This is a genomic window from Sulfurimonas sp. HSL3-7, from assembly GCF_039645985.1.
Lineage (GTDB): Bacteria > Campylobacterota > Campylobacteria > Campylobacterales > Sulfurimonadaceae > Sulfonitrofixus > Sulfonitrofixus jiaomeiensis.
The window spans coordinates 1,086,056-1,143,726 of sequence record NZ_CP147919.1 but is presented as its reverse complement, the minus strand read 5'-3'; the positions used below and the strand labels follow the sequence as shown (position 1 = coordinate 1,143,726).

At 51.1% G+C, this 57,671-nt stretch carries 56 protein-coding genes (2 of these 56 running past the window's edge); 41 read left to right on the top strand and 15 right to left on the bottom strand.

Annotation, left to right across the window (positions count from 1 at the left end):
* The 9 genes from WCY20_RS05790 to WCY20_RS05750 all read left to right on the top strand — a co-directional run.
* Window positions 1–372: the 3' end of an Ig-like domain-containing protein gene (locus WCY20_RS05790; protein ID WP_345977730.1), read on the top strand. It extends 402 nt beyond the left edge of the window; only the last 372 of its 774 coding nucleotides appear in the window; its start codon lies beyond the left edge, outside the window; it ends in the stop codon at window positions 370–372.
* Window positions 373–490: 118 nt separating this feature from the next.
* The gene (locus WCY20_RS05785) at window positions 491–727 is read left to right on the top strand and encodes a DUF2798 domain-containing protein (protein ID WP_345977728.1); all 237 of its coding nucleotides are present in this window, start codon (window positions 491–493) and stop codon (window positions 725–727) included.
* Between the two features lie 405 nt (window positions 728–1,132).
* Window positions 1,133–1,468 (top strand): cytochrome C, encoded by a 336-nt coding sequence (locus WCY20_RS05780; protein WP_345977726.1) that lies wholly within the window; start codon window positions 1,133–1,135, stop codon window positions 1,466–1,468.
* A 117-nt stretch (window positions 1,469–1,585) separates the two neighbouring features.
* Entirely contained in the window at window positions 1,586–2,992 is a 1,407-nt protein-coding gene (locus WCY20_RS05775; protein WP_345977725.1) for a DUF3373 family protein, read from the top strand.
* Between the two features lie 13 nt (window positions 2,993–3,005).
* Window positions 3,006–4,445, top strand: coding sequence for an FAD/NAD(P)-binding oxidoreductase (locus WCY20_RS05770; protein ID WP_345977724.1), 1,440 nt, complete (start codon window positions 3,006–3,008; stop codon window positions 4,443–4,445).
* Between the two features lie 345 nt (window positions 4,446–4,790).
* A complete protein-coding gene (locus WCY20_RS05765) occupies window positions 4,791–5,999 on the top strand; it encodes an NAD(P)/FAD-dependent oxidoreductase (protein WP_345977723.1) in 1,209 nt (402 codons plus the stop codon).
* A 124-nt stretch (window positions 6,000–6,123) separates the two neighbouring features.
* Window positions 6,124–7,464, top strand: coding sequence for an MATE family efflux transporter (locus tag WCY20_RS05760; protein ID WP_345977722.1), 1,341 nt, complete (start codon window positions 6,124–6,126; stop codon window positions 7,462–7,464).
* A 143-nt stretch (window positions 7,465–7,607) separates the two neighbouring features.
* Window positions 7,608–8,561: a cache domain-containing protein gene (locus WCY20_RS05755; protein WP_345977721.1), complete on the top strand. Its 954-nt coding sequence runs from the start codon at window positions 7,608–7,610 to the stop codon at window positions 8,559–8,561.
* A gap of 131 nt (window positions 8,562–8,692) precedes the next feature.
* Window positions 8,693–9,880 carry an MFS transporter gene (locus tag WCY20_RS05750; protein ID WP_345977720.1) on the top strand — a complete coding sequence of 396 codons (1,188 nt, stop codon included), beginning with the start codon at window positions 8,693–8,695 and terminating at the stop codon, window positions 9,878–9,880.
* A gap of 108 nt (window positions 9,881–9,988) precedes the next feature.
* Here the strand turns inward: WCY20_RS05750 and WCY20_RS05745 are convergent, their stop codons facing one another.
* Entirely contained in the window at window positions 9,989–10,708 is a 720-nt protein-coding gene (locus WCY20_RS05745; protein WP_345977718.1) for an ATP-binding protein, read from the bottom strand.
* A 264-nt stretch (window positions 10,709–10,972) separates the two neighbouring features.
* Here WCY20_RS05745 and WCY20_RS05740 point away from each other — a divergent pair, with 264 nt between their 5' ends.
* Window positions 10,973–13,069 (top strand): Tex family protein, encoded by a 2,097-nt coding sequence (locus tag WCY20_RS05740; protein ID WP_345977717.1) that lies wholly within the window; start codon window positions 10,973–10,975, stop codon window positions 13,067–13,069.
* Between the two features lie 149 nt (window positions 13,070–13,218).
* Entirely contained in the window at window positions 13,219–14,841 is a 1,623-nt protein-coding gene (locus tag WCY20_RS05735; RefSeq protein ID WP_345977715.1) for a YcaO-like family protein, read from the top strand.
* 8 nt (window positions 14,842–14,849) lie between these two features.
* Here WCY20_RS05735 and WCY20_RS05730 read toward each other — a convergent pair whose 3' ends face one another.
* Complete coding sequence (locus tag WCY20_RS05730; RefSeq protein ID WP_345977713.1) at window positions 14,850–15,983, bottom strand: GGDEF domain-containing protein; 1,134 nt, start codon at window positions 15,981–15,983, stop codon at window positions 14,850–14,852.
* A 241-nt stretch (window positions 15,984–16,224) separates the two neighbouring features.
* Between WCY20_RS05730 and proB the strand changes: the two genes are divergently transcribed.
* Complete coding sequence (proB, locus tag WCY20_RS05725) at window positions 16,225–16,989, top strand: glutamate 5-kinase (protein WP_345977712.1); 765 nt, start codon at window positions 16,225–16,227, stop codon at window positions 16,987–16,989.
* Window positions 16,990–17,107: 118 nt separating this feature from the next.
* Here proB and WCY20_RS05720 read toward each other — a convergent pair whose 3' ends face one another.
* The 4 genes from WCY20_RS05720 to WCY20_RS05705 form a co-directional block, all read right to left on the bottom strand.
* Complete coding sequence (locus tag WCY20_RS05720; RefSeq protein WP_345977710.1) at window positions 17,108–17,533, bottom strand: Hsp20/alpha crystallin family protein; 426 nt, start codon at window positions 17,531–17,533, stop codon at window positions 17,108–17,110.
* Window positions 17,534–17,613: 80 nt separating this feature from the next.
* Complete coding sequence (locus WCY20_RS05715; RefSeq protein WP_345977709.1) at window positions 17,614–18,258, bottom strand: Crp/Fnr family transcriptional regulator; 645 nt, start codon at window positions 18,256–18,258, stop codon at window positions 17,614–17,616.
* Between the two features lie 147 nt (window positions 18,259–18,405).
* A complete protein-coding gene (locus WCY20_RS05710) occupies window positions 18,406–18,567 on the bottom strand; it encodes a hypothetical protein (RefSeq protein ID WP_345977707.1) in 162 nt (53 codons plus the stop codon).
* Entirely contained in the window at window positions 18,567–19,898 is a 1,332-nt protein-coding gene (locus tag WCY20_RS05705) for a DEAD/DEAH box helicase (RefSeq protein WP_345977705.1), read from the bottom strand. The genes WCY20_RS05710 and WCY20_RS05705 overlap by 1 nt, the downstream gene beginning before the upstream one ends.
* 1,113 nt (window positions 19,899–21,011) lie before the next feature.
* Here WCY20_RS05705 and katG point away from each other — a divergent pair.
* The 4 genes from katG to WCY20_RS05685 all read left to right on the top strand — a co-directional run bounded on the left by katG (window position 21,012) and on the right by WCY20_RS05685 (window position 28,422).
* Window positions 21,012–23,192 (top strand): catalase/peroxidase HPI, encoded by a 2,181-nt coding sequence (gene katG / locus WCY20_RS05700; protein ID WP_345978220.1) that lies wholly within the window; start codon window positions 21,012–21,014, stop codon window positions 23,190–23,192.
* 156 nt (window positions 23,193–23,348) lie between these two features.
* On the top strand, window positions 23,349–26,045 hold the full coding sequence (locus WCY20_RS05695) for a cation-transporting P-type ATPase (RefSeq protein WP_345977703.1): 2,697 nt from the start codon (window positions 23,349–23,351) through the stop codon (window positions 26,043–26,045).
* Window positions 26,046–26,111: 66 nt separating this feature from the next.
* On the top strand, window positions 26,112–26,735 hold the full coding sequence (locus WCY20_RS05690; protein ID WP_345977702.1) for an FMN-binding negative transcriptional regulator: 624 nt from the start codon (window positions 26,112–26,114) through the stop codon (window positions 26,733–26,735).
* Window positions 26,736–27,219: 484 nt separating this feature from the next.
* The gene (locus WCY20_RS05685; protein ID WP_345977700.1) at window positions 27,220–28,422 is read left to right on the top strand and encodes a VCBS repeat-containing protein; all 1,203 of its coding nucleotides are present in this window, start codon (window positions 27,220–27,222) and stop codon (window positions 28,420–28,422) included.
* A 525-nt stretch (window positions 28,423–28,947) separates the two neighbouring features.
* Here the strand turns inward: WCY20_RS05685 and WCY20_RS05680 are convergent.
* Window positions 28,948–29,739 carry a hypothetical protein gene (locus tag WCY20_RS05680; protein ID WP_345977699.1) on the bottom strand — a complete coding sequence of 264 codons (792 nt, stop codon included), beginning with the start codon at window positions 29,737–29,739 and terminating at the stop codon, window positions 28,948–28,950.
* 231 nt (window positions 29,740–29,970) lie between these two features.
* The gene (locus WCY20_RS05675; RefSeq protein ID WP_345977697.1) at window positions 29,971–30,345 is read right to left on the bottom strand and encodes a hypothetical protein; all 375 of its coding nucleotides are present in this window, start codon (window positions 30,343–30,345) and stop codon (window positions 29,971–29,973) included.
* A gap of 234 nt (window positions 30,346–30,579) precedes the next feature.
* Here WCY20_RS05675 and WCY20_RS05670 point away from each other — a divergent pair, with 234 nt between their 5' ends.
* Complete coding sequence (locus tag WCY20_RS05670) at window positions 30,580–31,542, top strand: hypothetical protein (RefSeq protein ID WP_345977695.1); 963 nt, start codon at window positions 30,580–30,582, stop codon at window positions 31,540–31,542.
* 125 nt (window positions 31,543–31,667) lie between these two features.
* On the opposite strand, the gene WCY20_RS05665 is transcribed toward WCY20_RS05670, so the two are convergent.
* Window positions 31,668–32,360 carry an ankyrin repeat domain-containing protein gene (locus WCY20_RS05665; RefSeq protein WP_345977694.1) on the bottom strand — a complete coding sequence of 231 codons (693 nt, stop codon included), beginning with the start codon at window positions 32,358–32,360 and terminating at the stop codon, window positions 31,668–31,670.
* A 284-nt stretch (window positions 32,361–32,644) separates the two neighbouring features.
* On the opposite strand from WCY20_RS05665, the gene WCY20_RS05660 reads away from it, so the two are divergent.
* The 3 genes from WCY20_RS05660 (at window position 32,645) to WCY20_RS05650 (ending at window position 35,715) form a co-directional block, all read left to right on the top strand.
* Window positions 32,645–34,999, top strand: a complete 2,355-nt coding sequence (locus WCY20_RS05660; protein WP_345977693.1) for a heavy metal translocating P-type ATPase — start codon at window positions 32,645–32,647, stop codon at window positions 34,997–34,999.
* A gap of 214 nt (window positions 35,000–35,213) precedes the next feature.
* Window positions 35,214–35,432, top strand: a complete 219-nt coding sequence (locus WCY20_RS05655) for a cold-shock protein (protein ID WP_345977691.1) — start codon at window positions 35,214–35,216, stop codon at window positions 35,430–35,432.
* 97 nt (window positions 35,433–35,529) lie between these two features.
* Window positions 35,530–35,715: a hypothetical protein gene (locus tag WCY20_RS05650; protein ID WP_345977690.1), complete on the top strand. Its 186-nt coding sequence runs from the start codon at window positions 35,530–35,532 to the stop codon at window positions 35,713–35,715.
* Between the two features lie 218 nt (window positions 35,716–35,933).
* Here the strand turns inward: WCY20_RS05650 and WCY20_RS05645 are convergent, their stop codons facing one another.
* Together WCY20_RS05645 and WCY20_RS05640 are read right to left on the bottom strand one after the other, a co-directional pair.
* The gene (locus WCY20_RS05645) at window positions 35,934–36,524 is read right to left on the bottom strand and encodes an ACP phosphodiesterase (RefSeq protein WP_345977689.1); all 591 of its coding nucleotides are present in this window, start codon (window positions 36,522–36,524) and stop codon (window positions 35,934–35,936) included.
* A 110-nt stretch (window positions 36,525–36,634) separates the two neighbouring features.
* Window positions 36,635–37,411, bottom strand: a complete 777-nt coding sequence (locus WCY20_RS05640) for an inositol monophosphatase family protein (protein ID WP_345977688.1) — start codon at window positions 37,409–37,411, stop codon at window positions 36,635–36,637.
* A 168-nt stretch (window positions 37,412–37,579) separates the two neighbouring features.
* Between WCY20_RS05640 and WCY20_RS05635 the strand changes: the two genes are divergently transcribed.
* Entirely contained in the window at window positions 37,580–37,996 is a 417-nt protein-coding gene (locus WCY20_RS05635; RefSeq protein ID WP_345977687.1) for a DUF1232 domain-containing protein, read from the top strand.
* A gap of 11 nt (window positions 37,997–38,007) precedes the next feature.
* Here WCY20_RS05635 and WCY20_RS05630 read toward each other — a convergent pair whose 3' ends face one another.
* Window positions 38,008–38,382 (bottom strand): (2Fe-2S) ferredoxin domain-containing protein, encoded by a 375-nt coding sequence (locus WCY20_RS05630; RefSeq protein WP_345977686.1) that lies wholly within the window; start codon window positions 38,380–38,382, stop codon window positions 38,008–38,010.
* A gap of 787 nt (window positions 38,383–39,169) precedes the next feature.
* On the opposite strand from WCY20_RS05630, the gene WCY20_RS05625 reads away from it, so the two are divergent.
* On the top strand, window positions 39,170–39,535 hold the full coding sequence (locus tag WCY20_RS05625) for a rhodanese-like domain-containing protein (RefSeq protein WP_345977684.1): 366 nt from the start codon (window positions 39,170–39,172) through the stop codon (window positions 39,533–39,535).
* Between the two features lie 75 nt (window positions 39,536–39,610).
* On the opposite strand, the gene WCY20_RS05620 is transcribed toward WCY20_RS05625, so the two are convergent.
* The gene (locus tag WCY20_RS05620; RefSeq protein ID WP_345977683.1) at window positions 39,611–39,841 is read right to left on the bottom strand and encodes a hypothetical protein; all 231 of its coding nucleotides are present in this window, start codon (window positions 39,839–39,841) and stop codon (window positions 39,611–39,613) included.
* 141 nt (window positions 39,842–39,982) lie between these two features.
* Here WCY20_RS05620 and WCY20_RS05615 point away from each other — a divergent pair, with 141 nt between their 5' ends.
* The 16 genes from WCY20_RS05615 (at window position 39,983) to WCY20_RS05540 (ending at window position 52,810) form a co-directional block, all read left to right on the top strand.
* Window positions 39,983–40,384 (top strand): hypothetical protein, encoded by a 402-nt coding sequence (locus WCY20_RS05615; protein ID WP_345977681.1) that lies wholly within the window; start codon window positions 39,983–39,985, stop codon window positions 40,382–40,384.
* A gap of 106 nt (window positions 40,385–40,490) precedes the next feature.
* Window positions 40,491–41,525, top strand: a complete 1,035-nt coding sequence (gene amrA, locus WCY20_RS05610; RefSeq protein ID WP_345977679.1) for an AmmeMemoRadiSam system protein A — start codon at window positions 40,491–40,493, stop codon at window positions 41,523–41,525.
* Window positions 41,516–41,917 (top strand): hypothetical protein, encoded by a 402-nt coding sequence (locus tag WCY20_RS05605; RefSeq protein ID WP_345977677.1) that lies wholly within the window; start codon window positions 41,516–41,518, stop codon window positions 41,915–41,917. The genes amrA and WCY20_RS05605 overlap by 10 nt, the downstream gene beginning before the upstream one ends.
* A gap of 235 nt (window positions 41,918–42,152) precedes the next feature.
* Window positions 42,153–42,344: a hypothetical protein gene (locus WCY20_RS05600; RefSeq protein WP_345977676.1), complete on the top strand. Its 192-nt coding sequence runs from the start codon at window positions 42,153–42,155 to the stop codon at window positions 42,342–42,344.
* Between the two features lie 48 nt (window positions 42,345–42,392).
* Window positions 42,393–43,499 carry a radical SAM protein gene (locus WCY20_RS05595; protein WP_345977674.1) on the top strand — a complete coding sequence of 369 codons (1,107 nt, stop codon included), beginning with the start codon at window positions 42,393–42,395 and terminating at the stop codon, window positions 43,497–43,499.
* Between the two features lie 218 nt (window positions 43,500–43,717).
* A complete protein-coding gene (locus WCY20_RS05590; protein WP_345977672.1) occupies window positions 43,718–44,197 on the top strand; it encodes a hypothetical protein in 480 nt (159 codons plus the stop codon).
* The gene (locus tag WCY20_RS05585) at window positions 44,179–45,195 is read left to right on the top strand and encodes a 2OG-Fe dioxygenase family protein (protein WP_345977670.1); all 1,017 of its coding nucleotides are present in this window, start codon (window positions 44,179–44,181) and stop codon (window positions 45,193–45,195) included. Before WCY20_RS05590 ends, WCY20_RS05585 begins: the two co-directional genes overlap by 19 nt.
* A 306-nt stretch (window positions 45,196–45,501) precedes the next feature.
* Window positions 45,502–46,935 carry a Fe-S cluster assembly protein SufB gene (gene sufB / locus WCY20_RS05580; RefSeq protein WP_345977669.1) on the top strand — a complete coding sequence of 478 codons (1,434 nt, stop codon included), beginning with the start codon at window positions 45,502–45,504 and terminating at the stop codon, window positions 46,933–46,935.
* On the top strand, window positions 46,932–47,678 hold the full coding sequence (gene sufC / locus WCY20_RS05575) for a Fe-S cluster assembly ATPase SufC (protein WP_345977667.1): 747 nt from the start codon (window positions 46,932–46,934) through the stop codon (window positions 47,676–47,678). The genes sufB and sufC overlap by 4 nt, the downstream gene beginning before the upstream one ends.
* Window positions 47,675–48,865, top strand: coding sequence for a SufD family Fe-S cluster assembly protein (locus WCY20_RS05570; RefSeq protein ID WP_345977666.1), 1,191 nt, complete (start codon window positions 47,675–47,677; stop codon window positions 48,863–48,865). Before sufC ends, WCY20_RS05570 begins: the two co-directional genes overlap by 4 nt.
* Entirely contained in the window at window positions 48,862–49,281 is a 420-nt protein-coding gene (locus WCY20_RS05565; RefSeq protein ID WP_345977665.1) for a SufE family protein, read from the top strand. Before WCY20_RS05570 ends, WCY20_RS05565 begins: the two co-directional genes overlap by 4 nt.
* Entirely contained in the window at window positions 49,278–49,604 is a 327-nt protein-coding gene (locus tag WCY20_RS05560) for an iron-sulfur cluster assembly protein (RefSeq protein ID WP_345977663.1), read from the top strand. The genes WCY20_RS05565 and WCY20_RS05560 overlap by 4 nt, the downstream gene beginning before the upstream one ends.
* A 24-nt stretch (window positions 49,605–49,628) precedes the next feature.
* A complete protein-coding gene (gene upp, locus WCY20_RS05555) occupies window positions 49,629–50,255 on the top strand; it encodes a uracil phosphoribosyltransferase (protein WP_345977661.1) in 627 nt (208 codons plus the stop codon).
* A 19-nt stretch (window positions 50,256–50,274) separates the two neighbouring features.
* The gene (locus WCY20_RS05550) at window positions 50,275–50,442 is read left to right on the top strand and encodes a hypothetical protein (RefSeq protein ID WP_345977659.1); all 168 of its coding nucleotides are present in this window, start codon (window positions 50,275–50,277) and stop codon (window positions 50,440–50,442) included.
* Window positions 50,443–50,615: 173 nt separating this feature from the next.
* Window positions 50,616–51,053, top strand: a complete 438-nt coding sequence (locus WCY20_RS05545; protein ID WP_345977658.1) for a DoxX family protein — start codon at window positions 50,616–50,618, stop codon at window positions 51,051–51,053.
* Between the two features lie 2 nt (window positions 51,054–51,055).
* Complete coding sequence (locus WCY20_RS05540) at window positions 51,056–52,810, top strand: FMN-binding glutamate synthase family protein (RefSeq protein ID WP_345977656.1); 1,755 nt, start codon at window positions 51,056–51,058, stop codon at window positions 52,808–52,810.
* 49 nt (window positions 52,811–52,859) lie between these two features.
* Here WCY20_RS05540 and WCY20_RS05535 read toward each other — a convergent pair whose 3' ends face one another.
* Together WCY20_RS05535 and thpR are read right to left on the bottom strand one after the other, a co-directional pair.
* On the bottom strand, window positions 52,860–53,135 hold the full coding sequence (locus WCY20_RS05535) for a DUF503 family protein (protein WP_345977654.1): 276 nt from the start codon (window positions 53,133–53,135) through the stop codon (window positions 52,860–52,862).
* Between the two features lies 1 nt (window position 53,136).
* Entirely contained in the window at window positions 53,137–53,637 is a 501-nt protein-coding gene (gene thpR, locus WCY20_RS05530; RefSeq protein ID WP_345977653.1) for an RNA 2',3'-cyclic phosphodiesterase, read from the bottom strand.
* Between the two features lie 89 nt (window positions 53,638–53,726).
* Between thpR and WCY20_RS05525 the strand changes: the two genes are divergently transcribed.
* The 3 genes from WCY20_RS05525 to WCY20_RS05515 all read left to right on the top strand — a co-directional run.
* On the top strand, window positions 53,727–55,355 hold the full coding sequence (locus WCY20_RS05525; protein ID WP_345977651.1) for a beta-N-acetylhexosaminidase: 1,629 nt from the start codon (window positions 53,727–53,729) through the stop codon (window positions 55,353–55,355).
* Window positions 55,356–55,426: 71 nt separating this feature from the next.
* Window positions 55,427–57,520 carry a hypothetical protein gene (locus WCY20_RS05520; protein WP_345977650.1) on the top strand — a complete coding sequence of 698 codons (2,094 nt, stop codon included), beginning with the start codon at window positions 55,427–55,429 and terminating at the stop codon, window positions 57,518–57,520.
* An 8-nt stretch (window positions 57,521–57,528) separates the two neighbouring features.
* Window positions 57,529–57,671, top strand: partial view of a hypothetical protein gene (locus WCY20_RS05515; RefSeq protein ID WP_345977649.1) — the 5' portion only. The gene runs 106 nt beyond the window's last position; only the first 143 of its 249 coding nucleotides appear in the window; it begins with the start codon at window positions 57,529–57,531; its stop codon lies beyond the right edge, outside the window.

Genomic DNA, 57,671 nt, shown 5'->3' with positions numbered 1-57,671 from the left:
CCAGAGTACAGTGATACAGCCAATATAACGGTGATACGTGAAGCAGATACCACCCCGCCATATGTCATCTATATACGACCGAATGATCAAAGTACCGGCATATCCGTAAGTCCATATATCAGTGCAAGTTTTAACGAAAACCTTAATTGCGACTCGGTCCAAGCCGATACCCTGACAGTGCAAGACGAGTTCGGTGTGTTCGCTACCGGAACATTGTCCTGTTCTAACCAAGTACTCAGTTTTGATCTTTTGCAAGAGTTGGCATTTGATACCCTGTATACAGTGACAATAAAAGCAGGTATCAAGGACCTTGTCGACCTGAACATGAGTGATGATTATCAATGGAGTTTTACAACCAGTACACCTTACTGATCTGTAATTAGATGGAGTAAGTCATGAACCGATAGCGCAAAGTCTGCTTTCTTTGCCCTTTTGATTGATATAAGCCGTTGACAGTATAATGCGCAAAATATTGCATCAAAGGTAGACCGTGATCCCTAAACGCCTCGAACCCCTGCTCTTCGCTTTTCTGATGTCGCTTTTCATGTCCTTTTTTATGTCTTTCGTCATCACCTTCATCAATCTCGGACTCATCGACGGCTTCGTCACTAAATGGCTCGGTGCCTTCTGGAAAGCCTTTATGATCGCCTTTCCGACGATCTTTGTCGTCGTACCGATGGTGCGAAAACTGGTGCAGGGCCTGATTGCCCAGGATATCCGTTCATAAATAGCCGTTTTCTGCATCTTCGCATTAATTTCCAAACACCAGTGTGTTACTATAAGTAACGCATAAGCGTCTCATTCTCTATTCCTGTTAAAAACCATCTGAATTCTATCGAAGAGAATTTACTTATTGACTGCCCTCCATATAGTGTGTAAATTTCAACCGGAACACTTTAAGCAGAAGTGAAAAAATGCCGAAACCATCCCATAGTTACGCAGTTCCATGCATTTTATTTCTCAACTTATCAATATATTTTTTATTTATACCATCTGAAGATAGAGAAATAATATTTAATTATTTTGACGAAAAAAATAATAATATAACAATTAATTATCTAATTATTAATTTAAAGTTATTATTAATTTTTACTCAGTTAGACTTTGCAAATTTCATAAAAAAGGATAATACATGAAATCATTTACAAAAGTTGCGATGACCGCTCTTATCGGGTTAGGTGTTTTAAGTACAAATGTTTATGCAGATGCAGCCAAAGGTCAAAAAATTTATCAGAAAAAACTTAAAGAAGTATGCGGTAAAACAGGTGCTGTTTTTGCTGCTTCCCATACACAGATGGAGTGGGAAACTGCAAAAGATGAGGGAAAACTGGTAGAGATGATGGAAGCGGAGTGTCCGGCGGGTAAAGACTTTTTCGAAAGTAAAAAATTTGAAACCAAATATAAAAGTCATCTATATGACTTCGTTCACGACTTCGCAAGCGACAGCGGTAATATCCCTTCTTGCTAATTTAAAGGGGTGAGCTCTCACCCCGTAACCCATACTTTAATCATACATTTTTAATACAGCTGTATATGCAGGATTAATCTGCAGCTGTATTAGAAATCGACATCTAAGGAATTATAAATGACCAAAAAAATAACACTGCTTTCCAGTCTGGCAAGTCTGGCGGTATTATCAACTTCGCTTACAGCGGCAGAGAGTGACCTTCAGGCACAGATCGATGCACTCAATGCAAAAATTGAGAAGATGGAGAAGGTGAACAGCTACCAGAACAAGCAGATCTCAAAAGTCAATCAACAGAGTGCCAACGACAACATCAAGTGGACGATCGATTACCGCGCCGCATATGACAATCTCAACTACAAATATTTGGATGATGCCAAAAAAGGCGATGGCACTGATGACACGGCCAACGCCGGTGAAACATATACCAATCCCGCATTGTTGACCAGCCGTCTCTGGCTCGGTATGGCGGCTTCGCCGTTTGAAGGCCTGACCTTCCGCGGCCAGCTGGCCGTCTACGGCTACTGGGGAGCAGAAAACACGAATGAAACTTCGGACAAATCGTGGCGCGGAAGCTCCCGTCCGCATGACTGGACGGTGCGTCTCAGAGAAGGTAACTTCGTCTACAAATTCGGAAACGACTGGGCCGTACCGATGGCGGCAAGCGTCGGCCGCCGCCCTGCTTCAATGGGCTTTCTGGCCAACCACCGCGACGGCGATGCCAGACCGAACTCGCCGCTGGCGCACATCACCAACATGGAGGTCGATGCGGCGATGGTGATGTTCGACTTTGCGGAGGCCCTCCTTCCGGGCTCCTACCTCAAGGTCGTCTACGGCCGTGCGCATGATCCGGTGGCAGTCGGTTCGACAACACCGTACATCGATCCTGAATTAGCTGACAGTTATGACGGTCCGGTCGACTTCCTTGTTTTACCGATGTCGATCTACAACGACGGACAAAGCAATTTGATGGCACAGTACGCGATGATCTTCAACTCGAAAGGGACACGTATCTCTGACGGAAAAATCAAATCTGCAGCCGGAACGACCCATATGGGAGCCCTCTCCTACCAGCTTGACGGTCTCAACGAAGATATCGACTTTCTTGATTCATCGACCCTCTTTGCCAGTGCCGCGGCGACGATGACGGACCCTGACAGCGGCTACGAGATGCTCGGTTCGACGGAGAGCGAAACCGGTTACAGCTTCTGGGCCGGCTTCCTTTTCCCTGACATGATGACCGACGGCGGCCGTTTCGGTGTAGAGTACAACTGGGGAAGCAAGTACTGGACACCGATGACCTGGGCTGAAGATACGGTGATCGGTTCCAAAATCGCGACACGCGGAAGCGCCTATGAGGGGTACTGGAATATCCCTATCGAAGGCAAGAACCTGAGTGCGCAGCTGCGATACACCTACATCGATTACGACTACCGCGCCAACACGACCTGCTACTGGGATGACCCTGCAGACAAAAACCTCGATTCTGCACAGGATATCCGCCTGTACGTTCGTTACCAGTATTAAGAAGGAGAAACATTTGAAAGAAAAGAAAACATTGTTGAACATCCTGGAGCAGGAGACGCCCAAGATGTCACGCCGTGACGCATTAAAATTCATGGGGATCTCCCCGATCGCAGCCGGCGTTATCGCACAGGGAACTTCAGGCTCCATCACCGAAGCGAAAGCTTCCAGTGCCAAAGGTAAGATCGTCATCGTCGGCGGCGGTGCCGGTGCCATCATGGCTGCAGCTCGCCTTAACCGCGCCCTTTCAGACCCGGACATCACGATCATTGCACCTAATGAGGTCCACCTCTACCAGCCGGGGCAGGTCTTTATGGCAGCCGGTGAATACACTTTTGACGACATCGCCAAAAACAATGCGGACCTGATTCCTGACGGCGTAACATGGATCAAAGATGCCGTAGAGACTTTTGATCCGGACAATAACAGGGTGGTCATACGCAGCGGAGAGGCAATCGCCTACGACTACCTCGTCGTCGCGACCGGGCTGCAGTATCACTATGAGTGGATCGAAGGACTGAGCATCGACGATATCGGCAAGAACGGCATTTCCAGTGTCTACCTGAATGACCCGGAAAAAGGGACCGCAGACGGCGGAAGCATCACCCACCAGTGGTTCAAGGACGTACATGCGGCTGCCAAAGAGGGCAACCCGCGTGTCATCTGTACCCAGCCGGCTACTGCCATCAAATGTGGCGGTGCACCGCAGAAGATCCTCTACCTGAGCGATGACTACCTCAAACGCGACGGTCTGAGTGCCGATTTTGTCTTTGCCACCAACAGCGGAAGCCTTTTTGGTGTACCTGAGGTCAACGAGACGCTTGTCAACGAGGTGCAGCCGCGCTACGGCAACATCACCAACAAGTTCAAGCATAACCTGGTCGCTATCGACACCGAGAAAAAAGTCGCGACTTTCGAGCACAAATACCAGATTCAGGGCGAATATGACGAGGATCTCGAAGAGTACGATATGATCGATAAAGAGGAGAAAGTCCAACTCGAATATGACTTTATCCACATCGTACCGCCGATGAGCGCACCTGATGCCGTCGTCAATTCACCGCTGGGCTGGCAGAAAGGCTCAGGAAAAGGGTGGCTTGAAGTCGACAGAGAGACCCTTCAGCACCGTCGCTACAAAAACGTCTTCGGTATCGGCGATGTTCTCGGTGTTCCAAAAGGCAAGACCGGCGGTTCGGCACGCCATCACGCCCCTGTAATGGTTGGCAACCTGATTGCCGAAATGGAGCATAAAGAGCTGAAAGAGAAGTTCGACGGCTATACGGTCTGCCCGCTTAAAACACAGTACGGCAAGATCATCCTTGCCGAGTTCGACTATAACGGAGCCGCACCTTCATTCCCTCTCGCTGTCGGCGAACAGCGCTGGATCTGGTGGGCATTCGACCTCTACATGCTCAAACCGATGTACTGGTACCTGATGATGCGGGGGCTAATGTAAGCGTTGCATCAACGCCTGTGATTCATAGCATTTCGAATCTCTGCTCTTCGTTTTTAATTCTCTATGTTTTACAAAGGTTGTCTCATCGTCGATTAAGACGATCAGACAGCTAAAAAACCCTTTTTCTTGCTCAGTTGCTTGACCAGCAGCAGTATTTCATCGACTTCATCAGCCGTTTCAGAAATATACCGAACTTAAAACGATCCTCGCTCATAATCACGATGAACAGAAAGAGTATGCCGTGACAGGGCCTGAGTAGATCTGCCGCACATTTTCTTGGCGCTAAAAGAAGTTCTAATACTGCTTTCGTCATAATCGGGCAAATTCTTTTCAAAGTCAGTACATATGAAAAAAATCATCGTCATCGGAGGCGGCTACGGCGGTCTTCGCGCAGTTGAGCGTCTTGCCGGTATCGACGGCCTGCATATCACACTGGTCGACAGACACCCCTACCATTACCTGCAGACCGAAGCCTACGGCTATATCGCCGGACGGTTTGATCTGCACGACGTCGCCATCGATCTCAAAAACTGGTGTTTCGGCTTCAAAAATGGCGTAGAGTTTATCCATGACGAAGTGACTTTGGTCGACTTTGAAAATAGAACCGTCCACCTTTCGGACAAAAAACTGTCTTACGACTACGTCATCATGGCCATCGGTGCGGAGACGAACTTCTTCTCCTTTATCAAAGGGCTGAGAGAGTACAGCCACGGGGTCAAGAAACTGCAACGTGCCTTTGATTTTCGCAGCTCGTTTGAAAAGCTTCTCTACACCAAGGTCGAACATCCGCTGGATGAAGCCAAAGGCGAACTCAACATCGCCGTCGGCGGAGCGGGACTCAGCGGTGTCGAGATCGCTGCCGAAATGGCCGACGTCATCAAAAAACACACCAAAAGCATCGGCGAATCGACCCGGGACATTAGGATACACCTCATCGACGCCGCCGCCACTATTTTGCCGGGGATGAGCGACTACATCGTCACCCGGACACAGGAACGTCTCGAAGAGCTCGGCATTATCATCAGGACCAACGCCTTCATCGAAAGCGTTGACAAAACAACCATCCGTTTCAAAGACGGTCAGAGCCTTGAGTACTTCTTTATGATCTTCACCGGGGGTATCAAAGTCCCCTCCTTCGCCCTCTCGAAAGAGGTTGAAAAAAACGGCCTCAACCAGTTCCTCGTCGATGCCTTCATGCGCATTCCCGGCGAAACAAATGTCTTCGCCGTCGGTGACTGCGTCGAAATCCGCGACGCAAAAGGCAACATCCTGCCGCCGACGGCCCAGACGGCGGAACGCAGCGCCGAATATGTTGCTAACGCCATCAAAGAAGAGCTGCAGCACCGGGAACTCAAACCGTTCCATGCCTCCATTGACGGTGTATTCGTCGCATTGGGCGGCGAGTACGCCGTAGGAGAGATGTTCAACATCATCAAGGTCAAAGGCTACAGCGCTTACCTGCTTAAAAAGCTGATCACCTACACCTATTATCTTGGGCTCAAACTGCGACTCAATACCGGCTTTAAAAAACGGACAAAACCTTTCGAAGATTGATATCAAAATCAGCAACGGCCGCCTAAAATAAAGCGAGGAACCTTCTTTTTGGCAGTGTGTTTTCGCAAAGGTTCAATCTGTTATGCTCTAAGATAAAAAGTGTCGACAGGCAAGAGGAAGATCAATGCAACTCGATCTGACACGGGGCAATATCAAAGATCATATGAAGACTTTGGCCATTCCGGCAACTATCGGTTTTCTCTTTCACACCCTTTACAATGTCACCGACACCTACTTTGCCGGGCAGGTCTCGACGCAGGCGCTCGCGGCCCTTTCGCTCTCTTTCCCGGTTTTTTTCATGGTCATCGCAGTAGCCGGCGGGATGAGCGAAGCATTGACGGCGCTTGTCGGCAATGCCCTCGGCGAGAACGAGAAGGAGAAAGCGGCCCATTATGCCAAGAACGGCCTGCTTTTCGGACTGCTGCTCTCCCTTCTGCTGACCGCCGTCGGTGTGTTTAGCGTCCCCTTTCTGATGCAGCAGCTGGGCGCGGAGGGCAGCTACCTGGAGCAGGCTGTCGGGTATACGTCCACGATCGTGATGGGGACGCTGCTCTTTGTCGGGACCTTTTTCGCCAATGCCCTGCTCAACTCGGTTGGCGATATGGTCTCGTTTAGAAACATTCTGATCGTCTCTTTCTTTTTGAATATCGGCCTGGATTATTACTTTGTCGCATCGGGATTTGGCGTTGTCGGCATTGCCTATGCCACACTTGTCACAGAAACACTGAGCATGCTCTACCTGCTATACCGCTTGCAACGTACGACCCTGTTGCACTGCCTTCGCCGTTTCAGGCTCGACCTTCCTCTTTTCTGGCACATCACGACGCAGGGTATTCCGCCGAGTGCCAACATGGTCTTCATGGCGATAGGTGTCTATATCATCACCTACTACGCCTCCCCTTACGGCGAAAGCGTCGTGGCCGCACTGGGTATCGGCATGCGTATCGAGCAGATGGCCCTGATGCCTGCCGTCGGCATCAACATGGCGGTACTCGCCATTGTCTCGCAGAACAGCGGCGCCAGACGTTATGAACGTGCCGAAGAGGCCGTAAAGGTGGGACTGATCAACGGAGCCTATATTGCCATCATCAGTGCCTTCGCACTTATTTTCGGCGGTTCATACTTCATCGGACTCTTCTCTTCCGATGCCGAAGTCATCGCGCAGGGGGTGATCTATCTCTATGTCGAGGCGGCACTGGTCTTCCCCTTTGTCGTGATCTTTATCTATGTGGCCCTGCTGCAGGCGATAAAACGGCCGAAATTCATCTTCTACCTTGCCCTCGCCCGCCAGATCATCCTGCCCCTGCTGCTGCTTGAAATCGTTTCTTACTATATCCGGATGCCGCTTGCCGTCTGGATCGTAGTCGGCCTTATCGTTTCCTTCTCTGCACTTGTCATATGGTGGTATGGACGAAGGGAGCTCGCCTTGCTGAAAAAGCAGAATGAAACAGGCACACATGGATGACATTCAACGCAGCGAACGTCCTCTGAAGTATAGACGTAAAGCTTAGGCTCTCCTCTTTTTATCTTGCACGTTTTTACACAAAATTTACACTAATTAAATAGACTACCGGCACACATCTGAAACGCCAAAGGAAAATGTAGATTATGAAAAAAACATCTATACTCTTCACCGTATCTCTCTCGCTGTTATTGATCTTTGCTGTATCTATGGGTTTTTACTTAAGTAACGCCCTGACACATGCAGAAGAGAAGACCTACGGTGAACTTGCAGAGAAGTTGATCCAGGATCTAAACAGTGAAGAACATCTGATAGAAAACATCGGCATCACCAATGCTATTTATATTGCCGACAACGCCAGGATCGCAAAAGCACTCATTGAAAACAACCGGGCTATTGCTATCAAAGAGCTGCAGGTGATCTTTAACAACTTTAAAAAGAGCACTAAAATAAAGAACCTGAAAGTCCACATCCATACGGCTGATCTGAAATCGTTTGTAAGAAGCTGGAAACTCGATAAATTCGGCGATGATCTCAGCGGGTTCAGAAAGACGATCGTAAAAGTCAAAGAGACCCGTCAACCTGTTTTCGATTTCGAAGTAGGCCGGATGGGGCTGACGCTGCGCTCTATTGTTCCTGTGATACAGGGTGACGACTATCTCGGGTCACTGGAGTTTATACAGAATTTTGACAATGTCGCGAAACAGTTTGCAAAAAAGAGCAACGATCACCTTCTGCTGATGAACGATTCGCTTATTTTTATCGCAACCGACCTGAAAGATGCACCAAGCGTCGATCACTATAAACTCGGCTCAAAACAATATGATGACGATTTTCTCAAAGCGGCACAATCCCTGGACCTGGACAAGCTGCAGCAGAAACGCTTCATCTTCACCGATCAATACCTCTATACCTACAAAACGATCAAAGACGTGAACGACAACAATGTCGGGATGCACCTAATGGGAATGTCAGGGCAACAGGTACAAGCTGCTGTCGACGAAGCAAAAAGTTCAACGCTGACGATGATCATCGTCACCGTCTCATCCCTGCTTCTGCTTCTGCTGCTAATGTTCTTCTTTTTCAAGAGCCGATGCTGAAGAACTGTTTGGTAGCACTGCCTATATTTTTTAGCATCTTTTTTCTGCCAATGAGCTAAGATACTACACATAGTAGTTATCTGCAAGAGCTGTGATTCAGAAACAGACTCTTCATTTTAAGCAGGAAGAAGATGAAAACCATCGACAAGAACATCATCTGGCTCGGATGGGTCAGTTTTTTTACCGATATGGCATCTTCTATGATCACCACGCTGCTGCCGATCTTTGTCGTCTATGTCCTGCACGAGGGGGTGGACAAGCTGGGAATCGTCATCGCAGTCGCTACCTTCATCTCCTACGCATTCCGTATCCTGTTCGGGTATTTAAGCGACCGTTTAGGCATCATCAAACCTTTCCTCGTTGCCGGCTATCTTATCTCGGCTGTCGCCAAACCCCTGCTTGCCTTTTCGTCAACCTACGCAAGCGTCGCCCTGCTCCGGGGACTTGAACGGATGGGCAAAGCGGTGCGCAGCGCCCCGAAAGACGTACTGATCAGCGCCTACAGCCGAAAGAACGCCTCGGGAAAGACCTTCGGTTTTCACAAGATGATGGATATCTCGGGCGAACTCGTCGGCGCACTGCTTATTTTGATGTTCTTCATGCTGATGCAAAAAGATGAAGCCTTTATCCGAACTCTCTTTGCCTGGACCCTGATACCGGGCCTCATTGCGGCAGTGATCATACTTTTCTTCGTCAAAGATATGCCGCTCAAGGTGAAAAAAAAAGAGGTGTACGACCCTTCCGACCGTAAACTCTTCACTCTGCTGGGCATCTACTTTTTATTTCTCTTGTTTCTTTTCAGTGACCAGTATCTCATCCTGAAAGCCAAAGATGAAGGCTTTACGCTGGCACAGATCCCCCTCTTTGTCATCGTGTTTGCACTGACCCAGTCCCTGACGAGCTACTACAGCGGTGTGCTGATCGACAGAAGGGGAAGCGGCCTGATGCTGCTGCTCTCCTTTCTCTTCGGGATCGCATCTATGGTCGCTTTGGCACTGGACTTTTTATGGCTCTCTTTCATCATGCTGGGGCTCTTCACCGTCATATCGCTCAACGCGATGCGGGCCTATATCTCGCAGGAAGCCCAAAGCAAAGGGGCGGTATTCGGTATCTTTTACGGAGGTGTCGCCATCTTTGCTTCACTGGGGGCCCTGCTTATCGGTTACATCTGGGAGCATTTCGGGTTTGAAAGCGCCGTGCGTCTCTCTATCGGCGGCCTGACACTTTTGACCCTGCTGCTTTTTTTGCATTTACAGCGGCAAAGAAAACTCGTTGTGCCTGAACATTCTGCAAGTCAGCAGGGGAAAGAAGATTTTTGAGAGCTGTCAAACAGCATATTTATGCGATCTGCAGAAAGAAGTGACCGCCTTGAAGATGTATCAGGAGGGAAGACGCCGAAATCAAAGCAGACGTATCGGTACCGACTCCTAGTGGTCGATCATGACGGTATCGCCCTTGATATCGTTGAAGAGAAGGGTTCGTCTGTCCTGGCGGTACTGGTAATAGAAAGTGTGCGGCGGAAGCGTTTTGAGCTCCGTGTTGTAATAGTTCGCATTGGAACATTTTCCGAGGTAGAGAAAAGAGAAAAGCAGTTTGATCTTGTAGTCTTCAAAGATCTCATGCGGCTGCGTCAGAAAGGTCAATCCGAATTTCTTGAGGTTGACCAGAGAGAGGATATAAAACATGAAGTCCTCGAATTTCGTATAAAAGGCATTCAGCATTGAGATCTCGTGGAAAAAATAGTAGTAGTTCTCAAGAAGCTCAGGTGTCTGGATCGTACGCGAAAGACGGCTTTTGATGTCGCGTCTGTTGGAAAAATAGCTCGAGTTGACGGCCATATAGATGTTTTCGCGTCTTGCAATCGCCTCTTGCAGTTCGGCATCAAACGCGTCGCTCTCTTCAAAGCGCATGTAGTAAAAACGGTTGCTCTCTTTAAAACGGGATTCTACCGCATCGACATCGGGATCTGAAAAGTCAAGATAAAGCGTCGGTATACCGTTATCCATAACGTATTCGCGGATCTTGTTGGAAAGATGCGTTTTGCCTGAACCCTCTTCGGCCAGAATCAGCGTATTTTGTGTCAACATCCGTTCTACAAGTTCAAGGTTCGCGATACTGTTTTTTAATTTTCCGATTTTTTGTCTCATGAATCATCCATTCAGCATAAAATATTTACCGGTATTATAGCCTATCTCCCGCCCATGTTTGAATAGTATATCACCATTGGCAATTGAGGCAGTTCGACAAGATACATACCGGTCCGGCGTATTTTTTCAGCGATCTTTCTCGTTCCTATCGTATCAAGACGTGTAAGAAACTTTCTCACTTTCTTCGTCCCCGGAGAAACGAGGGAAATGGGGTACAATTCGTAAACAAAACTGCAAAAACAGACTATTTTAAAAAGACACAGCATGAATCCTTTAGAAACGATACTCGTTAAAAAGACAGGGCTCAAGAAAGAGCATATCCGCAACATTCTTAAACTCCTTGACGAGGGGGCCACGATCCCTTTCATCGCCCGATACCGCAAAGAGATGACCGGCAGCGCGAGCGACGAGGTACTGCGCGAGTTTGAGGGCATTTACCTCGGTGCCAAAAAGCTGCTTGAGCGCAAGGCCGAGGTGGCACGGCTCATTGAAGAGCGGGGTGTCTTGAGTGTCGCGATCAAACAGAGCATCGACGATGCGCAAAAACTGAGGGTGCTCGAGGATATCTACCGCCCGTACAAAGAGAAAAAGAGCTCGCGCGCCGCCACCGCCATAGAGAACGGTTTGACGCCGCTTGCCGACACCCTTGCCTCCGCCAGGCTGACGCTCGGTGAATTCCGCTCAAAAGCAAGCGCTTTTGTCAAAGGGAAGATCGGCTCCGTCGACGAGGCCGTAAAAGGGGCGCAGGATATTCTGGCCGAACGCTATGCCGAACAGCCGCGCGAGCGCGAAACGATCCGCTCCTCGATGATGCGGTTTGGCATTCTCGAGGTGAAAAAGACAAAGAACCTTAACGAAAAAGGGGTCTACGCGAACTTCGCCGATCACGCCGAAAAGGTCGCCTATGTGCCGTCTCACCGCTACCTCGCACTCATGAGGGGCGTCAAGGAGAAAGAGCTCTCCGTCAAGATAACCCTCGATCTCGAGCGCATCGAAGCGAACATCCGAAAATTCAAGATCCCCCGAAACGCCGCCAGTTCCAAAGAGCTGCTTTTCGAGGCCTACCGTGACGGCCTGAAACGTCTTCTGCTCCCCTCCCTCGAGAGAGAGGTCCACGCCGAACTCAAAGAGCGCTCGGACGCTGCCGCCATCGGCGTCTTCGGCAAAAACCTCAACCAGCTCCTCATGACGCCGCCCGTGACCAAACGGATCATCCTCGGCGTCGATCCCGCCTTCAGGTCGGGGTGCAAACTTGCCGTCATCGACGAGAACGGCAGCTATCTCGAGTCGGCGGTGATCTACCCGACAGCACCGCAAAACGACTACAAGAGTGCCGCGGCAAAGGTTTTGGCCCTCTCTAAAAAGTACCGTATCACAGCCGTGGCCATCGGCAACGGTACCGCCTCCAGAGAGACGCAGGAGTTTTTTTCCCGCCTCAACAAAGAGGAAAATGCCGGGCTGAACTACACCGTTGTCTCCGAAGCGGGGGCATCGGTCTACTCCGCCTCCAAGATCGCCGCGGAGGAGTACCCCGACCTCGATGTTACCATCAGGGGAGCGATCTCTATCGCGCAGCGGCTGCGCGACCCGATGGCCGCCCTGGTCAAGATCGACCCCCGATCGCTTGGCATCGGTCAGTACCAGCATGACGTCGACCAGAAGCTGCTGGAGAAGAAGCTCACCGATGTTACCCAGGACCTTGTCAACCGTGTCGGCGTCGACATCAACTCCGCCTCCGTTTCCCTGCTCTCCTACGTGGCCGGCATCGGCGCTAAAGTGGCACAGAATATTCTTGACTATAAAGCCGAGAACGGCAACTTTACGACGAAAGCGGAGCTGCTGAAGGTCAAAGGGCTGGGAAAGAAGGGCTATGAGCAGGCCGCAGGTTTTGTCCGCATCAAAGAGGGGAAAAGCCCCTTTGACAACAGCGGCATCCATCCCGAGAGCTATGCGATCGCCAAAGAGCTTAAAGGGGTTGATCTCGCCAAAATAGATCTCGATGCGGCAGCGCAAGAGCTTAATGTCGGCAAGGAGACGCTCAGAGACATCGTCAAAGAGCTTCAGAAACCCGGATTTGACCCCAGGGAGGAGCTGCCGCCTATCCCGTTCAAAGAGGGCATCACCGACATCAAAATGCTGAATGAGGGCAGCATTGTCTCCGGAGTCGTGCGCAACATCGCCGATTTCGGCGCCTTTGTCGACATCGGGCTTAAAAACGACGGCATGATCCACATCTCCAAGATGAGCGAAAAACGCATTTCCCACCCGCTCGAAGTCCTCGCCGTCAACCAGTTCCTGCCGCACATCACCGTGGTCTCCGTCGACCAGGAAAAAGGCAAGGTGGGGTTGAGTCTGGTATAACCGGCGGGCCTTAGCAGAAGAGAGGCACACGTCCTCTGCATATTTTTGGCTATAATTCCTCTATTAATTAGCATCGGCGTATGCGTTTTCGTCTCTTCCGGACTCTCCTGCACTAATTCTAAAATCACCATCAAAAAACGGTTTACACTATGAATATACTATCTAAGAACGCGCCCCTCGAGGAGTCCATCAAGACAATGCGCTCCGTACTCGAACAGGCGGGATGCGAAGTGCGTTTTTCCGAACTGAAACACCCGCTTGAACACTGCTACTCGGTCAACCTCGCCTCAGTCGAGGCCCCCAACCATATCTATTCCAACGGCAAAGGGAGTGTTTCGGATGCATCGGTGGCGAGCGCACTGGGCGAGTACATCGAGCGGCTCCAGACGAACAACTTTTTTGTCGATTTCTATCTTCCGAAGAGACGCTATTACCCCGATGTCGTGGCCTTTGAAACAGCCCGGGAGTGTTTGAATGACGAGCTTCGCGCCGTGTACGATCCGGACGCGGAGCTCAGTGACGAGGATCTCATCGATTTTAACAGCGATCACGACGACAAGATCGTCGCGCTGCCGTTTCAGAAACGCTCCAGCGGCGAAAAGGTCTATATACCGCTCAATATTTTGAGCAATCTCTATGTAAGTAACGGTCTGGCGACGGGGAACACTCCGCTGGAAGCGCAGGTCCAGGCGCTGAGCGAGATCTTCGAGCGCTACGTCAAGATCGAGATCATCAAGAACGGCTACGCCCTCCCCTCTTATCCCGACGAGACCCTGCGCTCATTTGCCAACCTTTATCGTGATCTCACCGCCCTGCGTGCGGCAGGCTACATCGTCGAAGTGCTCGACGCTTCTCTCGGCGGAAAATACCCCGTTACGGCGATCTCGCTGATCAATCCCGACAACGGGACCCTCTTCGTCTCTTTCGGTGCCCATCCTATACTGGAGGTGTCGCTGGAGCGGACAATGACGGAGCTGATGCAGGGACGCACACTCGAAAACCTTGACGCCTTTGAAGTGCCGACCTTCGACATGAGTGTCGTAGCCGACAGCTTCAACCTTGAATCGCATTTTATCGACTCCAACGGCAGACTCGGCTTTGGGTTTTTAAGCAGTGCCAAAAGTTTCGAATTCGCTTCGTGGCAGTATGACGGCAACGGAAGCGAAGCTGAGTATGCCTATCTCGGCGATATCATCCGCGCCATGGACAAACAGATCTATCTGCGCGAGTACACCTATCTTGGCTTTTATTCATGTCAGATGATCGTCCCCGGTGTTTCGGAGGTCTACCCCATCGAAGACATGATCTACAACAACAAAAACAGCGCCAAGTGGATCCGGGAAATGGTTCTGAATTTCGGGGAGTTTGATCCCGAAGAGATCCTCAATGCCGTCGAATCGCTCGAAGAGTCACTCGATATCGAAAAACATATCGGTGTCATCTTCGAACATAACTTTACGATACGTGAGTTCAAAGCCCAGATGCATCTGCTGCTGGGGGATGATGAGGAGGCTCTTGAACTGCTTGAATACGGGACAGACAAAATAGGACACATCGTCGCCGAACTGATCCGTATGCGCGAAGGCGGTCTCGTACTGGAAGAGTATGCAGAGGGACTTTGCAATATCTTTACAACAGAGAGAGTAGAAAAGGCGCTGGCAATATTAGAAGGCTCGGCCTACCTGATCGACGTGACCCTTCACCGGGACTATCATAACATGCTCGCCATGTTCGACCGCCTAGAAAACAAAAAAGCGGCGATCCCGGTTTAGACAGAAAGTTATTCTTGCGATTCTGAAAGTGTTACATTAAAACGATGGACAGGCATCTGTGTGCCATCGCCTGCCAACGGATCACAACAGGTCCGATTACGTCCCCGCCCTTTTGCCAGGTAAAGCGCCTTGTCGGCACGTGCGTAGATCGCATTAAAGGCTTTGTCGCCTTCTCTGTGTTGTGCAATACCGATACTGGTTGTCACAAAAACCTTCTCACCCTCATGATCGATCGTGATGCTTTCAACCAAGGTACGGATCTTTTCGGCCAATATGAAAGCACCTTCCATATCTGTTTCAAACAGAAGTACTGCAAATTCCTCCCCGCCGACACGGGCCACGATGTCACTTTTTCGCAAATATGACTTTATAGCTTCCGCAAAACGGATCAACAGCAGATCGCCCGTCTGATGACCGTAGGTATCATTCACCTTTTTGAAGTGGTCCAGGTCAAAGAGCAACAGGCTCAAAGGCAGGTTGTCTCGTTGTGCTGTTTCAAAGTAGCGTTTGGAGACCTCACCGAAAAGACGTCGGTTCATGATCCCTGTCAGATCATCCGTTGATGCCAGAACGTGCAAAGCAGCATTTTTTTGCTGAAGACTGTTTTCATAATCACTGATCTTGTTGGTATAGAAACGTGACAGAAAGCTTCCGATGATCAGCCCTAATACACTTGTATTGATCGCCAGCTGGGACAGCTGCAGATCCGAGAGCAGATGCACGCTGAGGATGACACCGAGCGATGCTATTGTAAAGAGCAGACCGCTGGCACTGCCGTTAAGAATATAGGCGACAAAGATCAGCAGATAGAACCATATTATTCTGAACTCATCCTGGGGAACAAGGATAAGTGCCGACGTAAAGGTGATCAGCGAAGCGATAAGCAGTGCGTTCGCTACCTTTTTATAATATGTCTTGGATGATCGCAGCAAGAAGATAAGCATAACTGAAAAGATGCCGTAAACGTAATTGACCTTGGAGTGGATGGGTCCGATATCACTGATCCCAAGATCACTCAATATGCCGACAAGCGTACTGAAAAGAGCGACTATGACCAAAATCGAATTGATCATCTTGAATTTAAAACCCAGAAGATCTTCATCCTCTTTAAATTCAAAACCGCTATATAAAAAATTATTCAATGTCATTGTATTTTTACTTATATGCTCATAATAAAAAGAGTATAGCACAATGCACTTGAGAGGCATGCAGCGTATGGTCAAACCTTTTTTTCTCTGCCGATATACGCCGGATGAGGAGAGCTTTTATTTTTTGTTAACTCTACTATGTTATCTTAGAGAGAATTTGAAGTGAAAGGTATTTCTAACAATCTGCTGAAATCCTTGAAAAAAATCAATCATAAAATAATTTAGGAATATATACATGAAACGAGTCGTAATCAAAGTCGGTAGTGCTGTCTTAACAGAACATAATTGTATCGCGAAAGAGCGCATGCTCAACCTGGTTTCGCTCATTGCCAACTTAAAAAACAGTTACGATGTCATACTGGTTACATCGGGCGCCGTAGCGGCAGGCTATTCGGCGTTAAAGCTTGACAAAAGCAAACAGATCGGCAAAAAAGCGCTTGCGGCGGCGGGACAACCGATCCTGATGTCAGGCTATAAGAAGAAATTCGATATCTACGACATCGACACGGCCCAGATCCTGCTGACGGAAGATGACTTCGATTCGAGGAAACGCACCAAAATGTTTCAGGAGATCATCGATGCCCACCTTGCCAACGATATTTTGCCGATCATCAATGAGAACGACATCACCTCTACCCCCGAACAGCTTTTTGGCGACAACGACCAGCTTTCAGCCAATGTCGCCTACGCTACCAACGCGGAGCTCTTGGTTATTTTGAGTGATATCGACGGCTATTACGACAAAAACCCTAGCGAACACAAAGATGCCAAACTCTATAAGACGATTACGGAACTGCCGGAAGATGTTCTAAAGGATGATTCGACGCCGAACAATCCCTTTGCGACGGGCGGTATCGTGACCAAGCTTAAAGCGGCAGATTTTCTGATGAAACGGGGTAAGAAGATGCTGCTTTGCAACGGTTTTGATCTCAGCGCGGCAGAATCATTTCTCCTGAAAGGCGAGCATACGCTCGGCACGCTTTTTACCGGTGAAAAATAGAAAAATCCATCCGGCGTCAAAAAGACCTTCTCCGGACAAAAGTGCAGCTTCGGCACCTTTTATGATCTAAAAACGGCCCACATCCAAGAGCCGGTTCCAGACTGAAATGCACTTCCGTTTATTTAACGGAGATGCTTCGGACATTCTCTTTCGGTTCCACTTTGGGAATGATCACTTCCAGGACACCGTTCTCCGAAACCGCGTCAATGTTTTCAATATCGACATTCTCCGGCAATGTAAAACTTCTGGAAAATTTACCGAAACGTGTCTCGACACGGTAGTAATCCTCCTCTTTAACCTCTTCTTTGAAGTTGCGTTCACCGCTGATAATAAGCACGTTTTCTTTGATATCGACTTTGATATCCTCTTTCTTTACACCCGGAAGGTCGACATCGATATGGTAGGCAAACTCGCCTTCTCGTGTGTTCACTTTCGGTGTAAAGGTCACAACGTTCTCATCCTCCTTTGCAAGTGCACGGCTGCCGAAAAGTCTGTTCTCGATCTCTCTGATCTCTCTAAATGGATTATAAGGTGTTAATAACATTGTTGACTCCTTTATTAAAAATCTGCCGAAAGTTTAGTCGATTTTGTCAGGGAGTTCTGCCACCTAAGTGGCACATGACTCTAATATTTGAGTTTTTCAAACAGCTGCTGGAGACTTTTAAGCTTCAACTGCTTTCGGGAGACCTCCAGAATACCCTCTTCTTTCAGCCGCTGTATATTGCGGTTGACCACCTTGCGGACGCTTCCGACAAGTGCCGCCAACTCTTCGTGCGAAAGGTTGTGGATCAGTTTAAGTGATCGTCCCTTTGCCGTGTCGACATTTCTCGCTATAAGACGCAGCAGTCTGTTGTAGACATCGTAGAGGGAGAGGTCCACTGCCAGGTCTTCCATATTGCGCATCTGTTTGGCCAGATAGGGGAAAAAGAAGGTGTTGAAGGCGGGATCGTTCTCAATAAGCTCGCGGATATGCCCGATCGGTACTTCGACCACCTCGCTCTCTTCGAGGGCGACAGAGATATAGTCATGTTCTCTGCCGTCAAGCAGCGTGATGACATCGTAGATATCTCCCCGGCTTAAAAGGTAGAGCGTCTGCTCTTTGGAGGTCTCGGGATTGACCTGGGATATCTTTATCTTGCCGCTGAGTATGAAATAGACGTTTTTCATGGTGTCACTGCTGCTGAAGGCGCTGCCCCCTGCCGGGTAGACAATATGTTTTTTGTGTTCAAAGAGATCCGGCAGGCCAGCCCGCTCAATAGTTTGCAACAACGGGGGATTTTCAGTTACACTCCGACTCGGCACATCATATCCTTGAAAAGTCGATCTTTAGATCGGTTTTATGATGATATTTTACAGCAACGATGGTTTATAGAAAGAATGTTTTTTGAGGTGCAGCCGGGTAAACGGCCTGGGGGACTATGCTTCGGAAGGGTTTTCTTCGTTTGGCGGAGGGGTCGCCTCGGCCTCTTCACTTACCGGGTTCTTAGCAGCCAGCTTTTTGAGGCGCTTTTCCTCTTTTTTCTTCTGTTTTTCCAGCTCTCTGCCGCGTTTTTCGTAGGAGTAGTTTGTTCTGGCCATTATCGGTTACCTCTGTGTGAGTCTCTGCTGCGCTGTTTTGTGCCGGGTCTTGCCGAATTCCGGCTGCGTCCAGAATCCTGGCGTGTCGCACTTGTCGTCGACTTCGGACGGGAGCCCCCGCCGCCGCTACCGCCGCGGCCTCTGTTTCCGCCGCGGCCCGCACTGCGCTGCTGGATCGGTTCCGGGGCGATCGACGGATCAACCTCAAACCCTTTGAGCTTGACTTGGGGGATATCACGTTTGATAAGCTTTTCAATGTCTCTGAGCAGTTTCAGCTCGTCGACACAGACCAGGGATATCGCTTCGCCTTCGTTGCCTGCACGTCCCGTCCGCCCGATGCGGTGAACATAGTCTTCCGAGACGTTCGGCAGTTCGAAGTTCACCACATGCGGCAGCTGGTCGATGTCGATGCCGCGTGCGGCGATGTCGGTCGCAACCAGAACACGCACATCGCCCCGTTTAAAGTCCGCAAGGGCTTTCGTGCGCGCCGTCTGGCTTTTGTTGCCGTGGATCGCAGAAGCCGTGATGCCGTCTTTACCCAGTTGTTCCGTCAAACGGTTTGCCCCGTGCTTGGTACGGGTGAAGACAAGGACCTGTCTCCAGTCATGGTCTTTGATCAGATGCGAAAGCAGTTCGCGTTTGCGTTCTCTGTCTACCGGGTAGATGCGCTGTTCAACGCTCTCCGAAGCGGTGTTGCGGCGGGCCACCTCGATAAGGGTCGGCGAATCGAGCAGACCGTCGGCAAGCGCCTTGATCTCGTTCGAGAATGTCGCAGAGAAGAGAAGGTTTTGACGTTTTTTAGGCAGCAGTGCCAGCACTTTTTTGATGTCGTGGATGAACCCCATATCGAGCATGCGGTCCGCTTCGTCGAGCACCAGAAAATCGACGGCTGAGAGATCGATGCATCTTTGATTGGCAAGGTCCAGAAGGCGCCCCGGTGTTGCGATAACAACGTCCACCCCTCTTTTGAGCCGCTCAATCTGCGGGTTGATGCCGACGCCGCCGAAGATGACGGTCGACTTGAACGGCAGGTATTTACCGTAGGTCTTGACACTGTCGCCGACCTGTGCGGCCAGCTCGCGTGTCGGTGTCAGGATGAGTGCACGGACTCTAGGCTTGCCCTTGGTCTGCGGCGCATCACTGAGCAGCTGCAGCAGCGGAAGGGTGAAACCGGCCGTCTTGCCCGTTCCCGTCTGCGCACCTGCGAGGATATCTTTTTTTGCCAGGACGACAGGAATCGCTTTGGCCTGGATCGGTGTCGGCGTTGTATAGCCCTCTTCTGCAATAGCGCGTAAAATCGGCTTCGAAAGCCCCAATGTAGTAAATGACATTAATATGTACCTTATGTAAACCCGAACGAAACGATAGAGACTATCTGCACAGTATTCATCATTTGCCCATAACATGTAGAAAAGCATCACCTAACATTGAGGTTAAGCTCACCTTTTTTTACACGTTCTAAGACAAAGCACATATGCTGTTCATACTGCTTCTAGCTTTTATTCGAGTTGAAGAGCCTACCAAGTTGTTTATAGCTTGGTTCGGTCAAGACTGATAGTTGTTTGATTTGAAAAATGAAGGGTAGGAAAACGTTTCCGTAGGAACCTAAATCGCAGACCGAGTGCGCTTGATTTTCGATATTATAGCAGAATTAACCGCTATATCCTACGCAATGGTCCGCAGCTAAGAAAAACACAAGCTTACATGTCCAACTTCCCGTGACATCTACACAGGGAATAATTTACAGAACAATCGATATTTTATTTAACAATATTATAAAAGTCACAAAAATGTTTTTATGGCTGACACTTTACTATTTATATATTTTTGTAAACCAAAAAAACTGACATGTTGAAAATAAATAATCTAAAAGGCGACAATGCGATACCATCGTACCACTGAATATGAATTTATTGATAGCACAATGAAGCTGATTTCAAATATGCTGATATATTGGAAAACTATCCATTTGAAGAACAATATAACTGCATCCCTACTCTTTGCTGCCTGCTTGGACTGATCGTGATGCCAAAAGAGAAAATTGTGTCTTATATACCCAGAACAGGCGACTACTGATTTCAAACGACAGATAAGCCTTAAAATCTCTGAAATCGGCGAAAGCGTTAAAATGCTGCGTGATTTGATTCAAAAACCAAGATACGCAGTAAACGTGATGCCTAACTGGTCAGATTTTTAAACCTTAAATTACATCATCCTTTCCATACAAACAGTGAGTAGCCCTCTTCTACGGCTTCTGTGTACCATAGGCTTGGTTTTCTGCAAGAAAATAACCGACAGTCTGCACAAAATCCTTTAAATATTTCATAAATAAATTTTATTTATTTAGTCAAATGATTAATGAGCTAAACTGACTATTAAATGCGTATCGAAAGTATTATACGTTTATGCAGAAACATATCTTTACACAAAAAAAGGAGATTGTTATGTCCGATAAGAAACACCCGATGCATCATACTTCCGGCGGCGGCACGTCGAACCGGGACTGGTGGCCGAACCGGTTGCGGCTCGAAATTTTGCACCAGCACTCCCCCCTCTCCAATCCGATGGGCGAGGAGTTCAACTACGCAGAAGCGTTCAATAGTCTTGATCTTGAAGCCGTAAAGAAGGATCTCCAGGCGCTGATGAGCGACTCGCAGGAGTGGTGGCCGGCGGACTTCGGTCACTACGGACCGCTGTTCATCCGTATGGCATGGCACAGTGCCGGCACCTACCGCACCGGTGACGGCCGTGGCGGCGCCGGGTCCGGCCAGCAGCGCTTTCCGCCGCTCAACAGCTGGCCCGACAACGTCAACCTTGACAAGGCGCGCAGGCTGCTCTGGCCGATCAAGCAGAAGTACGGCCGCAACATCTCCTGGGCCGACCTGATGATCCTCACCGGGAACGTCGCGCTGGAATCGATGGGGTTCAAGACCTTCGGTTTCGCCGGCGGGCGCGAGGATGCCTGGGAGCCGGAAGAAAATGTCTATTGGGGTTCCGAGAGCACCTGGCTGGAGGGTGATAAACGCTACTCCGGCGAGCGGGATCTCGAAAATCCGCTCGCTGCCGTCCAGATGGGTCTGATCTACGTCAACCCGGAAGGCCCGGAGGGCAACCCGGACCCGGTTGCCGCCGCCAAGGACATCCGCGAGACCTTCGCGCGCATGGCGATGAATGACGAAGAGACGGTCGCGCTGATCGCCGGCGGCCACAGTTTCGGCAAAACCCACGGCGCCGGCGATGCGGCCCATGTGGGGCCTGAGCCGGAAGCAGCCGGCATCGAGGAGCAGGGGTTTGGCTGGAAAAGCAGCTTCGGCAGCGGCAAAGGCGGTGACACGATCAGCAGCGGTCTGGAAGTCACCTGGACCCAGACGCCGACGAAATGGAGTAACAGATTCTTCGAAAACCTTTTCGGCTTCGAATGGGAACTGACCAAGAGCCCGGCCGGTGCGCATCAGTGGAAACCGAAGGGTGACGCGGGGTCCGGTTCGGTGCCCGATGCCCATGACCCCTCAAAGCATCATGCGCCCTCCATGCTGACCACGGACCTCTCCCTGCGGTTCGACCCTGAGTACGAAAAAATTTCACGGCGTTTCTATGAAAATCCGGATGAATTTGCAGACACGTTCGCCCGGGCATGGTTCAAGCTGACCCACCGTGACATGGGACCCCGCACCCGCTATCTCGGTCCGGAAGTTCCCAAAGAAGAGCTTATCTGGCAGGACCCCGTCCCTGCACTCAACCATGAGCTCATCGATGAAAAGGACGTCGCCGCCCTCAAGGAGAAGATCCTGGCGTCCGGACTCTCTGTTTCCCAACTGGTCTCGACCGCCTGGGCCTCGGCGTCCACCTTCCGCGGTTCCGACAAGCGCGGCGGAGCGAACGGTGCCCGTATCCGTCTTGCGCCGCAGAAGGACTGGGAGGTGAACCGGCCACAGCAGCTGGCAAAAGTCCTCAAAACGTTTGAGGCTATCCAAAATGGTTTCAACAACACGCACTCCGTACACAAGAGGGTCTCGCTTGCCGACCTGATCGTCCTGGGCGGTTGCGCGGGTATCGAGCAGGCCGCGAAGCATGCCGGTCACACCGTGACGGTCCCCTTCACGCCCGGCCGCATGGACGCTTCTCAGGAGCAAACCGATGTGCTCTCCTTCGCCATGCTCGAACCAGTCACGGACGGCTTCCGCAACTACCAGAAAACCGAATACGCTATATCCGCCGAGGAGCTGCTGATCGACAAGGCACAGCTGCTGACACTGACCGCACCCGAGATGACGGTACTTGTCGGCGGCATGCGCGTCCTGGATACCAACGTCGGAGACTCCCGGCACGGCGTCTTCACCGAGCGCACGGAGTCGCTCACCAACGACTTCTTCGTGAACCTGCTCGATATGGGGACGGCCTGGAAAGCGGTCTCGGAGACCGAGGAGCTCTTTGAGGGAATCGACCGCACAACAGGCGAACCGAAGTGGAGCGCCACCCGCGTCGATCTGGTCTTCGGCTCAAACGCCCAGCTCCGGGCCCTGGCCGAACTCTACGGCAGCAGCGACGCGCAGGAGCAGTTTGTCCATGACTTCGTGGCGGCGTGGACCAAGGTGATGAATCTGGACCGCTTTGATCTCGCCTAGTACAGGTAATTAAAGCGTTTTTTGAGCTACAGGAAGGACCATACAAGGCAATATATCCCTGATCTTATGACGGATGATGGAAGCCCGGTATACAAACAGGGATGGCGTCACAACAGAGTCTAAACCCATTCCCTATTATGTCGAATAAGGAAAGCAATGACAACGATTCAAGACTGGCACAACCAAACATCGGAACAGACATTATCCGCGCTGAAGTCAACGACGGCAGGACTGAGTGCAGCCGATGCGGAGCAAAGGCTGTCCGATGTCGGACCGAACAGGCTTCCGGAACCGCCGCGCAGAAATGTAATCCTGCGTTTTTTTTCCCACTTTCACAACATCCTTATCTATGTCCTGCTGGGAGCCGCCGCCATTACGCTGCTGCTGGGGCATGTTGTTGATACAGCTGTCATCGTTGCCGTGGTCATCATCAATGCCGTCATCGGTTTCATACAGGAGGGAAAAGCCGAAAAAGCGATGGATGCCATACGACAGATGCTGGCACTGCGCGCCTCTGTCATTCGCGACGGAAAGCGTCAAACCGTAGCGGGCGAACTGCTGGTTCCCGGCGATATCGTCCTGCTCGAAGCCGGCGACAAAGTGCCCGCCGACCTGCGCTTACTGGAAACCCACGGTCTGCAGATCCAGGAAGCGATTCTTACCGGCGAGTCCGTGGCTGTCGAAAAGCGTTCCGAAGAGGTCGCTGCGGAAGCGCCGCTCGGTGACCGTTTCTGCATAGGGTTCAGCGGGACTACAGTCACCAATGGACAGGGTATGGGCGTGGTGGTTGCCATAGGGTCTGACACAGAGATCGGTCGGATCAGCGGTATGCTCTCGGAAGTACAGACACTGAACACACCATTGGTTGTTCAGATGACACGCCTGGGCAAGTTGCTTACCCTCTTTATTCTTGTCATCGCATCCCTTATTTTGATGTTCGGTTATTTCCTCCTGCATTACGATTTCAGCACGATATTTATGGCCGTTGTGGGGCTTTCGGTTGCAGCCATACCGGAAGGGTTGCCTGCCGTGTTGACCATCACGATGGCTATCGGTGTCCAGGCCATGGCACGCCGAAACGCGATTGTCCGCCGTTTACCGGCGATCGAGACACTCGGATCGGTCTCCGTAATCTGTTCGGACAAGACCGGCACCCTGACCCGCAACGAAATGAAAGTGGCCTCGGTCGTCACAGACTCGGAACGCTTTGAGATCGGAGGGAACGGGTATGAGCCTTCTGGCGATGTGAACGTTAATGGACAGGCTGTCGCCGTGTTTGACCATACGCTCTTACAGGAACTGGGACGAACGGCTGCACTCTGCAATGATTCGGAACTTGTTCGAAAGGAAAATGCATGGTCCGGTCAGGGCGACCCTATGGAGGTTGCCCTGCTGGCGTTTGCAGGAAAGTCCGGTATTGACTGTCCCGACACAAAACATCAGTGGACGCGCACCGATGTGATCCCTTTTGATACGAAGCACAAGTATATGGCGACGCTTAACCATGACCATGATAACAATGCCTTCATCTTCGTCAAGGGGGCACCTGAGACCATACTCTCCATGTGTGCTGAACAGCGCACCGGCAACAATGAAACCAAACCGCTGGATGTTACATATTGGCAGGAGCAGGCAAATGCAATAGCCGCACAGGGGCAACGCCTCCTGGCCTTCGCAACCAAGCCGGTCCGGCCCGAACAGACAATACTCGAGCACACCGATATTGACAAGTCACTGATATTTCTCGGGCTGACCGGTCTGATCGATCCACCGCGGCCTGAAGCCATTAAAGCGATCGCCGAGTGCCATCGAGCGGGTATAGACGTCAAAATGATCACCGGTGATCATGCCGTCACGGCAGCTGCGATCGGTAAACAACTGGGGCTTCGAAACGGCGATGCTATTTTGACCGGCGGCGAACTGGACGCGCTTAACGACGACGCACTTGCATCTGCCGTTCGACAGACGGGCATCTTTGCACGCACAAGCCCGGAACATAAACTACGCCTGGTGATGGCACTGCAGGCCAATGGAATGACGGTGGCCATGACGGGTGACGGGGTCAATGATGCACCCGCACTTAAGCGCGCAGGTGTCGGCATTGCTATGGGGAGAACCGGCAGCGAAGCGGCAAAAGAGGCTTCGGAAGTCGTATTGGCTGACGACAACTTTTCATCGATCGTCGCTGCCGTGCGCGAGGGGCGGACGGTCTACGATAATATTAAAAAAGTCATCAGCTGGACCCTGCCGACCAATGCCGGTGAGGCCATGACCGTTGTCCTCGCACTGATACTCGGATTGAGCCTGCCCATCTCACCGATCCAGATCCTCTGGGTGAACATGATCACTGCGGTGACACTGGGCATAGCACTGGCCTTTGAACCTACGGAAGAGAACACCATGCAACGCCCGCCCAGACCCCGCAACGAGTCGCTGCTTAATGGTGGTGTCGTGTGGCATATTGTACTGGTCGCCGGCCTGTTTCTGGCCGGCATATTCGGCATCTATGAATACGCTATTGCAAGCGGCTATTCCGAACGCCTTGCACAGACGATCGCATTGAATACGCTGGTAGTGCTGGAGATATTTCACCTTCTCTTCATCCGTAATATGCATGGAAGTGCATGGACATGGAGCGTAATACGTGCCACCCCTGCTGTTTGGCTATCCATCATCGTCGTTGTACTCGGTCAGATTGCCATTACCTATGTACCATGGCTCCAAAGTGTTTTCGCGACCGAAGATGTGGGTCTGTTTGACAGCATGTTGATGCTCGGTATCGGCGTCACGATGTTTGTCATCATCCAATTCGAGAAACAGCTACGTCTTCGGGTATTTAAAAAAACGTTGTGACAAAGTTTGCCGCTTAACCTCAATTCTGCTACCCTTTGGTTTGCTGTTATACGTCAAAGAGGAAGCATGTATATACCCGAACAATTCAATATAAACAATGCGCAGTCCATTCATCAATTCATACGCTCAAATCCATTTGCCACCGTCGTTTCGAATATCGATGGGAAGATCGTGGCGACACACATGCCGATTGACCGCTTTCAGGATGGACACTATTACGGGCACTTTGCCCTGAACAACCCGCAATCAAGGATCCAGGAAAACGAAGAGACGCTTGTCATCTTTACCGGTCCGCACGCCTATATCTCACCGTCGATGTACGCTTCGGACTTCAACGTACCGACATGGAACTACAGTGCGGTCCACTGCTACGGAAACATTCGTTTTATCGACAACGAAACCAAAATATGGAATCTGTTTCATGAGCTTGTCTATCGCTACGAAGGCGAAGCGGGATGGCAACTCCCAAACGAAGAGAAGTTCAAAGATCTAACCGGGTTCATTCGCTTCTTTGCGTTTGAAATAAAACGTATCGAAGCCAAATTCAAATTCAATCAGAACAAACCGGATGAAGATATAGAAAGCGTCATCGAAGGATTAAGAGGTATCGGCAACCATGAGGCTGCCGACTTTATGGAACGCATCACAACTCATCGCGGGCCAATCAAAAAGCCGCTTGAGGATTTTTGATTGGCTATTTTAAATTTTGCACGCACTAAGGTTGAAAAATGACACGATCTACCATCTGAAAACAACAGTTTTGACTTGCTCCTTTGTTCGCACTTCCTATTTTTTACAGCGACCATTTTGATCTGGATTTTCACATCGATTCGGTTCTGGAAATGTGCCTTATCGGAAAAGAGACCAGAGTTTTCCCCCTGGTTGATCTTAAAGGAGACAGGCCGGGCTATTTGAAACCACTTGTGAATAAGCTGAAGCAAAATGGGTATCTGTGCCGGATTGAGACAGTCGCTTATGCGTTTCAAAAAAACGGAAATAAAATAATGAAAGGCACAAGGTTGGACCAAGCAAAATCCACATCAGCTCATGAACAAGATTAAATTAATACTAATATTTCCGATGTAGCTGCAATACCTACCGATCAGTGCTATAATGATTTCTAGATGAACTATTCGTTCAACGAATAGTTCGACAATGTATAAAGAGGTGTAAAATGATTAAGCAATGTTTCGGTGCAATAGTATTGTCAACTATTATTGTTGGATGTGGTACGAGTGATAGCGGTAGTGACGCAACGTCAGTGGTAAATCTAGGTATATCTTCTTCACCAGATGCGGATGCACAAAGTTCATATACAAATTCAAAGACAGATATTTATATTGCATATTCTTCTTTACCCAGGCCTGATGGAACGGGCACGCTTCGAGATGCAATTGCCTATTTGGATGCCGATGGCGACGGCGATACCGATGTATTTCTTGCGACAGGTGACTATTTACTTGAGGGAGAAGTGAACAGTATTCTCGCACTAAATGACGGTGCACAGACCTTCACGTCATCAACAGCAGAGTTTAGCGGCAATATGCCTCCCGCGACGCATGCCAGAAAATCCATTGTAAGTGATTTTAACAATGATGGTCTACAAGATATATTTGTGTTTGATCATGGCTATGATGCCAACCCCTTTCCTGGAAGCCAGCCAAAATTGATTATGCAAAATACTATCGGTTCTTTCTCATGGGAAAAGTTAACAGCGCAAACAGGTTTCCATCACGGTGGAGCAGCAGCAGATATCGACAATGATGGTGATATTGATATTTTTGTTGGAGGCTTTGCCCCCTTCTTCTTTGTCAATGATGGTGATGGGAACTTCAGTAAAGTTGACAATCGTTTTGACAACAGCATGGATAAGATATTTTCGGCAGAATTGATTGATGTTGACCAAGACGGCTTCGTCGATCTTTTAATCGGTGCTCACGAACGAGATGGCGATAAAACAGCAATATACTGGGGGAGTACAACAGGATCCTACACCCAGAATTTGAGGACCCTGATTCCGATGGTAACCTATTTCGGAGCAATTCTGGATTTTGATGCAGAAGATATCGATTCAGATGGGGATCGTGATCTGATCATCAACCGAACAAGAGATGGCGATGACGGAGCAGGAAAAGGGTTTTATCAGGGTAGAACAATACAACTTTTGGTCAACAATGGCGGCAGAAGCTTTACTGATGCCACCGCAACAAATATCGATTATCCAGGGGGCGATACTGATCAATGGTTTCCCTGGGTAAGAGCACAAGATGTCGATAACGATGGCGATATTGATTTTGCTCCAGACGATGCAGGCCGCGGATTTGGCTATTTAAATGACGGTACAGGTGTATTTACGCATACTTTACTGGCCCCATAATCGACCTGCTTTCTTGTTGTTTCCGAATTTTATTAAGATTCGGAACAATCATCGCCTGCCGCCGGATAAATGATCCGCAAAACATAGAATACAAAGCGGCATATTCATAAGCTACATGGCGTTACAGATTGTGACAGAGAGCTTCAGCTCTCTGCAAGCGGATCGTCCGACAGCAGATCCACATAAAGGCGGCGGGGTTTCAAAAGAAGCGGTAGAAGATAACGTAGCCGAAGATGCCGAAGTAGTTCAGCAGACGGGGCCTTCACGCTTTTACCGAAGCCGATATTCAAAGACTCTGTTCTTGTAACGGACTGCGCTACAACCGTTGTAACACAAACGGCGGTGTGTTGTACTTTACTGCACAGAAAGCGAGATAAGAAGGTATAGCCGTTCAAATGACTTTTCATACGTTTATCTCCGCATTGACAAGCCCGGGACGTTTACACTTTCCAACAGATGTCGGTAGTGTTTGCAAACAGGTTAATATCAAACTACAAAATCGCAGAGGGGGAAAGAAAATGAAATTCATTGCCCAAAAAACTGTATGTTCAGACCTGTAAACACCTGCCACTGCGTTATACCGGCACCCTTGTGTGCAACACTGTATTGCGGTTCGATAAAGACGTTAAACACCGTCTTCTCCATTTTGATAACCTGCCCCACACCCAGACCGATAGGTATAGAGTATTTCTCCCGTTCAATATCGTAATACCAGATACCTACCGACCTTAAGTAAGTGCCGCCGCCTAACTGCAACATGGCGAAAGGCTGAAGTGCTGCTATATTAACCGTCTCTCTGTCTGCATCACCGGCAAAGCTGTGCTGCCAGGTAAGCAGATATCCATACTGGAACAGACGTGACCGTGCATCAAACAGGACATTGGCTATTCCCGCCGAATATTTTTCACTTCCCAGCCGCTCTTCAGTCGCCGTCGGCAGTGTTAACAGCGGCCCCACACCAAAACTGACAGCAGGAACACCCACATCTATCAGATTGACTGCCAGGATGTTAAAATCACCAAGACCTCTCTTTGTCGCACCCTTTGGGCCGACAGGGAAAGAGTTGACAGGCAAAGACGCACGCAAAAGCCAATTGGTCTCTCCCAATGAAAAGGGCTGGACATAGCGTACCCACAACTGGTCGGCACTCTCGTCACTTTCCGTCAACTCCCCCATGTAGTAGTTATGAAAGTTCAGCGCTTTCATATTTGCCAGCGGATTGTTGGCCTGAGCTACAGAAGCGGCATCGACCTTGGCCTCAGCAGAGAGAAAAGACGTTGTTGCCAATGTCAACAATAATAGTGTTTCAAATCGCATACTTTTCCCTTTTTATCTTTCTTTTCTTAAAGACCAAACGGACAGATCACTTTCAAAACAGGTCTCATATTAGTCGTAAAAACACCATATCAAACTATTCTACCACAACACAGAGGAGTGTACGTCAAAAAGTCAAAACACACCATTCTCCTCAACTTTACACTTCGGAACTCTTTTATTTGCACAGGACTCTACTTTGTCGCATGACGTTGAAAACAGCGGCAGAGAGCCCTAACTCTCTGCAAGCGGGTCGTCCGACAGCAGGTCCACGCTCAGGCGGCGGGGTTTCAGGAAAAAGCGGTAGAAGATGACGTAACCGAAGATGCCGAAGTAGTTCAGCAGACCGAACATGATGAAAAGAACACCGATGTTGAAATGTTTTTTTTCGGCGATAAGGGAGCCTGCCTCTCTGCGGACGATCTTGTAGCCGTTCTCATAGAACATCGCATCGATGCGCTGCATCTTCGCCGCATCGTCGAGGTCGGCATGCTGCATTTTGACGATGTACTCTCTGAAGACCGCAAGACTCTGTGTATAGTTTTTTTTGTCCCAGAAAAAAAGCAGGATCCCGAGCGGAAGTATGAACATCATGATGACGGTAGACACAGCTTTACCTCCAAAAAGAGCTACTGTTTAATTATAGAGCAACTCTGCTGCTAATATCGATATCTGCCGGCACCTTATTAAGATGCATTTCTACAAAACAAAAAAACAGAGACGACAATACGCTTACTTTACGCTATAATACCGCCAACATTTGCGCACTCGGTCTGCGCTTAAGCCTTCTTTTTTGACCGCTTATCTCCCTCCTATCAGAGGCCTATTTATTCAAGGACTTTTATGTCATCTATTACCATCAAACGCCACAACCACCGTGTTCACCCGTGTGACCGCAGCCAGAAACTCGCCCTTTTAAAACATCTTATTGCTTTGCACAGTGACAAAGAGATCGTTGTTATCGCATCCCCGGACATCGCTGCGCTTGAGCAGAAGATCGACGCGGACAACGTTTCGTTCAAAAGTGACAAAGAGCTCATCGAGAACACCAAGTTCAAGTGCGACATGATCATCAGTCTCGACCTTTCCGACTCCCCTGAAAATTACGTCAAACGTCTCGGCCAGGCAAAGAGCTATGCCCTGCTTCTGGCTGACGACAAAGAGCAGCAGGAGCTCTACAAGATAGAGACCCTGTTGAAACGCACCCTTGCAAAAGAGGTCATTACCGATTTTGAACCGGCCTCCTACCTCAAAGACCGTAAGGCAGCCAAAGACCTTAAAGCACGCCAGGCCGAAAACATCAAAAACCAGGAAGAGCGGGACGAAAAACGCGCTAAAGCCCAGGCAAAAGAGAGAAAAGAGTCCAAATACCTCGGCAAGGACGAAAACGGCAAACCGATCTTCTCCGGCAAGACCAGGGAACGGAACCACCGTTATGACGGTACTCCGAGAAGCGAAGAGGAGAAACGTGCAAGCGGCAGAGCCAAACCGCACAAAAGTGGTGACAAAAGACCTTGGGATAAAGAGAACAGCAGAAACGAAAACCGAGGCGAAAGAAAACCGTGGGATAAAACCAAAGGTGAGAAGAAACCCTGGGACAAGAATAGCGATGCTAAAAAACCGTGGGACAAAGAGAAAAGTTCCAACGGCAGAAAGCCTTATGCCAAAAAACCGTGGGAGGGTAATGCCTCTTCGACAGGCGACAAACGCAGTGATGAGCGGGGCAGAGAAAGTGTAAAACCGGCACCCAAACGTACCGGCCGCACCATCAGAATACCCGTTTCGAAGAGTTCAAAAGAGAGCTGAGCTCTCAGCATGAAGGCATCTGCTCCTTCTCTATTTCGTGATTGCTCTGCAACCTCTCGATCTTTCCGCTGACGATGCGGCAGATCTTTACACCCCTGGTACGGGTGTTTGAAGATTCTAAGCGCCTACTGTAATAGCGTAATGACCTCTTCGTTCTCGCTCAGTCGGGCATAGTCTATGGCGCGCTGCCCTTCGCTGTCTTTTAGAGAACGGTCAGCCCCTTTCTCGAGCAGCACTCTGACCATCTCGGCATTACCGGCTTCTGCCGCCATCATCAATGCCGTGGCACCGTCTTCGTCTGCAATATTGATGTCGATATTGTTCTCGACCAGCATAATTGCCGTGTCGGTATGGCCGCTGATGACCGCTGTCAGTACCAATGACGCGCCGCATGGGGACTTGATATTGACATCGGCACCCTTTTTAATCAGCTCTTTGGCCGTTTCGGTGTGCCCTTTTTCGACTGCCCATGTGAGGGCATACTTGCCGTTGTTGGTCTTCGCATTGACGTTGGCACCATGGTCAATCATAAGCGAAAGAATATCGGTGTGCCCCTGTATCGCGGCGTAGATAACAGGACTGTACCCGGCTGTGTCTTCGGCTTTGACATCGGCCCCTTTGGCTATCAGTACCTTGACGACATCATCATGGCCGTTTTTGGCCGCCCACATCAGAGCAGTGGCGTTATTATGCCTGGCATCGATATCTGTCTTCATCTCAAGAACTTTGTTTACGGCTGCGACATCGCCTTTTTTAGCGGCTTCGATCAGCCCTTCATTGGCATAGGAGGCTGCGCTAACGAGTGAAAAAAATATCATGGCGGAGAAAGATCTTCTGAGAGTTATCATAGGGGAGTTCCTTGAACAGTGAAATATAACAATATTATATATTAAACTTGTTCAAACGACAAAAGTGTCTGCCTAAAATATAGACAACGAAACCGCCGACCAAAACATTAATATAAAAAATTCATATCGGCTTTATATCGGCTTCCCTATAATGAAAAAAGACTCCTGCCGTTGGGACTGTGTATACAAAGAGAGATATTCATCTTATACGTTTGTATGTCCTGTCGGCCGACTTGCAAAAAGGGGGCGGAGATATGCGTACAGAACAGAATACACCTCAACTGAAAGATCCGGTCTGCCATATGGCGGTCTCAAGCGACTCCCCCTATCATTACCAATATGCGGGAAAACCCTACTATTTCTGCAGCGAGCATTGCCTGCATAAGTTCAAAGCCCACCCGAAACAGTTCCTTGGACAGACGCCCTCACCTGCGGAAGAAAAAAACGGCAACGCAACGATCTACACCTGCCCCATGCACCCTGAAGTGCGCCAGGACCATCCCGGCAGTTGCCCGAAATGCGGCATGGCGCTCGAACCGGTGACAGCCGGCGTTAACGAAGAGCACAGTGAGCTCACCGATATGCGCCGCCGCTTTTGGATCGGTATGGTACTGGCACTGCCGGTCTTTTTTCTTGCCATGATCGCCGATATGGTCCCTGACTGGCTGCCGCAGCGCCTTTCGATGCGTACCGTCCAGTGGATCGAGTTCGTCCTGGCCACGCCCGTCGTGCTGTGGGGCGGCTGGCCTTTTTTTGTACGCGGCTGGCACTCTCTGCTCAGCAGAAGCCTCAACATGTTCACCTTGATCGCCCTTGGCGTTTCGGTAGCATGGGGGTATAGTGTTGTGGCCCTGCTGTTTCCGGCCCTTTTCCCCTCCATCATGCAGATGGAGAGCGGTCTGGTGGCGGTCTATTTTGAAGCCGCGGCCACCATCACGGTGCTTGTGCTTTTGGGACAGGTGCTTGAACTGCGTGCCCGTTCGCAGACCAATACCGCCATCACGATGCTGCTCAGACTTGCGCCGAATATAGCGCACATCGTGGAAGATGGCGGCAGCGAACGTGACATCCCTTTGGAAGAGGTCCGACCCGGCGATATTCTGCGTGTCCGACCCGGCGAGAAGATACCGGTGGACGGCAAAGTCGTCTCCGGCAAAAGCAACGTGGATGAGTCTATGATCACCGGTGAACCTGTCGCCGTGGCAAAATCGTCCCGTGACAACCTCATAGGGGCAACGGTCAACACCACCGGCTCGCTGCTCATGGAGGCAGAAAAGGTCGGTTCCGACACTTTGCTCTCCCAGATCGTCAATATGGTAGCCGAAGCACAACGCTCGCGTGCCCCTATTCAAAGCCTTGCCGACACCGTAGCCGCTTATTTTGTCCCTGCCGTCATAGGCATTGCCGTCATCACCTTTCTCTTCTGGTGGTTCATAGGACCGGAGCCCCGCCTGGCGCATGCCGTTGTCAATGCGGTTGCGGTACTCATCATAGCCTGCCCGTGTGCGCTGGGACTCGCCACCCCTATCTCCATCATGGTCGCAACAGGACGCGGCGCGACAGCAGGGGTCCTGATCAAGAGCGCCGAAGCACTGGAGACCATGGAGAAGGTCGATACCCTGGTCGTTGACAAAACCGGGACACTGACCGAGGGCAGACCGAAACTCGCCGCCGTGCAGGCCGCGGCCGGGTTCAGCGAAGAGGAGGTATTGCGCACTGCCGCTAGTCTGGAGCGAGCCAGCGAGCATCCTCTGGCAGAAGCCGTGGTCAATGCCAGCATAGAGAGAGGGATCGCCCTCGCCGAGATCGACAGATTCAAGTCTATTACCGGCAAAGGCATCATAGGCAAAGTGGACGGCCGTACAGTGGCGGTGGGCAATGCAAAACTGCTGGAAAGGCTGGGGATCGATGCGGAAACTCTACTTCAGCACGCCCGCAGTGAGCGTGCCGAGGGCAAAACGGTCATGCTGGTCGCTATCGGTTGCGAAGCGGCGGGGCTGATCGCTGTCGCCGACCCCGTCAAAAAGTCAACGCCCGACGCCATTCGTACTCTGCATGCCGAAGGCATTCATATCGTCATGCTCACGGGGGACAACCGGGCAACCGCAGAAGCCGTTGCAAAGAGGCTGGGAATCGACCGGGTACATGCAGAGATCATGCCTGAACAGAAAGCCAAGATCATCAAAGAGCTTCAGGCCCAAGGGCACATCGTCGCGATGGCAGGTGACGGCATCAACGATGCCCCGGCGCTGGCACAGGCAGATGTCGGCATCGCGATGGGTACAGGCACGGATGTCGCCATGGAAAGCGCCGACATCACCCTGGTCAAAGGCGATCTTAACGGCATCGTCAGATCCAGGCAGCTCAGCAAAGCCACCATGCGCAACATTAGAGAGAACCTCTTCTTCGCCTTTGTCTACAACTCCGCGGGCATACCGATCGCCGCCGGTGTCCTCTACCCCTTCTTCGGCCTGCTTCTCTCGCCGATGATCGCTGCCGCAGCGATGAGCTTCAGCTCGGTCTCGGTCATCACCAACGCCCTCAGACTCAGACGGATGAAACTTAAAACAGAAAAAAGGGTGCAGATAAAGAGTGGTGAAACCCGGTAAAACCTGCAAAATGATCATTATAGGCATCAGGTGCTTGCTATTTTTGATTTTTTCAGCTATAATTCAGGTATTGAAAGATGATTTAGAGTTTCATCTTTGGCTTGCTTGATATTAATGACCTTCCGTTTGCAATACTATTCACCCTGAAGAATACTCCACTTTATATTTTCGACCACTTCAGCGATGGGGTGTATTTATTTCCAAAGGAATTGCAATGGCAAATCAAGTTAATGGAACCGTTAAATGGTTCAACGATGAAAAAGGTTATGGATTTATCCAACAAGACAACGGCGGCAAAGACGTATTCGTTCACTTCCGTCAGATCAACAGCAATGGTTACGACCGTGTCTCTCTCCAAGAGGGTCAAAAAGTGACTTTCGAAGTTGGTGAAGGCGAAAAAGGCCCACAAGCCGAAAACGTTACCGCGCTTTAATTCCATAGCGGCAGAACTGTTTCTGCCCCTGGTTTGATTTAAAGGGTTCTATGAAGAGACTATAAGGTCTTTTCCTGAGCGATTTAAAGGAAACACAATGGAAACCCGAGAAGCTGTTTTAAATGCGTTACAAGAAGGTAAAAAACTGACCAGCAGTGTTACCGAGCTGCAATATATGTTGATCGATGGCAAACTGCATTCTCGTCGAGGCGAGAGAAACGAGTGGCAACTTAGCGGACTCGATTTTGACAATCCGGCATCATGGCTAAATCTTCGGGATTGATCCGGCACAAACACCCGGCCTTCGGGCCGTCACGACACTTTAGAATCAACTCTTCGATTCAAACTTCACAAAATAATTTTTTACAATACTAAAGAAGAAAAAACTGCTTTTTCGTTATAGGCAGTTTTTCTCTCCGGCCCCCTCTGACATCTCTTTTTGACGCTACTTTCACATACTAATCAATATTCAGAAAAAAAATCTTATGGCATCGTCCGTTTTCACCGCAACAGCAGGATCTGCTGTTCCCTGGTGAATGCCAGCAGTTCCGGGAAGAATTCCTCGAAGTCCGAAGCGAAGTCGTCGTAGCAGAGACGGAGATCTTCTGCCGTCTCGCCCAGCGCGTTGGGGCGGCTGAGACGCAGAGAGATGCGCGAAAGCGCCCGCTCGATGGCATCAACCTCGCGGTAGGAGACGAGCCAGTTGCGCGCTATCATCGACGGCATAATCTGCTGCAGTCGTGCAGGCAGCTGCGGCTCGTACTGTTCAAGCAGGCGGTAGAGGCGCTCGGCGAACTGCTCCAGCGGGATGTCGTGGTAGCTTGAGAACTCGCGTGCCAGGAAGTGGTCGTAGAAGAGATCGACCGCGATCCCCCCGAAGCGCCGAAGTTCCGGACGTATACGTCTCCGGCTACGCCTGAAGACGCTATGACGGTCCGTAAAACCGTCGATCCTGCGGTGCAGTTCGATGCCCCGCTGCATCCGCTCGCTGAACGCCCCTTCCCCGCCTTTGCGCACAAAATCACCCAGCAGGTTGCCGACCATCTCTTCATTGTCGTGGCTCGAGAGCATGACATGCGCGAGAAAATTCATAGACGCCGACCTGACACGATGCACCACCTCGTTTGATTTGCCGTATTGTCGCACAGCGACGATGACAGACAGATAAGAAAACGGAGGCAGTCCGGTTTTGCCATCTCCCCTTAAAGCAGGTCGGATAATTTCTCGACAAGGCTGCCGTGGATGCGGCCGTTGGACGCCACCACAACGCGCTCGTCAAAAGTGTAGGCCCCGCCGTCCCGGCGGCTGACCTCTCCCCCGGCCTCCGTCACCAGCAGAATACCCGCCGCGACGTCCCACGGCTTGAGGTTCACCTCATAGAACCCCTCGAAGGTCCCGCGCGCCACATAACAGAGGTCCATAGCCGCCGAGCCCAGACGGCGAATGTCGCGGGTGTAGGGAAGCAGCGTTTCCATGCTCTTCATCACCCAGCGAAAGTCCTCCCCCTGCTCTATCTTGGTATAGGGAAAGCCCGTCGCGACAAGCGACTTCTCGAGCGTCTGCGCCTCGCTCACGCGCAATACTTTGCCGTTGCAGGTCGCCCCTCTGCCCTTCTCCGCGTAGAAGAGTTCGTCCAGTACCGGGTTGTAAACCACCCCCGCGACCGCTTCGCCCCCTTCCCAGATGCCGATGGAGACGGCGCAGAAGGGGATGCCGTGGACAAAATTGGTCGTGCCGTCGATGGGGTCGATGTAGATCGCCTTGTCGGGGTGCGTGATCCCCTCGTTTGTCTCCTCCCCCACGAGGGTGTGTTCCGGGAAGGCGGCGGAGAGCTTCTCTTTGAGCAGCAGTTCGACCTTGACGTCGTACTCGGTGACGAGGTCGACGGCGCTTTTGTAGGTGATGGTCTTGGCGTGGTTGTACCCCTCCAGGAAAAGAGGAGCTGCGGATCTGGCGATGGTTTTGATGACGTCATACACGGGGTGCGTCCTTTTGTTTGTATTGTCTGATTATAACAGGCTTCAAAAGATGATTGCAATCTTATGCTGCTTAAGAACTTTTTTTAGGCGGCTTTTACGAGCGTGTTGTACAATAGGGAGAACGATGCTTTGAGTGTTTCAGTAATGGATCTTCCATAAAAAGTCACTATGAAAAAGGCTTGGAACCGTGATTATGTCAGGCAGAAAACCGTAATGATGACCAAAATAAAGCAATGGGCAGTTGCGCTTAAACACAATGTGTATGCACTTTACCTGGCATATCACCATAAAGATGTGCCTATCGTGGCCAAGGTAGTCGCTGTCATTGTCGTGGCCTATGCGCTAAGCCCCATCGACCTGATCCCCGACTTTATTCCCGTCATCGGGTATCTGGATGACTTTTTATTAGTGCCGCTGGGTATCGCTCTTGCTATTTGGCTGATACCTGAAGCCGTTTGGAAAGAGTGCAAAGAAAAAGCAAAAGAGTCAACGTTAACATCACTGCCCCGTTCCAAAGCGGCAGCCGTCGTCGTCATCGGTATTTGGATCTTGACGGCTATTTTGCTTATTCAACTGATAAATTAGCGTAAAACGCTCTAGCGCCCCATCTGCGCCATCATGGCTGAAGGCGAGATCGCTTCGTCCCATAACTCGTCGTGGATCAGGTATTCCGAAACGACGTTGCCGCCGATGATGTGCTCGTCGATGATCCTGTCGATCTTCTCTTTGGTCAGACCTGCATACATAAAATGACCGGGTTCGACCAGCATCACCGGACCGGCATTACAGCGGTTAAGACACCCTGTCTGGATCGGCTGGACCGTACCGATAATCCCTTTTTGCATCAGTGTCTGGCCCAGGTGCTGGTAAAGGTCCTGAGTCTGCGGTGTAACGCATGAAGGTTTCGGCATGCCCGGTGGCGTAGATTGTTGGCATTTCAACATATAAAAAGCTGGTTGTGGGATTCCCATAAATTTTCCTTGTCTGTTTTGACTCTGAAAGTCTGGTTTTGGGTATGCAAGTTGTGTTCTTCTTGGCGTTTTTAGTGTCTATTTTCCCGTTTAAAGCGAATAGAAAATTGAAAATCACTCACGCATTTTTTGTCGGTTCAATCGGAACACAACATTGACTAAGGTCTGAAAACCGACTAACTCTCACATTTTCGTTCAGATAGGTCCATTTTCAGGAGTTAGTACACATACTCAATTCAAAAAGCGCACGACTAAAACCAGAAAACCAACCAGAATACGACAATCTGCCATTAAATAACATTTTTTTGCATCATTATACTTGGGAATAATATCTTGCTCTACTCAGATACAACATCAAGGCTAGGTATGATTTATGTATATGTTTTCTCAAATTGTCTGTAGCAGGGAGTATATTTTGAATGCGTGTTTGGTAAATATATGCGAGACATTTGAAGAGACAACAGATTTTTTCTCAAACAGGTCGCAGGAAAAAGAGGAGATGGTGACAAAACTTTTCTTTGATTTTTTAGACTGTTTTTCATCTTTACAGGCAGAAAAACTTGAGTATCCGAAGGAGTTTCAGAACGATGTAAAACTCTATTTGCAAGGCCACCCGATCTTAAAGAAAAAATTTGAAGATGTAGAGATCCGCTATTTGATGTTAAGCGATTTTTACGATTTTTGCAGATTGACAAAAAGGTATACAAAATAGAAAATGCCTTTTTTATATTTAGGGGTCTGACGCTATGTGGCAGACAGTTATGAACACAAATCAGAAAGGAAATAAATGTTAAATTTTGGGCCGTTCAAGTCTCTTTCGACGAAAGAGTTTCAACAAAAAAGAGAGGAAGGCTTTGCAGTCATCGATGTAAGAAGAGCTGACGAGTGGGAAGAGCACGGTATCATCGAAGGTAGCCATAAGATCACCTTTTTTGATGCGACGGGGCAATATGATATTGATAAGTTCTTTGAATCATTTACGAAGATAGTAGCGGATAAGGAACAGCCTTTTATCCTGGTGTGCGCCCATGCAAACAGATCAAAAACCATTGGTGAGATGCTGGGCTTGAAATATAAATACGAAAACGTCTATGAGTTGGATGGCGGAATAAATTGGGGCTGGATCGATAAAGGTCTGGAAACGGTCAAATAAAGACCGTTGCCGTCTGCATCAACAGTCGGCTCAGGCGATAGCAAAAGCATATGCTTTAAATGACTCTTCAAAACGCTACATAATCACATCTGAATTATAGTGGCAGGTAAACAGTTCCGGGTGCTCCTCTAAGACAACCGCCAATATCTCTGCAAAATCAGGGAGAACAGGGTCTCTCTTCCCGGTTCTCTGCTCCTCCGCAGACCTTATCAGCTCTTCCGGCCAAAAGACATAGGCAGCTCTGCTTTTACCGCTTTTAACAATGTGTACTCTTCCATCGACTATTTCGTATTCGTATTGCATCATTTGCTCCGCATCAAAATACGCTTAGTGCAACCACCCTTCCTGTACATGAAAAATTCGAAAAGAACACAGCCCCATCTTCAGCTGGACTTGAAATTGCACTTTTTGGACAAATGCATACCGACACCAACAGCAAGGAACCCTTTGAAACCATTGACTCAGAATATGATGGAGAGCGGAAAACGATTTGTAGAGTTACTGATCGAGAACAATGCAAGTCCTAAAGCGGCTTTTTGGATCTATAATCCGGAATCGGACGTATGGATGTTGTTGATGGGCCATGTCAACGGCGTCAATGACGATGACGATGAATTTAACCGGTTGGTAACCAGGATATATGCCGCAAACCAGTCACAACTGCCCGAATTAGCCGTGAGCGATATAGGTCTGGCTCAGGCAAATGCTCCGATTCTTGAGCTTTTGAACTCTGTTGTCAATACCGGGGATGAGATTTTAGGCATCAACTTCTCGCGTGAAGAGATAAACGGCAAGCTCATTGACGGTGTTTACCTCTACAGAATGAATATTACAGAATTTGAATTGTAATACCCCCTCCGCCTCAGCAGAGGCGGGGCGGACAAGGAGTACTGATGCGAATAAAAAACGGATAACGTCTGCGGTTCTGCCGTTTTATTGAAAAAAGGAATAGATTATGACACTGCAAGACATATTACTCAAGCTCGCCCGCGCTTCGATCGAGGAACAGTTCGGTAAACCGTTCCCCTATTCAAAAGAGATACTTTTGCATCAGTTCCCGGAGCTGGCGCAAAAGGGCGCCTCCTTCGTTACGATCAACATAGACGGCGATTCGCTGCGCGGCTGTATAGGCTCTCTTCTGCCGCGTACCACGCTTTTTGATGACGTTATCCATAATGCCAAAGCCGCGGCCTTCAGCGACACCCGTTTTTACCCGCTGAGCGAAGGGGAATACCCCTACTGCAGCATAGAGATATCAATCCTGGGCCTGCCGAGAGAGCTCTCTTACAGCGACACGGAGGATCTGCGAAACAAGATCCGGCCCGGAATCGACGGGGTCATCCTGCAGCAGGAAAAACACGTCGCAACCTTCCTCCCCCAGGTATGGGAAGAGTTCCCCGATTTTGACTACTTTTTTTCCCAACTCGGCGTCAAAGCCGGGGTCAGGACATCCGCGCTAGACGGACATCCCAAGATCTACACCTACGAGGCCGAACGTTTCGAGGACACACCCCTTGAAGATGCATATACACCCCTGGCAAAAGAGGACACACCCCATGAAGAAGAGAATACAACGCCGGCCGGGGACGAAGGCGCATCTGCAGCCGCGCGCTTTTCCACCCCGCAGGACGCCGAGATCGGGTTCTACAACGCGCTGGAGCGCGGCGACCTGGATGCGATGCTGGCGGTGTGGGCCGATGATGAGGCCGTCGTCTGCATCCACCCCGTCGGCGAGCGCCTGCAGGGACGCGACGCGGTTGCCCAGAGCTGGCGCGAAATGTTTGCGGGAGAGCCTGCCATGCAGTTTGAGCTTGAGGATGTGCACTTTGTAAAAGACGACCAGCTCAGCATCCACACCCTGCGCGAACGCATTATCATCAACGGCGAGCCGGCCGTGATCGCCATCGCCACCAATGTCTACCAGCTGACGGACGGCGGGTGGCGCCTGCTCATGCACCACGCCTCGCCCGATCCTGCCGCATGGCAATAGGAAAGAGGACGACCGCCTTTGAACGTGACGCCCAAAGCGGGCAGTCGGAACTGTTTTTGGCACTGAGAGACTATATTAAGATCTCTATCGGCAACGGTGTCAAAGAGAAGCATCGTGAAAACAGCACCTCTTTTTTTTCCAGAGAGGGCGGGTTCTGTTCCATCCGGGTCAAGGAGGATGCGGTATTGATCGGCTGGTTTCGGGGGCGTTTCATTGATGATCGTTTCGGGCTGCTTTATGGCAAAGGCAAAACCCTTCGTACGCAGAAGGTGAATAGTCTGGACAGAGCAACGCGTGATGCGATCCGCTACTATGTTCAGGAGACCCTGATCTATCTGCTCGAGCATCAGGCAATGATGCAGCTTAAAGGCTCTCTCAAAAAGAGGGTCTGATTCAGGGTGTTCTCTCTCCAGAGCTCCCGATATAAGAGATCAGGTCAGCCTGCTCAGAACTTCATCCTGCCCGAAAGATTGAGCGGTGATCAGCGTGACAAACCTAGTGATGCATATTGTAAACCGGTTTATATTCACTGTTAAATTAGAATCAGAAATGCATATAAGAAAATGTAATCTTAGAGTATGCGAAATCGCATATCTGGATTCGCAAAATCAATTTTAAGGGTTCTTAATGTCTCAAAAGGTACAAGTCAAAATCGAAGGTCTTCCGGAGGGTTCCCTCAGCGCTGAAACAATGCAGAAAAAGATTATGAAAAACATCGTTGCTGAACTGAAATCGGCAAATATGGATGGCCTCAACCCGTTTGACCTGGATATTGACGCAGGTTTGGACGTGCAAGTCGAGCTGATTGCAAACGCCTAATCAATTGACACTTCCGCACCCTTGCAGAGGCTGCGGGAGCTCCCAAAAATGATTGCTTCGTTAATACTCAAACTGACCGAGACCTGCAACCTTGACTGCAGCTACTGTTATATGTTCAACTCCGAAGATAAAACGCATACGCGTGTGCCGAAATTCATGCATTTGGAGACGGGCCTTCAGATACTCACCCGGATCGAGGAGTACCTGCAGGCTCGTCAAGATGCCTCCCTGCGGCTTGTGCTGCACGGCGGTGAGCCGACCCTTTGGCCCGAGAGCTCTATGACCCCTTTTTTAAAGGCCTTAAAAGAACTGCGCCAACGTACCGGCAAGCGTCTGAGTATCGGACTGCAGACGAACCTCTACAGCTACGACGCGGCACTTTTGCACCGCGTTGTAGACGCCGGCGGTTCTATCGGCGTCAGTCTGGACGGACCGCAGCCCTATAACGATGTCCGACGCATTACCCATAGCGGTGAGGGAAGCTACAGACAGGTCTTCGAAAACCTGCAGCTGCTCGAAGCAGACGGCCTTCTGCCCTACTTCGGCGGGGTGCTCAGTGTCGCAGACCCCGGCATCGCGCCCGAGGCCTACCTTGACTGGATCAAGACCCTTCCCAAAAAAGAGGTGAGCATCCTCTGGCCGATCCACTACAACCATGACAACCCGCCGCAGCGTGACTACGGCGCATGGTATGCCGAACTTTTCCGTCTCTGGAGCGAAGCAGACGATCCGACCATTCGTATCCGCATCTTTCGCGATGCCATCAAACTCCTTCTCGGCAGCGCACACCACGGCGACGGCGTTGGCGGCGACCGTCTCAGCAGTCTCGTTGTTGACAGCGACGGGCAGTATGAGCGTCACGACTACCTGCGCTATTTTACAGACGGTGCCGTACGGACCGACTTTAATGTTTTCGAGCACAGCATTGAGTCGGCAGCAGAAGATCCTATCATCAAGCAGTGCCGCGACCTGCACGCCGTATTGCCCGAAGAGTGCGCCGCATGTACCCACAGCGAGCTTTGCGGCGGCGGGTTTATCGCCAACCGTCTTGGCGGCACTGCCCTCGATTTTACGCGTAAATCGATCATGTGCGACGACCATCGCCGTTTCTACGATACGGTCCGCACCTATGTGGGCGCAATCGCACCCCTCTAAATCACACCATTTCGAACCTCCCAATCTAAAACTTTTCAGGCACCTTCTATTAAAAAGCTACAAAAACATAGCTCTTCACTCTTTTATTGCTCTTAGATTGTGCGGTTGACTGACAATGCCAAATACGTTATATTATTACTTAATCTGATAATTACATCGCTATTTGGTTGGTGACCTCGGTAACACTGAATATAATTATCAGGCAACAAGGAGTTCCCATGACACCGCAAAACCCCCGACTATATAAAACAGTGCTCTTGTTCCCCCTGATCTTCCTCTTTACGGCATGCACCGCCGGTGACGCACAGTTCACACAGGGGGAGCCGGCCGGGTTCTGGTACGGGCTCTGGCACGGGATGATCGCGTTTATTACGCTCATCATCCATCTCTTCAATGACAACGTCACTGTCTACGAGGTACACAATACGGGCAGCTGGTATGACTTCGGTTTCCTGCTGGGCGTCATCATCGTCTGGGGCGGCAGTTCGCACGTCTCGTGCCGTTCTGCCGCGAACAGAAAGCGCGACAAAGAGTGGGAGGAGATAGGCGAGAAGGTCGAACAGAAGATCATGCGGAGGCTCAAAGAGTGGGCCGAAGACGAAGATGACGCGGATGTCGTCAAAGAGTGGGACGAGATAAGCGACAAGGTGGAGAAAAAACTCAAACGCAAACTTCGCGAATGGGCGGAGAAAGAGTAAAACCCAAAGGAGGCGCTGCTAAGACAAACAGCCAGCCAAATAGACCACAGCTGTATGTCGCAAAAATCGCGGATCTGAAAATCAAATTGTATTTTTATAAGTCTGGAGGATGCGAAATGTTTTACCAACTTGAAAAACCAATAAAACTAATTAATCTGGAAGAGTACGGGATAGATGTTAAGGAAATTGCTGAAAAGTTAAGGCCAGCGTATGAGACTGAGTATGAATGGGATAATTATCTGCTTAGACAAAATAAAATTGAATTCTTAAAAAATAATTTATCAAATAATATTTTAAATCAGATCCCTGAAGAATTTTGGGAACATTATTACAATGAAATTATTTCGGACTCTGAACTTGAACCTGTTTTACAAAACTTATCCCGACTGCAATTTGAAAAATTTTCAAAAATCAGACCTACCAGAAAACGGCTGGTATCAGAGTTTGACTTGAAATACTCTCAAAATTCATGGGAAATTTCTCGTGTACCAGCCAAACCTTTTGGTCAGGATGATGCTTTGATAAGTCTTGAAAATGCTCATGACTATAGACTGGCAAGACGTATTTTCAAAGAACTTCCCAAATCACTAGAATATAACTGTTGGCATGTGCTGCTAAATGCAGTTGCTGATGATTTGAGAATAAATCTATCTTCACATCCTACTTCACTCAATGTTGCACTTCACCATACCGTGATCTATTGTTTTCAGGGCATTGATGGAACAAATTCACCGGAAGGTATCCACCAGGATGGAATGGACTATATCGTCTCAGCTTTAGTAATTGAAAGAAATGGTATACAAGGTGGAAAAAGTTTCATATATGAGAAAGATGCCAAGACTGAGCTTTTTGAGGTTACGTTGCAGGCAGGCCAGGGAATCTTTCAACCTGATAAAAATACTGATTTATGGCATGCTGTTACCCCTATCTCTTGCCTTCCAGATAAGGATATAGGCTATCGTTCATCAATTGGTCTCGATATCACAATAACAGATTAAAAGATTTTTATAGATCATTATATGTTGTATTAAATTCAAGGGTTACCAATATTGATTCCTAATCCAGAATCTTGCTCGGGAATACTTCCCTAAGCCCTAAATACTAGACATTTTCTGCATTTCCCAATTTTATACTTTCCTCGTTCCCACGTTTTACGTGAGAATGCATATTTTATTGATAGACTATTCCATCCCTCTCAAAATCAACCTCCACAATCTAAAACTTTCCAACCACCTTTTTTTAATAAGATAATTTTTCTCCTATTTGGAATATAGTGGTTAAAGAGAGACGAAAAAGGAGCAGTTATGGCACAGAAAGATGTTGACCAGCTTGTTTCACAGGAGTACAAGCTCGGCTTTACCGTCGATGTCGAAGAGGACACCGTCGCGCCAGGTCTCAATGACGAGGTCATCCGCTTTATCTCCGCCAAGAAGAAGGAACCGCTTTGGATGACCGAGCTGCGCATCAAGGCGCTGCACCGGTGGCAGAAGATGGAGGAGCCGCAATGGGCGCATCTGCACTACAAGCCCATCGACTACCAGTCCATCTCCTACTTCGCCGCGCCCAAGAAGGCCCCGAACTCGCTCGACGAGGTCGATCCGAACATCCTCGAGGCCTACGACAAGCTCGGCATCCCCCTCGAAGAGCAGAAGATGCTTCAGGGGATCGCCGTCGACGCGGTCTTCGACTCCGTCTCGGTCAAGACCACCTACTCCGAGACGCTGCACGAACTCGGCATTATCTTCTGTTCCATCTCCGAGGCCATCCGCGACCATTCCGAACTGGTGCAGGAGTACCTCTTCTCCGTCGTCCCCATGAGCGACAACTTCTTCGCCGCGCTCAACGCCGCCGTCTTTACCGACGGCACCTTCGTCTATGTCCCCAAAGGGGTGCGCTGCCCGATGGAGCTCTCGACCTATTTCCGCATCAACGCGCAGAACACCGGGCAGTTCGAGCGCACCCTCATCATCGCCGAGGAGGGGAGCTACGTCTCCTACAACGAGGGGTGCTCCGCTCCGCAGCGCGACGAGAACCAGCTCCACGCCGCGGTGGTCGAGCTGATCGCCAAGAAAGACGCCGAGATCAAGTACTCGACGATACAGAACTGGTACCCCGGCGACGAGAACGGCGAAGGGGGCATCTTCAACTTCGTCACCAAGAGAGGTCTCTGCGAAGGCGAGAACTCCAAGATCTCATGGACGCAGGTCGAGACCGGCTCTTCCATCACCTGGAAGTACCCGAGCTGCATCTTACGGGGAGACAACTCGGTCGGCGAGTTCTACTCCGTCGCGATCACGACGCTGGCGCAGCAGGCCGACACGGGGACCAAGATGATCCATGTCGGCAGGAACACCCGCTCGACGATCATCTCGAAAGGGATCTCCGCGATGCACGGCCAAAACAGCTACCGCGGGCTCGTCAAGGTCGGTGCCAAGGCCGAAGGGGCACGCAACTTCAGCCAGTGCGACAGCCTGCTGATAGGACCGGAGTGCGGGGCACACACCTTCCCCTACCTCGAGTCCCGCAACGCGAGTGCCGTCATCGAGCACGAGGCGACCACCTCGAAGATCAGCGACGAACAGCTCTTCTACCTGCGAAGCCGCGCCATCGGGGAGGAGGACGCCGTCTCCATGATCGTCCACGGCTTCTGCAAGGAGGTCTTCAGCCAGCTGCCGATGGAGTTTGCGGTTGAAGCCAAAGAGCTGCTCAATCTAACCCTGGAAGGAAGTGTAGGATGATGGATATACAAAAGCTGACCGTCGATATCGGCGGCAAGACGATTCTGAACGGGCTTGACCTCAATGTCGAGAAGGGAACGGTACATGCCATCATGGGGCTCAACGGTTCCGGCAAATCCACCCTCTCTAAGGCCATCGTCGGCCACTATGACGTCAAGGTGACCGGCGGGGAGATCCGCTACAAAGGCAGGAGCATCCTCGAGACGGAACCGGAGCAGCGCGCTCTGGAGGGGATCTTTCTGAGCTTTCAGAACCCCATCGAGATAGCGGGTGTCAACAACGCCTACTTTCTGCGGACCGCCGTCAACGCCAAACGCGAGTACGAAGGCAAAAAGGCGCTCAACGCCGCTGAGTTTCTCAAGCTGATGCGCGAGAAGGTCGCAGAGCTCGGCATGAAACCCGAGATGATCCAGCGTTCTCTGAACGAGGGGTTCTCCGGCGGCGAGAAGAAGCGCAACGAGATCCTGCAGATGGAGATGCTCGAACCCGAGCTGATCATCCTCGACGAGATCGACTCCGGGCTCGACATCGACGCCCTCAAAGCCGTTGCCGAAGGGATCAACCGCATGAAGAACGGCGAGCGCAGCTTTATCATCATCACCCACTACAGCCGTATCCTAGACTACATCGACCCCGATTTCATCCACGTCCTTCAAGACGGCAGGATCGTCAAGACGGGCGGCGCAGAACTGGTCAAGGTCCTGGAAGCGGAAGGGTACAAGGGTATTAAGGAGTCCTCATGAGACCCTCGGAACTAAGCGGACAGAGTCTGGCCGGACTGCGCAGCTGTCTCGATTTTGACAGCAGCAAGGAGGCCGTAGCCAAACGCTTTTTGGAGCTCGGCATTCCCGGCAACAAGACCGAACAGTACCGTCATTTTTCCGTCAAGCCGCTGCTGGCCGACGACTATACCCTGGCCGCGCCTGAGCAGCCGAAACCGCCTCTCAAAGAGAAGATCCTCGAGATCAGAGACGGCGTCGTCACCGCCGTACCGGAAGATGTCAATGTCTCGTTCCAGACAGGGTTTGAACCCGACATAACGCATTTCGACGCGCTTTACCACCTCTCCCACCTCCTCTCGCCGCACTGCATCGTCCTGAGCATCGAAAACGACATCGACCTTACCATCGTGCACCGTCTCGAGAGGCAGAACACCCTCATCCCCTGCCGCATCGTCATCAGGACCGCACCGGAGTGCCGGGCAACGGTATACGAGAGCTTCGAGAACGCCGGCAGCGGCGGCTCGCTGCTGCTCTACGGTCTGGACGTGCATGTCGGCGAAGCGGGTGCACTGACCTGGATCCGCAACCAGAGCGCCGGGGAGAACGATGCCGCGGTGATCGGTTCGCACCGCTACGACGTCGGCTCCCGGGCCGAAATGACGCTGCAGACCTTCGACTTCGGCAGCGGCATCGCCCTGCACCTCTACAAGAACGACCTCTCAGACCATACCGTTGCGATGCTCTCCCACCTCCTCTTTGCATCGGGCAGAGCGCACCGCGGCAATGTCGTCAACCTGCGCCATAACGGCATTTCCGCCAAAAGCGTGCATCTGGCGAAATCGATCCTCAAAGAGAACGCCGCCGGCATCTTTGACGGGCGCATCCGTGTCGGCCACGGGGCCCGTTACGCCGCTGCAAGGCAGAACTCCAAAGCGATCCTGCTTAACGATAACGCTTTTATGGAGGCCAAGCCGCAGCTGGAGATCTACACCGACGAGCTCGAAGCCTCGCACGGCGCCACCACCGGCCAGCTCGACGAGGCGGCCCTCTTCTATCTCCGTTCGCGCGGCATCGGCCTCGAGGAGGCGCGCAAGATGCTGATCCTAGCCTTTGCCAACGAGATGATCGAAGAGGTAGAAGACGAAAAAGCGGCGGAGGCGATCCGAAGTGCGTTTGAATCCGCCTACTACCAAAAGGAGATATCATGACCATGTCAGAACAGGTAAAAGCCTACAAAGCCGACCTCGACCTTTTTGAAGACAACAACGCCAAGATGGAGTACATCCTCGACTTCGGCCACGATGCACCGACGATCGATCAGGAGTTCAAGTGCGACGAGAACATCATCAAAGGGTGTTCCTCGCTCGCCTGGCTCCACAAGAGCTTTGACGGCGAAAAGATACACCTTGAAGCCGAGGGCGACTCCATCATTGCCAAGGGGATGCTGGTGATGCTGCTGGGCATCTTCAACGACCGCACCCCCGACGAGATCCTTTCCTTCGACCCCAACGAGCTCAAGGAGATGGGTATTATGGAGCTGCTGAGCCCCGTGCGCCAGCAGGGGCTGGAGGCCTTCTTGAAGGTCATCTACGGCTACGCCAGGGAATGCAAGGAGCAGCAATGACCTACGGCCCCCTGATGGACAGGATCGTCGAAGAGCTCAAAAAGATCTACGACCCCGAGATCCCGGTCAACATCTTCGACCTCGGACTGATCTACGGCATCGACTGCAATGAGAGCGGCAACGGGACAAAATGCGTCGTCAAGATGACCCTCACCTCGGCGGCCTGCCCGGTCAGCGAGTCGCTGGTCGACCAGGTGCGCAACATCGGTTACATCCTCGATGACTATCCGCAGCTGACGGTCGAACCCGACCTCGTTTTTGAGCCGCCATGGAGTCCGGAGAAGATGAGTATTGAAGCAAAACTGCAGCTCGGCATGCTGTAAGTTGCGCTGTATTATAATAGCTGCATGTTGTATGAACTCAAATCACATCTAAGCACCCACCTGATCAACACGCTGCGCGACAGCCGTATTGATGCGCTGGTCTTCAGACAGACAATAAAAACACTCAGCATCCTGCTCGCCGATGCGGCGCTTCAGGAAGATGCCCTCCAAAACGAGACCTTCCCGACATGGGAAGGCGAAAAGACCTACAAGAAGTTTGACGAGAACAACCTCCTGATCGTCACCGTCCTGCGTGCCGGGCTGCCGATGCTCGAAGCGATGATGGACCTCTTCCCTAAGGCAGAGGCGGGTTTTCTCGCGATCAAACGCGACGAGACCACCCACCAGTCCAAACTCTACTACGACCGCGTCCCCGACTGCAAAGGCAAGCATCTGATCTTCGTCGACCCGATGGTCGCGACCGGCGGTTCGCTGATCGACGCGATGGAACTGCTCAAAGACAGGGGCGCACGCCAGATCACCTCGCTCAATATCATCGGTGCGCCGGAAGGGCTGGAACGCATACAGCAGAAGTACCCGCAGCTTGACATCTATATCGCACAGGTCGACGAGCGCCTCAATGAGAACAAGTACATCGTTCCCGGGCTCGGCGACGCCGGCGACAGAGCGTACAACACCCCTGAAGAGTAAACACCAAAAAAGGAGACCTATGCAAGTCGACATACTTATTTCCAACGTCAAACATGATCTTGTCGCCGAGATACACAAGTATTTAAACGAGGGATGGGAGCTCAGAGGCGAGCTGATCGTCACGGCCTATCCCGAATACGAAGAGGAGCAGTTCCAGTACACCCAGATGGTGGTCAAGAAGGGGTAAAGCAACGTGCCCTTCTGGCGTTTTTTTTCGCCCACCCCTACTCCCGCCGATCGTCCCTTCAGGCATTCATCCTACCCTCATGGCTTACTATGATCCGACCGAATGTGCCCGCATCACATACATATGCTATTAAAACTGGTTATACTTGAATACACGATATGTAAGGAGCAACCATGCGTCTTATCCAGTTTTACCGTGAGTTTTCGCGTCTGAGCGAATACACCCATTCGCTTACGCTTCTGTTCGCACGATTTGCGATAGCCTACGGGTTTTATGATCCCGCCATGATGAAATGGAACGACCTGGATGCCGTAGCCGAATGGTTCGGTTCCATGGGTATCCCTTTTCCGCTGCTCAGTGCCTACCTTGCCGCCTCCATGGAGACCGCCGGCGTTGTCCTGCTCATATTGGGGCTCTTTACCCGTTTTATCTCGATTCCGCTCATCATCGTCATGATCGTTGCCATCTTTACCGTACACCTGCACAACGGCTTTTCGGCAGGCAACAACGGTTTTGAGATCCCCCTGTACTTTATGCTCTTTCTGTTCATCTTCTTTTCACAGGGTGCCGGACGGTTCAGTCTCGATCGTCTCTTTTTTGACAAGAAGTGACCATGGAAGCCCTGCGTAATTTTGCTGCCTCTTTTAACAGCTACGACTTTCCGATCCTGATGTTTCTGCTCAAGGCGGTCGCTGTCGTCCTGCTGGTCATGGCCCTGTTGACACTGGTCTACGACCGTTTTTTTCAGCGCCATGACCAGCTGCTCATTAACTTTCCCCTGATCGGCCGTATGCGCTATTTTTTCTACCTGCTGCGCGACCCGATGCGCCAGTATTTTGGCGATGAGAAGTTTTACGAATCCTTTGACAAGGTTAAATGGGTCTATGATGCGGCCGAACGCCGCTCGGCCTACGCCTCCTTCTCCCCCGGGCAGCCGCAGAGCTCGGCACGCCTCTCGATAAAAAACGCGAACTGTGTTTTAAATACGAACGATGTCAGCGACCACTTTTCCGTTACCTTCGGCAGCGGCCTCAAATACCCTTTTACGACCCGCTCGGTCTTTGGGCGCAGTGGCATGAGTGACGGCGCCATCTCCCCCGAGGGGACGCGGGCTTTTTCCAAAGGCGCATTTTTGGGGCAGTTCCCCATCAATACCGGGGAAGGCAGTCTCACCTCCAACTTTTTCTATACCCATGCCTTTAAAGAGGAGAACCGCCGCTACCTTGAGGTCAAAGAGGGGACGATATTTGCAAAAACGGTCTACCGGCTCATAAAGTTCCTGCTGAACCCTTCTGCTGCCCAGCGTGTCTACCGCCATATGGTCATCGATTCGCCCGACGAGGACGCCTATCTTTTCGACGAAGCGGCCCTGCTCTGTTTCCGTATCGACTGGCAGGCCCCTCTCGGCGCCTTTCCCGAGAGTGTCCCCGACGATCTGCCCGACATCATCTTTCAGATGGGCAGCGGACTCTACGGCGTACGCGATCATGAAGGGAAGTTCGATGCGCTTCGTTACCAGAAGGTAATGCGTTTTGCCAAAATGACAGAGATCAAGATGGCCCAGGGGGCCAAACAGACAGGCGGCAAACTTCTGGCGGACAAGGTGAGCCACGCCATCGCCTACTATCGCGGGGTCGCACCGCACCAGGACCTCTTCAGCCCCAACCAGTTCCCCTTTGCGCACGACCTTGAGGAGCTCTTCGATTTCATAGGGCGCCTGAAATCCCTCAGCGACAAACCCGTCGGCGTCAAGATCGTCATCTCCTCAAAAGAGAACTTTGACGAATACGCCGCGTTGATCGCACAGCGCATCAAAGAGGGTTCCCGCGCCTACCCCGACTTCATCACCATTGACGGTGCCGACGGCGGCAGCGGTGCGGCACCGCTCGAGATGATGATGAGCGTGGGCATGACCATTGCAAAAGCCCTCTACATCGCGGACAACACACTCAAAGAGGCAGGTGTCAGAGAGAGGGTCAAATTGATCGCCAGCGAGAAGGTGCTGACACCGGACGATGCCATTGTCCTTTTCGGCATCGGTGCCGATTACATCGCGATCGCCCGCGCCTTTATGATGAGCGCCGGCTGCATCCGGGCCAGGGAGTGTTCCGGGGCGCACGGACGCCACTGCCCCGTAGGACTCGCAACCCAGGACCGCTCGAAACGGGCCTCGTTCCTGGTCGAGCAGAAAGCAGAGAATGTCGCCTCCTATCATGCGCAGCTGCTCAGCGGTATCCGCGGGCTGCTGGCCGTTGCGGGGCTGAGCTCACTCGGGTCGCTGAACAGAAAGCACCTTATTTTCAAAGACCATACCGGCAAGACCTATCAGAATGCCGATATCTATTTTGAAGAGATGCTTTCGCAATGAGAAGCGGCCTTATACACAGCGGCTCCATGCTCTGCTTCGAAGGGAGCCTCTACAGCTCTTCATGATCGATCTCTATCGTGTATTCGGGAAAGAGACTCACAAGCGCGTTTTCTATCCTGTCGCGGTAGCGTGCAGATTCGAGTGCACTCGGCGACAAAAACACAAAGGCGATGTCAGCCTCTCTGGCATACTCGCCGCTGATATCCATCACCGACACGTTGAAGGTCTTCAACTTCTCCTTGAACTTATTCAGCACGCTGCGGCGCCCTTTTAACGAACTGACGTCGTAGAGGTCCAGATGAAGTGTGCAGCTGCAGATGACCATCCTAATACCTCCTGATCTCGCTGTATTTTGCGCCCTCGGGTTGCAGCGTGCTCTGCATCAGCAGGGGGTGCGCGCCCAGAACGCCGATCCTGCAGTCGCGGTAGCCTTCCAGCGCCTCATCGAACTTCGCCTCGTCGACGATCCTTTTGAACCGCATCAGCGTCACATGCCCGACAAAAGGCCGCCTCACCGGCAGCTCGAAAAAGGTGTTCACCTCTTCGTAGAGCGCCTCCAGGGAGGGGTTCTCCACAGTGGCAAAGAGGATCTTCTTTCGGACAAAACAGCCCATCCCGCCGATGATCGAAGGGGTAAGCGTCATCTTCAGAGAAGAGAGCTTCTCTTCCAACGCTTCCGGATCGTCCACCCTGCCGAAAAAGCTGAGCGTCAGATGGAGGTTTGCGGGCGGGACCCAGCGCCCCTCGAGGGCCTCTGCGAAATCGTTCTGTATCGCTTCGTAGTCGTCCAGTATTGCCGGCAGTGCCAAAAAAAGTCGATTTTTCATGATCTAGTATAACACTTTTAGAGAGCGGTTCCAATAAAACCCTGCAACGCACGGTTCCTCTCTGCCGGGTAAAATGCTACAATCTCCCTATGAAAGCTTCTGTTGCGATTTTCCTTCTGTTATGGCTCTTGTCCGCATCTGCCCCGGCAGCCGTCGACACCATCATTCCAAGGCCGATGCACCTGCAAAAAGGGGACGGCGCATTTCTTCTGACAAAAGAGACGCGTTTCTTCTTAGAGACGCCCCTCGCAGAAAATTCCCTCGACTACCTGCAGAAGCAGCTCTCTCTCAACGCCGGCTTTACCCTCGGCAAAGCAGCGAAAGCCGAAGAAAGCACCCTGCTCTTCAGACACAGTACCGGGCTCGGGAATGAGGCCTACCGGCTTCAGGTCACCCCGGAACGGGTCACCCTGGAGGCAGAGAGCGAAGCCGGCTTTTTCTATGCGATGATGAGCCTGATGCAGCTCCTTCCGCCGGCGATATGGGCTCAGGAAAAAACGGATCTGCCCGTAAAGGTGTGGCCTCTCAGCGCCTGCACGATAGAGGACGCGCCCCGCTTTGCATGGCGGGGCATGATGCTGGACAGTTCGCGCAACTTTTTCTCCAAGGACTATGTCAAAACGTTCATCGACCGTCTGGCGCAGCACAAGATCAACACCTTCCACTGGCACCTGACCGACGACGAGGGGTGGCGGATCGAGATCAAAAAGTACCCGCTGCTTACGCGGATAGGCGCCCGGCGCGGTCCGGGGACCAAGCTGCCGTTCTCTCTCTACCCCGCGATGCGCGGCCCGAAAGAGGAAGTTCAGGAGGGGTACTACACCCGGGAGGACATCAGGGAGATCGTGGCGTACGCCGAAAAACGCAGTGTCCGCATCCTCCCCGAGATCGACATCCCCGGCCATGCCAAGGCCGCTGTAACGGCCTACCCAAAGCTTCTGCAGGAGCCGCATGACAAGAGCCGCTACACCTCGGTGCAGAAGATCAGCAACAACACGATCGATGCAGGCCTTGAGAGCAGCTACATCTTTCTCGACAATGTCATCAGGGAGGTCGCCGCCCTTTTCCCCTTCGGCTACATCCACCTCGGCGGCGACGAGATACCGAAGGGGGCATGGCGGCAGTCGCCCGCCGTCGCCCGGCTGATGCAGAGAGAGGGGCTGAAAAACACCAGAGAGGTGGAGGGCTATTTTTTCCGCCGCATGGATGCTATCCTGGCCAAGTATGAGCGCAAGATGGTCGCGTGGCAGGAGGTCGGAGCCCACAGCGGGCTGCGTGACGATACCATCATCATGGCGTGGCGCGGTGACGGTGCCGGCATCAAAGCGGCAAAGAACCGCCGAAACGTGGTGATGGCACCGGCACAGCATCTCTACTTCGATCAGCAGTATGTCAGAAAAAAAGGCGAACCCGGCCATACCTGGGCCGGTCCGACCGATACAAAAGATGCCTACGCCTACAGACCGCTCCCCGCAACATTGCCGCCCGGACAGGCCTCGTTTGTTCAGGGGGTTCACGGCTGCCTCTGGTCCGAGACGGCGCTGAACGAGAGCATTGCGGACTACCTTGCATGGCCCCGCATCTTTGCCCTTGCGGAAATCGGCTGGAGCGATGAAAAAAGACGCGACTGGAGAGAGTTTAAACGCCGGGCTTTCACTGCAGGCATCCGGCGTCTTGAAGCGCAGAAAATCAACTACAGAAGATCTAAAAAACATTAAATATCACAATTTTATTACGCTGACAGCTTCCTATAACTATAATATTTTATTATTTTACAGAAGGCCTGTTTTTGCATAAGATACTGCTACCGATCATCTGTTTCACGGCTTCGCTTTTCGCCTTTGACACCCGCACCCATGTCTGGATAGCCCAGGAGGTACTCAACGATCTTGCCGACGACGGCAAGATCACTATCGCACCCTTCGGCGAGTTCGATGTGGATCCGGCACTCTCCGATGCCATCTTGCAGAACAGACGCATCTACCGTATGGCCAATATCGGCCCGGACGGCTTCCCCGATGTCATCGGCGGACAGGTCACGGTCCACCCCGGTCTTGAAGAGGGCTACATTGATGACGATACGGCAACATTAGTTCAGGGCTGGAAGAGCGACACCTGGTTCAAATGGGTGCTTCAGCACGCACAGACACCGCAGGAAAGAGCTTTTGCCTACGGTTATCTGGCCCACGGTGCGGCGGATGTTTTTGCCCACACCTATGTCAACATGTACTCCGGCGACATCTTTGACATGAACGATGGCGAGACCGACGTGGAAAAACGGCATATCTTCCTGGAGAAGTTTATCAGCGACAGGCTGCCTCCCTTTAAAAACGTGCAGGGCGAGACGATCGGAGAGGCCCATGCGCTTGTCGCCGTTGACGACGAGCTCCCGGTCGGCTTCATCAAAGAGACGCTTTTGATGAACGAAGAGGTTGCAGCGCAGTATGCCCTTTCAGGCACGGCCAACTACCTTGCCAAGATGTACGAATTCCGCCAGAAGATCGCACAACTCGATGATGATGACACCGAGACAACGCTCGCCGATGATCTGGCGCTTGCCCAACAGGAGTGCAGCAGCGACTGGTACCCGGGGAAGTACCTCTTCTCCATTTTCACCTCTCAGGATGAGGCCTGCCAGCAACAGACCTTCCTCAGCCAAAAGCTTGAGGATCTCAACAGCATAAAAGCGCAATTCACTCTCAGTGGTTATAGTTTCAAAGACGCGTGGCTGAAGCAGGTCGACCATGCCGTTGATGCGTACATCAAGACGAGTTCACGAATGAACCGCGGATTTATGGAGCTTGAGAGCGACACCTACTCCGAGCTCTCGGAGTGGATCACCTGTTACGGCACCTCGTTTACAGACCCGACGACAATCGGCGCCAGGGCTGTTGAAAACGGCTGTGCCGTCTCCGGTCAGATCTCCTCAGAACTTGCCTTTCTGGACGATGTAGAGGAGAAGACCAACTTCACACTTCTCTCCGGACTTAAAAGCGAGGTCAAGACCCTCTCAGCCGGACTTGGTGCCGAGATCGTCGATCTTGTCGGTGTGGCCGCATTGGAGATCGTAACGGTAAGGGAGCAGGCGGTGAGCGAAGCCTCTCTGAATGAACAGTTCGGCCTCGATCAGAGCGAGAAGCACCTTCTGCTGATCGACGATATTGCGCAGCGGGTCAAAATCGAGATGGCGCTGAACATGAACGGCGAGCTTAACCCGCAGATGTACCATGTCCTCTATAATGCGGTGGTATTGAGCAAACTGACCCTTCTTGATGCGCAACAGTTGAATGAACTTATCAACCGTGCCGGTATCGCAGCAGGCTACCGGTTCGTCGCCTCGGCGGACGAACCCTTCAACATTCTTTTCAACAGCACCAAGACCATCGACGGTAACCATCAGTGGTTGTTCCAGGCCCCGCCCTATCCCCGCAGAGAAGGTTTTGATGACACCACAGCCCATTTTTACGGCTACCCTAACGACGATCTGCACGGGTTTAAACTTTTTGAATCCCAAGACCTTCGCTTCGGCGTCTTCAACAAGATCTTTAAAGGGCCGCTCTCCCTGGGGCTGGAGACGCCCGGAGTCATTCATCAAACGGCCGTTCTTGCCGACGGCTACCCTTTCGTCTCCTGTGCCGAAAACCCTTTTCCTGACGGTGTTGATGACAAACGCTGTGATACCTTTGCTCTCGATACGGGTGCTGCAGCAACACTGCCAGAAGGGCAGGAAAGCTGGTGGGATAGTTTTCTACGCTATCTGAAAGATGTTATCCTGGCCTACTTCTATGATCTTGTGGGCGAAGAGAACATCATCGCGACCACCGAGACGAATGAGACGATTGAGATCATCACGACCGTACCCGACAGCGGTATTACATTTTAGGAGATCATATGAATTATGCCTATCTGCTTTTAACCCTGCTTTTCATCGGCTGCGGCGAGGCAACGGATGAGACAAAAACCCGTGCAGACACCGTTGCAATAGAGATGGAGCCCGGCAAAAGCTATCGCGTCTACCGCGGAGATCAGCTTGT

Coding starts and splice junctions, on each gene's coding strand:
- WCY20_RS05780 (WP_345977726.1), top strand. CDS start 1,133: ATGAAATCATTTACAAAAGTTGCGATGACCGCTCTTATCGGGTTAGGT.
- WCY20_RS05775 (WP_345977725.1), top strand. CDS start 1,586: ATGACCAAAAAAATAACACTGCTTTCCAGTCTGGCAAGTCTGGCGGTA.
- WCY20_RS05765 (WP_345977723.1), top strand. CDS start 4,791: ATGAAAAAAATCATCGTCATCGGAGGCGGCTACGGCGGTCTTCGCGCA.
- WCY20_RS05760 (WP_345977722.1), top strand. CDS start 6,124: ATGCAACTCGATCTGACACGGGGCAATATCAAAGATCATATGAAGACT.
- WCY20_RS05755 (WP_345977721.1), top strand. CDS start 7,608: ATGAAAAAAACATCTATACTCTTCACCGTATCTCTCTCGCTGTTATTG.
- WCY20_RS05750 (WP_345977720.1), top strand. CDS start 8,693: ATGAAAACCATCGACAAGAACATCATCTGGCTCGGATGGGTCAGTTTT.
- WCY20_RS05745 (WP_345977718.1), bottom strand. CDS start 10,708: ATGAGACAAAAAATCGGAAAATTAAAAAACAGTATCGCGAACCTTGAA.
- WCY20_RS05740 (WP_345977717.1), top strand. CDS start 10,973: ATGAATCCTTTAGAAACGATACTCGTTAAAAAGACAGGGCTCAAGAAA.
- WCY20_RS05735 (WP_345977715.1), top strand. CDS start 13,219: ATGAATATACTATCTAAGAACGCGCCCCTCGAGGAGTCCATCAAGACA.
- proB (WP_345977712.1), top strand. CDS start 16,225: ATGAAACGAGTCGTAATCAAAGTCGGTAGTGCTGTCTTAACAGAACAT.
- WCY20_RS05720 (WP_345977710.1), bottom strand. CDS start 17,533: ATGTTATTAACACCTTATAATCCATTTAGAGAGATCAGAGAGATCGAG.
- WCY20_RS05710 (WP_345977707.1), bottom strand. CDS start 18,567: ATGGCCAGAACAAACTACTCCTACGAAAAACGCGGCAGAGAGCTGGAA.
- WCY20_RS05705 (WP_345977705.1), bottom strand. CDS start 19,898: ATGTCATTTACTACATTGGGGCTTTCGAAGCCGATTTTACGCGCTATT.
- katG (WP_345978220.1), top strand. CDS start 21,012: ATGTCCGATAAGAAACACCCGATGCATCATACTTCCGGCGGCGGCACG.
- WCY20_RS05695 (WP_345977703.1), top strand. CDS start 23,349: ATGACAACGATTCAAGACTGGCACAACCAAACATCGGAACAGACATTA.
- WCY20_RS05690 (WP_345977702.1), top strand. CDS start 26,112: ATGTATATACCCGAACAATTCAATATAAACAATGCGCAGTCCATTCAT.
- WCY20_RS05685 (WP_345977700.1), top strand. CDS start 27,220: ATGATTAAGCAATGTTTCGGTGCAATAGTATTGTCAACTATTATTGTT.
- WCY20_RS05680 (WP_345977699.1), bottom strand. CDS start 29,739: ATGCGATTTGAAACACTATTATTGTTGACATTGGCAACAACGTCTTTT.
- WCY20_RS05670 (WP_345977695.1), top strand. CDS start 30,580: ATGTCATCTATTACCATCAAACGCCACAACCACCGTGTTCACCCGTGT.
- WCY20_RS05665 (WP_345977694.1), bottom strand. CDS start 32,360: ATGATATTTTTTTCACTCGTTAGCGCAGCCTCCTATGCCAATGAAGGG.
- WCY20_RS05660 (WP_345977693.1), top strand. CDS start 32,645: ATGCGTACAGAACAGAATACACCTCAACTGAAAGATCCGGTCTGCCAT.
- WCY20_RS05655 (WP_345977691.1), top strand. CDS start 35,214: ATGGCAAATCAAGTTAATGGAACCGTTAAATGGTTCAACGATGAAAAA.
- WCY20_RS05650 (WP_345977690.1), top strand. CDS start 35,530: ATGGAAACCCGAGAAGCTGTTTTAAATGCGTTACAAGAAGGTAAAAAA.
- WCY20_RS05645 (WP_345977689.1), bottom strand. CDS start 36,524: ATGAATTTTCTCGCGCATGTCATGCTCTCGAGCCACGACAATGAAGAG.
- WCY20_RS05635 (WP_345977687.1), top strand. CDS start 37,580: ATGAAAAAGGCTTGGAACCGTGATTATGTCAGGCAGAAAACCGTAATG.
- WCY20_RS05630 (WP_345977686.1), bottom strand. CDS start 38,382: ATGGGAATCCCACAACCAGCTTTTTATATGTTGAAATGCCAACAATCT.
- WCY20_RS05625 (WP_345977684.1), top strand. CDS start 39,170: ATGTTAAATTTTGGGCCGTTCAAGTCTCTTTCGACGAAAGAGTTTCAA.
- WCY20_RS05620 (WP_345977683.1), bottom strand. CDS start 39,841: ATGATGCAATACGAATACGAAATAGTCGATGGAAGAGTACACATTGTT.
- amrA (WP_345977679.1), top strand. CDS start 40,491: ATGACACTGCAAGACATATTACTCAAGCTCGCCCGCGCTTCGATCGAG.
- WCY20_RS05605 (WP_345977677.1), top strand. CDS start 41,516: ATGGCAATAGGAAAGAGGACGACCGCCTTTGAACGTGACGCCCAAAGC.
- WCY20_RS05600 (WP_345977676.1), top strand. CDS start 42,153: ATGTCTCAAAAGGTACAAGTCAAAATCGAAGGTCTTCCGGAGGGTTCC.
- WCY20_RS05595 (WP_345977674.1), top strand. CDS start 42,393: ATGATTGCTTCGTTAATACTCAAACTGACCGAGACCTGCAACCTTGAC.
- WCY20_RS05590 (WP_345977672.1), top strand. CDS start 43,718: ATGACACCGCAAAACCCCCGACTATATAAAACAGTGCTCTTGTTCCCC.
- WCY20_RS05585 (WP_345977670.1), top strand. CDS start 44,179: ATGGGCGGAGAAAGAGTAAAACCCAAAGGAGGCGCTGCTAAGACAAAC.
- sufB (WP_345977669.1), top strand. CDS start 45,502: ATGGCACAGAAAGATGTTGACCAGCTTGTTTCACAGGAGTACAAGCTC.
- sufC (WP_345977667.1), top strand. CDS start 46,932: ATGATGGATATACAAAAGCTGACCGTCGATATCGGCGGCAAGACGATT.
- WCY20_RS05570 (WP_345977666.1), top strand. CDS start 47,675: ATGAGACCCTCGGAACTAAGCGGACAGAGTCTGGCCGGACTGCGCAGC.
- WCY20_RS05565 (WP_345977665.1), top strand. CDS start 48,862: ATGACCATGTCAGAACAGGTAAAAGCCTACAAAGCCGACCTCGACCTT.
- WCY20_RS05560 (WP_345977663.1), top strand. CDS start 49,278: ATGACCTACGGCCCCCTGATGGACAGGATCGTCGAAGAGCTCAAAAAG.
- upp (WP_345977661.1), top strand. CDS start 49,629: ATGTTGTATGAACTCAAATCACATCTAAGCACCCACCTGATCAACACG.
- WCY20_RS05550 (WP_345977659.1), top strand. CDS start 50,275: ATGCAAGTCGACATACTTATTTCCAACGTCAAACATGATCTTGTCGCC.
- WCY20_RS05545 (WP_345977658.1), top strand. CDS start 50,616: ATGCGTCTTATCCAGTTTTACCGTGAGTTTTCGCGTCTGAGCGAATAC.
- WCY20_RS05540 (WP_345977656.1), top strand. CDS start 51,056: ATGGAAGCCCTGCGTAATTTTGCTGCCTCTTTTAACAGCTACGACTTT.
- WCY20_RS05535 (WP_345977654.1), bottom strand. CDS start 53,135: ATGGTCATCTGCAGCTGCACACTTCATCTGGACCTCTACGACGTCAGT.
- thpR (WP_345977653.1), bottom strand. CDS start 53,637: ATGAAAAATCGACTTTTTTTGGCACTGCCGGCAATACTGGACGACTAC.
- WCY20_RS05525 (WP_345977651.1), top strand. CDS start 53,727: ATGAAAGCTTCTGTTGCGATTTTCCTTCTGTTATGGCTCTTGTCCGCA.